General features: G+C 63.8%; 50 protein-coding genes and 1 pseudogene. 28 read left to right on the top strand and 23 right to left on the bottom strand.

What is annotated here, in order from left to right:
* Positions 1-276 precede the first annotated feature (276 nt).
* The gene (locus E4T66_RS06895; RefSeq protein WP_136848185.1) at positions 277-2,127 is read left to right on the top strand and encodes a DUF2298 domain-containing protein; all 1,851 of its coding nucleotides are present in this window, start codon (positions 277-279) and stop codon (positions 2,125-2,127) included.
* Here E4T66_RS06895 and E4T66_RS06900 read toward each other — a convergent pair.
* Positions 2,085-3,104 carry a glycosyltransferase family 2 protein gene (locus E4T66_RS06900; RefSeq protein WP_136848186.1) on the bottom strand — a complete coding sequence of 340 codons (1,020 nt, stop codon included), beginning with the start codon at positions 3,102-3,104 and terminating at the stop codon, positions 2,085-2,087. The genes E4T66_RS06895 and E4T66_RS06900 overlap by 43 nt on opposite strands.
* A 79-nt stretch (positions 3,105-3,183) precedes the next feature.
* Positions 3,184-5,205: a DUF2298 domain-containing protein gene (locus E4T66_RS06905; RefSeq protein WP_136848187.1), complete on the bottom strand. Its 2,022-nt coding sequence runs from the start codon at positions 5,203-5,205 to the stop codon at positions 3,184-3,186.
* A 318-nt stretch (positions 5,206-5,523) separates the two neighbouring features.
* Here E4T66_RS06905 and E4T66_RS06910 point away from each other — a divergent pair, with 318 nt between their 5' ends.
* Positions 5,524-5,811 (top strand): GIY-YIG nuclease family protein, encoded by a 288-nt coding sequence (locus E4T66_RS06910; RefSeq protein WP_136848188.1) that lies wholly within the window; start codon positions 5,524-5,526, stop codon positions 5,809-5,811.
* A 307-nt stretch (positions 5,812-6,118) separates the two neighbouring features.
* Here E4T66_RS06910 and E4T66_RS06915 read toward each other — a convergent pair whose 3' ends face one another.
* Positions 6,119-6,910 (bottom strand): inositol monophosphatase family protein, encoded by a 792-nt coding sequence (locus E4T66_RS06915; protein ID WP_136848189.1) that lies wholly within the window; start codon positions 6,908-6,910, stop codon positions 6,119-6,121.
* 39 nt (positions 6,911-6,949) lie between these two features.
* Here E4T66_RS06915 and E4T66_RS06920 point away from each other — a divergent pair, with 39 nt between their 5' ends.
* The 16 genes and pseudogenes from E4T66_RS06920 (at position 6,950) to E4T66_RS06990 (ending at position 23,090) form a co-directional block, all read left to right on the top strand.
* The gene (locus E4T66_RS06920) at positions 6,950-7,741 is read left to right on the top strand and encodes an RNA methyltransferase (protein ID WP_136848190.1); all 792 of its coding nucleotides are present in this window, start codon (positions 6,950-6,952) and stop codon (positions 7,739-7,741) included.
* Positions 7,742-7,945: 204 nt separating this feature from the next.
* Entirely contained in the window at positions 7,946-8,743 is a 798-nt protein-coding gene (gene cysE / locus E4T66_RS06925) for a serine O-acetyltransferase (protein ID WP_136848191.1), read from the top strand.
* Between the two features lie 5 nt (positions 8,744-8,748).
* A complete protein-coding gene (locus E4T66_RS06930) occupies positions 8,749-9,879 on the top strand; it encodes a cysteine desulfurase family protein (protein ID WP_136848192.1) in 1,131 nt (376 codons plus the stop codon).
* Positions 9,876-11,030: pseudogene (locus E4T66_RS06935) on the top strand (cysteine desulfurase family protein); the annotation flags it as partial. The gene E4T66_RS06930 and the pseudogene E4T66_RS06935, both read left to right, overlap by 4 nt.
* Before the next feature lie 60 nt (positions 11,031-11,090).
* On the top strand, positions 11,091-11,465 hold the full coding sequence (locus E4T66_RS21810) for an iron-sulfur cluster assembly scaffold protein (RefSeq protein ID WP_301331390.1): 375 nt from the start codon (positions 11,091-11,093) through the stop codon (positions 11,463-11,465).
* On the top strand, positions 11,462-11,785 hold the full coding sequence (locus E4T66_RS06940; RefSeq protein ID WP_136848194.1) for a HesB/IscA family protein: 324 nt from the start codon (positions 11,462-11,464) through the stop codon (positions 11,783-11,785). Before E4T66_RS21810 ends, E4T66_RS06940 begins: the two co-directional genes overlap by 4 nt.
* A gap of 139 nt (positions 11,786-11,924) precedes the next feature.
* The gene (gene ndk / locus E4T66_RS06945) at positions 11,925-12,356 is read left to right on the top strand and encodes a nucleoside-diphosphate kinase (RefSeq protein WP_136848195.1); all 432 of its coding nucleotides are present in this window, start codon (positions 11,925-11,927) and stop codon (positions 12,354-12,356) included.
* A 26-nt stretch (positions 12,357-12,382) separates the two neighbouring features.
* The gene (rlmN, locus tag E4T66_RS06950) at positions 12,383-13,546 is read left to right on the top strand and encodes a dual-specificity RNA methyltransferase RlmN (RefSeq protein ID WP_136848196.1); all 1,164 of its coding nucleotides are present in this window, start codon (positions 12,383-12,385) and stop codon (positions 13,544-13,546) included.
* Positions 13,543-14,289: a type IV pilus biogenesis/stability protein PilW gene (pilW, locus tag E4T66_RS06955; protein ID WP_136848197.1), complete on the top strand. Its 747-nt coding sequence runs from the start codon at positions 13,543-13,545 to the stop codon at positions 14,287-14,289. Before rlmN ends, pilW begins: the two co-directional genes overlap by 4 nt.
* Complete coding sequence (locus E4T66_RS06960; RefSeq protein ID WP_136848198.1) at positions 14,289-15,230, top strand: helix-turn-helix domain-containing protein; 942 nt, start codon at positions 14,289-14,291, stop codon at positions 15,228-15,230. Before pilW ends, E4T66_RS06960 begins: the two co-directional genes overlap by 1 nt.
* 22 nt (positions 15,231-15,252) lie before the next feature.
* Positions 15,253-16,404: a flavodoxin-dependent (E)-4-hydroxy-3-methylbut-2-enyl-diphosphate synthase gene (gene ispG, locus E4T66_RS06965; protein WP_136848672.1), complete on the top strand. Its 1,152-nt coding sequence runs from the start codon at positions 15,253-15,255 to the stop codon at positions 16,402-16,404.
* Positions 16,405-17,700, top strand: a complete 1,296-nt coding sequence (gene hisS, locus E4T66_RS06970) for a histidine--tRNA ligase (protein WP_136848199.1) — start codon at positions 16,405-16,407, stop codon at positions 17,698-17,700.
* A gap of 22 nt (positions 17,701-17,722) precedes the next feature.
* Positions 17,723-18,364, top strand: a complete 642-nt coding sequence (locus E4T66_RS06975) for a YfgM family protein (protein ID WP_136848200.1) — start codon at positions 17,723-17,725, stop codon at positions 18,362-18,364.
* Positions 18,364-19,512, top strand: coding sequence for an outer membrane protein assembly factor BamB (gene bamB, locus E4T66_RS06980; protein ID WP_248679500.1), 1,149 nt, complete (start codon positions 18,364-18,366; stop codon positions 19,510-19,512). Before E4T66_RS06975 ends, bamB begins: the two co-directional genes overlap by 1 nt.
* Positions 19,513-19,672: 160 nt before the next feature.
* The gene (der, locus tag E4T66_RS06985) at positions 19,673-21,076 is read left to right on the top strand and encodes a ribosome biogenesis GTPase Der (protein ID WP_136848202.1); all 1,404 of its coding nucleotides are present in this window, start codon (positions 19,673-19,675) and stop codon (positions 21,074-21,076) included.
* 52 nt (positions 21,077-21,128) lie between these two features.
* Positions 21,129-23,090 (top strand): DUF389 domain-containing protein, encoded by a 1,962-nt coding sequence (locus tag E4T66_RS06990; RefSeq protein WP_136848203.1) that lies wholly within the window; start codon positions 21,129-21,131, stop codon positions 23,088-23,090.
* Between the two features lie 7 nt (positions 23,091-23,097).
* On the opposite strand, the gene E4T66_RS06995 is transcribed toward E4T66_RS06990, so the two are convergent.
* The 7 genes from E4T66_RS06995 to E4T66_RS07025 all read right to left on the bottom strand — a co-directional run bounded on the left by E4T66_RS06995 (position 23,098) and on the right by E4T66_RS07025 (position 29,886).
* Entirely contained in the window at positions 23,098-23,592 is a 495-nt protein-coding gene (locus E4T66_RS06995; protein WP_136848204.1) for a hypothetical protein, read from the bottom strand.
* A gap of 92 nt (positions 23,593-23,684) precedes the next feature.
* Positions 23,685-25,457 (bottom strand): SLC13 family permease, encoded by a 1,773-nt coding sequence (locus tag E4T66_RS07000; RefSeq protein WP_136848205.1) that lies wholly within the window; start codon positions 25,455-25,457, stop codon positions 23,685-23,687.
* Positions 25,458-25,540: 83 nt separating this feature from the next.
* Complete coding sequence (locus E4T66_RS07005; RefSeq protein WP_211242806.1) at positions 25,541-26,773, bottom strand: MFS transporter; 1,233 nt, start codon at positions 26,771-26,773, stop codon at positions 25,541-25,543.
* 13 nt (positions 26,774-26,786) lie between these two features.
* On the bottom strand, positions 26,787-27,419 hold the full coding sequence (locus E4T66_RS07010) for a fumarylacetoacetate hydrolase family protein (RefSeq protein ID WP_136848207.1): 633 nt from the start codon (positions 27,417-27,419) through the stop codon (positions 26,787-26,789).
* Between the two features lie 166 nt (positions 27,420-27,585).
* Entirely contained in the window at positions 27,586-27,975 is a 390-nt protein-coding gene (locus E4T66_RS07015) for a c-type cytochrome (RefSeq protein WP_136848208.1), read from the bottom strand.
* Complete coding sequence (locus tag E4T66_RS07020) at positions 27,972-29,312, bottom strand: cytochrome C (RefSeq protein WP_136848209.1); 1,341 nt, start codon at positions 29,310-29,312, stop codon at positions 27,972-27,974. The genes E4T66_RS07015 and E4T66_RS07020 overlap by 4 nt, the downstream gene beginning before the upstream one ends.
* Positions 29,313-29,325: 13 nt before the next feature.
* The gene (locus E4T66_RS07025; protein WP_136848210.1) at positions 29,326-29,886 is read right to left on the bottom strand and encodes a cytochrome b; all 561 of its coding nucleotides are present in this window, start codon (positions 29,884-29,886) and stop codon (positions 29,326-29,328) included.
* A gap of 126 nt (positions 29,887-30,012) precedes the next feature.
* On the opposite strand from E4T66_RS07025, the gene E4T66_RS07030 reads away from it, so the two are divergent.
* Positions 30,013-30,681 carry a response regulator transcription factor gene (locus tag E4T66_RS07030; RefSeq protein ID WP_136848211.1) on the top strand — a complete coding sequence of 223 codons (669 nt, stop codon included), beginning with the start codon at positions 30,013-30,015 and terminating at the stop codon, positions 30,679-30,681.
* On the top strand, positions 30,650-32,044 hold the full coding sequence (locus tag E4T66_RS07035; protein ID WP_211242807.1) for a sensor histidine kinase: 1,395 nt from the start codon (positions 30,650-30,652) through the stop codon (positions 32,042-32,044). Before E4T66_RS07030 ends, E4T66_RS07035 begins: the two co-directional genes overlap by 32 nt.
* Positions 32,045-32,131: 87 nt before the next feature.
* Here E4T66_RS07035 and E4T66_RS07040 read toward each other — a convergent pair whose 3' ends face one another.
* The 12 genes from E4T66_RS07040 to gshA form a co-directional block, all read right to left on the bottom strand.
* Entirely contained in the window at positions 32,132-33,784 is a 1,653-nt protein-coding gene (locus tag E4T66_RS07040; protein WP_136848213.1) for a phosphoenolpyruvate carboxykinase (ATP), read from the bottom strand.
* 146 nt (positions 33,785-33,930) lie between these two features.
* Positions 33,931-35,922 carry a methyl-accepting chemotaxis protein gene (locus tag E4T66_RS07045; RefSeq protein ID WP_136848214.1) on the bottom strand — a complete coding sequence of 664 codons (1,992 nt, stop codon included), beginning with the start codon at positions 35,920-35,922 and terminating at the stop codon, positions 33,931-33,933.
* A 27-nt stretch (positions 35,923-35,949) separates the two neighbouring features.
* A complete protein-coding gene (locus E4T66_RS07050; RefSeq protein WP_136848215.1) occupies positions 35,950-36,315 on the bottom strand; it encodes a response regulator in 366 nt (121 codons plus the stop codon).
* Positions 36,316-36,369: 54 nt separating this feature from the next.
* On the bottom strand, positions 36,370-37,743 hold the full coding sequence (locus tag E4T66_RS07055; RefSeq protein WP_136848673.1) for a dihydroorotase: 1,374 nt from the start codon (positions 37,741-37,743) through the stop codon (positions 36,370-36,372).
* Positions 37,744-37,757: 14 nt separating this feature from the next.
* Positions 37,758-38,762 (bottom strand): aspartate carbamoyltransferase catalytic subunit, encoded by a 1,005-nt coding sequence (locus tag E4T66_RS07060; RefSeq protein ID WP_136848216.1) that lies wholly within the window; start codon positions 38,760-38,762, stop codon positions 37,758-37,760.
* A 122-nt stretch (positions 38,763-38,884) separates the two neighbouring features.
* Positions 38,885-39,298, bottom strand: coding sequence for a Holliday junction resolvase RuvX (ruvX, locus tag E4T66_RS07065; RefSeq protein WP_136848217.1), 414 nt, complete (start codon positions 39,296-39,298; stop codon positions 38,885-38,887).
* 93 nt (positions 39,299-39,391) lie between these two features.
* On the bottom strand, positions 39,392-39,955 hold the full coding sequence (locus tag E4T66_RS07070) for a YqgE/AlgH family protein (protein WP_136848218.1): 564 nt from the start codon (positions 39,953-39,955) through the stop codon (positions 39,392-39,394).
* A 41-nt stretch (positions 39,956-39,996) separates the two neighbouring features.
* Positions 39,997-40,557, bottom strand: coding sequence for a Gx transporter family protein (locus tag E4T66_RS07075; protein ID WP_169577522.1), 561 nt, complete (start codon positions 40,555-40,557; stop codon positions 39,997-39,999).
* Between the two features lie 11 nt (positions 40,558-40,568).
* Complete coding sequence (locus E4T66_RS07080; protein ID WP_136848219.1) at positions 40,569-40,946, bottom strand: NusG domain II-containing protein; 378 nt, start codon at positions 40,944-40,946, stop codon at positions 40,569-40,571.
* Complete coding sequence (locus E4T66_RS07085; RefSeq protein ID WP_136848220.1) at positions 40,943-42,124, bottom strand: FAD:protein FMN transferase; 1,182 nt, start codon at positions 42,122-42,124, stop codon at positions 40,943-40,945. Before E4T66_RS07085 ends, E4T66_RS07080 begins: the two co-directional genes overlap by 4 nt.
* 67 nt (positions 42,125-42,191) lie before the next feature.
* A complete protein-coding gene (gene gshB, locus E4T66_RS07090; RefSeq protein WP_136848221.1) occupies positions 42,192-43,139 on the bottom strand; it encodes a glutathione synthase in 948 nt (315 codons plus the stop codon).
* 22 nt (positions 43,140-43,161) lie between these two features.
* Positions 43,162-44,472 (bottom strand): glutamate--cysteine ligase, encoded by a 1,311-nt coding sequence (gshA, locus tag E4T66_RS07095; protein ID WP_136848222.1) that lies wholly within the window; start codon positions 44,470-44,472, stop codon positions 43,162-43,164.
* A gap of 199 nt (positions 44,473-44,671) precedes the next feature.
* On the opposite strand from gshA, the gene E4T66_RS07100 reads away from it, so the two are divergent.
* The 8 genes from E4T66_RS07100 to E4T66_RS07135 are packed head-to-tail and all read left to right on the top strand — an operon-like array spanning position 44,672 to position 54,924.
* Positions 44,672-45,025 (top strand): response regulator, encoded by a 354-nt coding sequence (locus tag E4T66_RS07100; protein ID WP_136848675.1) that lies wholly within the window; start codon positions 44,672-44,674, stop codon positions 45,023-45,025.
* A gap of 32 nt (positions 45,026-45,057) precedes the next feature.
* Positions 45,058-45,585 carry a chemotaxis protein CheW gene (locus E4T66_RS07105; RefSeq protein ID WP_169577523.1) on the top strand — a complete coding sequence of 176 codons (528 nt, stop codon included), beginning with the start codon at positions 45,058-45,060 and terminating at the stop codon, positions 45,583-45,585.
* Positions 45,582-52,049, top strand: coding sequence for a hybrid sensor histidine kinase/response regulator (locus E4T66_RS07110; RefSeq protein ID WP_136848224.1), 6,468 nt, complete (start codon positions 45,582-45,584; stop codon positions 52,047-52,049). The genes E4T66_RS07105 and E4T66_RS07110 overlap by 4 nt, the downstream gene beginning before the upstream one ends.
* Positions 52,046-52,510 (top strand): chemotaxis protein CheW, encoded by a 465-nt coding sequence (locus E4T66_RS07115; protein ID WP_136848225.1) that lies wholly within the window; start codon positions 52,046-52,048, stop codon positions 52,508-52,510. Before E4T66_RS07110 ends, E4T66_RS07115 begins: the two co-directional genes overlap by 4 nt.
* Before the next feature lie 19 nt (positions 52,511-52,529).
* Complete coding sequence (locus E4T66_RS07120) at positions 52,530-53,462, top strand: cation diffusion facilitator family transporter (RefSeq protein WP_136848226.1); 933 nt, start codon at positions 52,530-52,532, stop codon at positions 53,460-53,462.
* Positions 53,459-53,932, top strand: coding sequence for a DUF2721 domain-containing protein (locus E4T66_RS07125; RefSeq protein ID WP_211242808.1), 474 nt, complete (start codon positions 53,459-53,461; stop codon positions 53,930-53,932). Before E4T66_RS07120 ends, E4T66_RS07125 begins: the two co-directional genes overlap by 4 nt.
* Positions 53,933-53,952: 20 nt before the next feature.
* Positions 53,953-54,366, top strand: coding sequence for a VOC family protein (locus E4T66_RS07130; protein ID WP_136848227.1), 414 nt, complete (start codon positions 53,953-53,955; stop codon positions 54,364-54,366).
* Between the two features lie 42 nt (positions 54,367-54,408).
* On the top strand, positions 54,409-54,924 hold the full coding sequence (locus E4T66_RS07135) for a DUF1993 domain-containing protein (protein ID WP_211242809.1): 516 nt from the start codon (positions 54,409-54,411) through the stop codon (positions 54,922-54,924).
* 80 nt (positions 54,925-55,004) lie between these two features.
* Here E4T66_RS07135 and E4T66_RS07140 read toward each other — a convergent pair whose 3' ends face one another.
* Complete coding sequence (locus E4T66_RS07140; protein ID WP_169577525.1) at positions 55,005-57,551, bottom strand: S8 family serine peptidase; 2,547 nt, start codon at positions 57,549-57,551, stop codon at positions 55,005-55,007.
* Positions 57,552-57,671 lie beyond the last annotated feature (120 nt).

A 57,671-nucleotide genomic window follows, 5' to 3' on the forward strand; every position in this document is an offset into this window, starting at 1 on the left:
CTGTTCCGTTTGCGGCGCGGGGCTGCGTTTCGACGCACTCCGATGGGGTTGCTCGATGCGCAGGTGAGGGGGGCGTAATGCCCCTTGCTTCAATCGCCCGTTCTGGTCGAGTAGAACCCGCAAGAGTGAGTATCGAGACCGGCGTTGCGGTTTGGCGCCGTCCGTGAGGGGTTGCGCGACGTTTCGATACGCGCTCGCGGTGCTGCTCGATGCGAGCGGGTGGGTGGGGCTGGTAGGGGATGTTCTGGTGTGCCTGCTGACTGACTCGGATCTCCGATGATCGCCTGGGTTTCGCTGGTCTTGCTGTTCCTGCTGCCGACGATTGATCTCGGCTTGCGCCTGCTCGGGTTCTCGGCACTGGGCGCGCTGGCGGCAGACGGTATGTTCTTTCTGGGGTTGGTCTTCGGACTGCCGCGGATGCTGCATTGGTCGCACACGCCGTGGCGCCGTTTGTTGCTGTGGGCGCTGGCGTCGCTGAGTGTGGCGATGGCCTGGTTTGCTCTGCGGGTATCCAGCTTCGAGTTCTCTCCCTTCGGTGAGAACATTTACGACCTGCACTACATCGCCAGCCTGCTGAGCGCGTCGACGTTGCCGGCGCAGGAGTTGTGGACGCCCGGCATTGCGCTGAATCACTACTACTATCTGGGTTTCTACATCGTCGCGTTCTACGGGCGTCTGTTGTGCCTGGATGCCGGTCAGGCCTACGCGATGTTTCTGGTGCTGGTACCGGTAGTCGTGTTTGCCAATTTCTGGGCGGTGATTCCGGGCGGGATGCTTGCCAGGACGCTGACGGCTTTGACGGCGACGTTTCCGTCGACGGGATTGTCGGCACTGATTTCCTTGCGTCTGGTGACGGTGCCGGAGCATTTGCGGGCGATGGCGCATGTCCGTCTGACCGAGTGGAGCGATCTGGCTGCGTCGGGCGGGCCGGCGGCGTGGGCCATCGATGGCCGCGCCTATCCGATCGAAGGATTGACGCATCTGCTCGGCTGGCTGGGCGATTTGCACCCTCCTGTCTTCGGGCTGCTGCTGTTGTCGCTGGTTCTGTGTGCGATCTATGTGGACAGAGCCGGGGATACGACCCGCGCTGGTGCGATGGCCGCCGGGCTCGCGGTGCCGCTTTCATTTGCCATCAATCCCTGGACGCTGCCGTGCTTCGCGGCGGTGGCGGTTTATGCCGCCCTGAATCGGCGCCAGCTGCGTGATGTTTTTGCGCTGGGGCTCGCGGCGCTGTTCGGTGCCGCGGCGTTGTGGCCGATGCTGGATCATCTGGACCTGCCAACCGCAACGGTGCAGCTGCGCTGGCTCGCGGCTGAGCATCGTTCGTCGCTGCCGATCTTTCTGACGATCTGGGGGCCGCTGATCGCGGTCAGCGTCTGGCTGGCCGTGGGTGGCGGACGCTGGGTGTTGCCGGCATTGTTTGCGGCGATGGTCGTTGGTCTGGAAGTGGTGTTGCTCGACGACCCCTATGCCGACCGCTATGAGCGCTTCAACGGCGTGCTCAAGGTGGCGAGTTTCGCGCTGGCCGGATGGACTGCGGCCGTCATGCTGGAGGCTGCGCATACCGGCCGTCGTGCCTTGCTGATCTTGATCATGCTGCCGCTACTGGCGTTGTCGTTGATGCAGCTGGTCGATGTGTTACGTCCGCGGGTGCAGGGGTCATGGGCCGAACGTAACTGGACCGTGCAGACCCAGCGCATGCTGCCCGGGGATGATCTGCGTGCGCTTTATGCTTCGCTGCGCGAGCAGTGTCCGGGGCTCACGCTCGAGCGGATGAATGCGCAGGCCTACACGCGCAATCCGGTGGTGTCGACCGCGCTGGCCTGGCCCACGCTGAGCGGATGGCCATCGCATCTGGCGCAGATCGGCGCACTGAGCGATGCAGCGGGTCAACGTCAGCGCCAGGCACAGGCCTGGTTCGAGACCGCGGATCCGCAGGCGCTGCACACGGAGCAGATCGGGTATGTGCTGATTGACCGCTCGCTGAACTGGGACCTGGCGGAGATCACGCGCCGCGCTGCGGCGCTGGCGCCCGACTATCAATTCAAGCGGGTTGAGGTCGCCGGTGAGGGTCCGGTTGTCGGCTACTTTGTATCGACCGGAGCCTGTGCTTCCCGCGAGCGCTGAGGCGGATCGTTCTTGATCTGCGCGTGGGTTCCGGCGATCCCCTCGATCAGATACAACGGTCGCTGCTTGGCTTCGCCGTAGATGCGTCCGACGTACTCGCCGATGATGCCGATGCACAGCAGCTGCACCCCGCCTAGAAACAGGATGCTGGCGATCAGCGTCGGGAATCCGGCTACCGGGTCGCCGTACAGCGCGGTGCGAATGACGACGGCGATGCCGTAGGCGAACGCCAGTAACGACACCAGCAGCCCCAGGTAAGTCGCAATGCGCAGCGGCATCGTCGAGAACGAGGTGATGCCATCGATGGCGTGATTCAGCAGCTTCAGAAAGTCGAACTTGGACGTGCCGCTGTAGCGCGGGTCGCGCTCGTAGGACACCTTGCTGGTCGGAAAGCCGATCCAGGCAAAGATGCCTTTCATGAAGCGATTGCTTTCGCGCAGACGCGCCAGTGCTGCGATTGCGCGGCGTGACATCAGGCGATAGTCGCCGGTATCTGTCGGCAGGTCGAAGCCCGGATTGAGGATGCCCATCAGCCGGTAGAACAAGTGCGAGAAGAACTGCTTGTGCCAGGATTCACCGTGGCGACTGGTGCGGTGGGCGAGCACCACGTCGTAGCCGTCGCCGGCGCGACGCAGCATCTCGGGAATCAGCTCGGGCGGATCCTGCAGGTCGGCATCGATGATGACGGTCCAGTCGGCATCGGCGTAGTCGATGCCTGCGGTCATCGCGGCCTCTTTGCCGAAGTTGCGCGAGAAGCGGATTGCACTGACGCGGGCGTCACGCGCAGCGATCTCCTGCAGGATGGCGAAGCTGCGATCGCGACTGCCGTCATCCACGAAAATTGCGTGGAAGCGGAAACCCGTCGACGCCTGCATGACGGCTTCCAGTCGACGCCAGAACTCCGGCAGCACCTCGGCCTCGTTGTATACCGGCACAACGATGGCGACGCTGGCTTGATCAGATCCGGATTTCAACATGCTGAGTCATCGGTCGAATGAGGCGTTGACCGGAGCGGTGACATCCCGGCGTTGAATTCCGGCATGAGGGCGATGAATCTCATGGCGCCGGCAGCCGAGTCCAGACGCCGACCGGGCATTGACCGTACCAGCCGTTGATGCGGAAGCGGTATTGGCGGCGGATCTGATCATTGAGTTCCCATGCGCCCTTGTCGCCGTAGGTCCGGCAATCGCGGGCCAGCCACAGGATGTATTCGATCTTTTGCGAGGTTAGCCATTCCAGCGCATCCGGCAGCTGACGCTTGTACAGCTTGCCGGTCTGGTCAACGCGGCTGGCGACTTCACCGAGACCGCCGCGCCAGGTGTATTCGTGGTCCGGCCAGCCCAGGTAGGACGGTTTGTTGCCGAACAGCGTCAGCACGCCGGTGTCGGTGTAGGCGTTGCCGGCGATCGATTCCAGTGCGATGCCGGGTGGCGCGCTTTGCAGGTACTGCACGATCTCGCGCTGCGCCTGATCGCGCGTGTACAGGTACATGCCGTTGAGCTGCCCCGCTTCCGCGGGCTGGAAGCTGAGCCAATGGCGTGCATACCAGTAGCTGCTGGTCAGCGTCGGCGCCAGCAGGACGGCAACCAATGCCAGCGTGAGTTTACGGCGGTCTGCCAGCAGCGCTGTGCCCAGGCCGAACATCGACACCGACCAGATCCAGCCCCACCACTTCAGGACGCTGTTGGTGCGCTCGTACTGATTGATCGACAGGTCGTTGATATAGGCCAGTTCGGAGAAGGCCAGCAACAGGAGGGTGTTGAGCGCCAGGAATACTCCCAGCGAACGGCGCGGGAGCAGAACCAGCGCGAGGATGGCCAGGCCGACAATCGGCCACCACTGCAGCAGCCAGGGCACCAGCGGGCTGTGCAGCTTGCCCGAGACCCACAGCATTGGCGTCGCGAGTTGACGCGACGCCAGCCCCATCAGGATCGGCAGCGAGACCACCAGTGCAGCGGCGCCGCCAATTGCGACGTGGGTGATCAGCGTCGGGCCGGGGAGGGGCGGTGGCGGCATATCACTGCTGCGTCCGATGCCGCGCAGCAGATTCCACCCGCACCAGAATGCGACCGTGAGTGCGGCCAGCGGAAAGATCCAGGTGTTGGCGGAGATGCAGATGACCGGCAGTGCGCCCAGCGCTAGGGCAAGGCGTTTGCGCAGTGTTGGCGATGTGGCTGTGGATTCGAAGGCGAACATTGCGGCGATCAGGGCGAAGCCGATCAGCAGCCCCAGCAAAGTCGGATGAAAATCGCCGAGATAGAACTGATACGCGAACGGTTCCAGCGGCAACTCGGGCGGAATCGGCGCGTTGGCGGCAGGCGCCTGAGTCTGCAGTCCGGTGCCACCACCTCCGCTGAAGCGTGCATCGGCCGTGACGGCGCGAAGCGTGATCTGACCTGCGTCGATATGCGGGTGGCTGGTGATCTTGACCGCGATGTACGGCGCGGCGCCGCTGCCGCCGAGGATCAACGCAGCCGTGATCAGCGCGGCCCGCGCGCGTCCGCCGCTCTGCGTCCGTGCGACATGCCAGATCAGATAGGCCGCAGCGCCCATCAAGATCACTGCACCCAGGTTGTAGGCGTAGCCGGGCGAAAACTTCAGCACGCGCACCAGCAGGCCGGCCCAGTAGTACTGCAACGGGTAGTAGAAATCGAAAGCGAACGGTGGCAGCCAGCGATCGATGCCGGGCAGGCGGCCGCTGTCGATGAAATGGGTGATGAAGAACAGGTCGGTGACGCGCTCGGACGTCGGGCTGATGCTGGGGAAGGCCCAGCGCCAGGCCAGCGGATACAGGAAAAAGGCTGCGGCCACGAGTACTGCGCCGGGCCGCAGCGTGCTGGCGTACGCGGTCTTCAGTAGCCAGACGCTGTAACCGCCGAGCGCTATCGCGGCGGCGAACAGCAGCGGTTGCGGAATCGCGATGTAGTGCTCGAGCCCCAGGCCCAGCATTGCGGCGAAGATCGCCAGCAGCACGGCGCCCAGCACGCGGTCGCCGAATACACGCTCGCCCCAGTGGCATGCAGCCACCACTGCCACGCCGGCTGCGAGCAGTATCGAGATCAGAAACAGTGTGGCCATAGAGGGTTCGTATGCGCCCCGGATGCGGCGCCGCGATGTTGGAGTTGGAAACGGCCTGCGCCGCTACCCTACACAGGCCGATTTATCGCGTAAAGGGAGCGACGGCGCAGCGTGCCTGCAGAGGTGCACGTCGATACCGTGCCTTGCAGCCTTGCCAGTTCGGCGCTCTGCCGCCCCGTCAGCGTGGCGTCTCGATACGTCCCGCTGGGACTACTCGACGTGAACGGGAGTGTTTTTGGGGAGATCACCTTCGCGCCCCCGTTCGGGTCGAGGGGGCCACAATGGCTATATCGGGACCGCGCACTGCGGGTGAAGTAGATGGCATTCTGGACTTACATGCTGCGCTGTCGTGACGACAGCTACTACGTAGGACATACCGACGACCTTGATCGCCGCATCGGGGAACATCAAAGCGGAGCGATTCCCGGGTACACCTGCATGCGCCGTCCGCTGGTGCTGATGTGGTCGCAGGACTTTGCCAGCCGCGAGGAAGCGCTATCCGCCGAACTGCAGATCAAGCGCTGGAGTCGCGCCAAGAAAGAGGCATTGATCCAGGGTGACTGGAAGGCTTTGAGCCAAGCAGCGCGGAAGCCGACGCGACGGTGATGGTCCAACAGAGCGCTTTGATTGCGCTGACTCAAGTCCTGCGGCCACTCAATGCGAACAGCAGGTTCCCGGGGATCCGCCCCTAACACCGCCCGTTCGGGTCGAGTAGCGCCTGCCAAGGCGTGTATCGAGACCGTGCGCCAGTCCCGAACCCTCAGCCACTCACTGATGCGCTGTGTCTCGATACGCCCCTACGGGGCTACTCGACGTGAACGGTTGTGCGTTTTGGGGATCACATCCAGCGCCACCCATTCGGGTCGAGTAGCGCCTGCCAGGGCGTGTATCGAGGCCGCGCAACCTCAGCGGCTCAGGCGTCAGCGGCGGGCCGGCGCTGCGGGAAAAGGTTTTCCAGGTCGGCCATCAGCTTGGTGGTGCTTGCGACGATGTTGCCGGTTGCCAGCACATCGTCGCCGCCGTCGAGTTCACGCACGACGCCGCCCGCTTCCTGCACCAGCACGATGCCTGCGGCGATGTCCCAGGGGTTCAGGTTGAGTTCCCAGAACCCGTCGAGCCGGCCGGCAGCAACGTAGGCCAGATCCAATGCAGCCGCGCCAGCGCGACGAACGCCGGCGGTGTTGGCGGCGACATTGCGCATCATCGGCATATAGCGGTCGAGATGTTCTTCACGCAGCGGCACGCCCGTACCAATCAGCGCGGAGCCAATTTCCTTGCAGCCGCTGACGCGAAGCTTGCGGTTGTTCAGCGTGGCGCCATCGCCGCGGCTGGCGCAGTACAGGTCCTGCGTGCAGGGCGCGTAGATCACGCCATGTTCCAGGCGTCCGCGAACCTGGATGCCGATCGATACCGCGAAGTGCGGCAGCCGGTGCAGGAAATTGGTGGTGCCATCGAGCGGGTCGATGATCCAGACCACGTCATTCTTGCCGTGCTCACCGGACTCTTCAGCCAGGATCGCATGGTCGGGGTAGTTCTTGTGAATCGTGCGGATGATCTCGGCTTCGGCGCCGCGATCGACCATGGACACGAAATCATTGCGGCTCTTGCGCTCGACCTGCAGCTGATCCGCGCGGTCGTAGTGGCGCATGATGAAGTTGCCGGCTGAGCGCGCAGCCATGACGGCGATATTGACCAGCGGTTGCATGAGAAAAAGAGCCTGGAGGAAGCGAATAGAATACCACGCATGGCCTCCCAAACTCTTCCCGAAACGCCGGTCGATCCCCTGGCGCGCATCCGCGTGGTTCTGGTTTCAACGCAGCACCCGGGCAATATTGGCGCCGCGGCACGTGCGATGCTGACCATGGGGCTGACCGATCTGGTACTGGTCAGCCCCGATCGTTACCCCCATCCGCAGGCGCGGGCGTCCGCTGCGCACGCCTCGCCGGTGCTGGACCGGGCGCGAGTGGTTGCGAGTCTCGACGAGGCGGTCGCGGACTGCGGCTGGGTTGTCGGATTGTCGGCGCGCCAGCGCACGCTCGGGGACGAACCGATGAAGCCCTGGGAATCCGCGGCCCGCGCGCTGTCGATCGTGCCGCAGGCTCCCGTGGCTTTTGTCTTCGGCTGTGAGCGCACTGGCTTGACCAATGAGCAGATCGATCGCTGTCACGCGACCACACTGATTCCGGCCAATCCCGGCTATACCTCGCTGAATCTGGCGCAGGCAGTCCAGGTGATCGCGTACGAGCTGCGGCGCACGGTTCAGCCGGACGTGCCGGCCGTTTCCAGCAAGCGCGATCACCCCTGGTACGCGCCGCCCGCCGCCGAGGAGATGGAGCGGTTCTACGAGCATCTGCAGCGGGTGCTGCTGGCCACCGGCTTCATTGATCCGACCAATCCGCGGCAGTTGATGCGCCGGCTGCGGACTTTCTTCAATCGCTCCGCGCCGGATCGCAACGAGCTGGGCATCTTGCGCGGCATCCTGACTTCGGTCGAAAAGCCGAAGCAGCGGCGGATTCCGTTTACGGACGCGGAGTAGCGACGGCGTGTGCTGAGGGCTTGGTGCCCGGTTTCGATACGCCGACGCGGCCAGCTGCTCGACCCAAGCGTGTGGTGCTGGACAACGCGGCAAGCCGCACGCGTTATGGGCTAGCGTGAATGTCATCATCAAGCTGGCGCCCGAATCCGGACCGCAACGGTCTACAATGCGCATCCCGTAGCCATCAGGTCGATCGAGCAGCCCATGTTCGCCCGCATTCGAGAGGACATCGCCAGCGTTTTCGAGCGCGATCCCGCCGCGCGCAACACCTGGGAAGTGCTGACCTGTTATCCGGGCCTGCATGCGATCTGGGCGCACCTGATCAGCCACTGGCTCTGGACCCACGGCCTGCGCTGGTTGGCGCGGCTGAATTCGAATCTTGCGCGCCTGATTACCGGGATCGAAATCCATCCGGGCGCGCGCATCGGCCGGCGTTTCTTCATCGATCACGGCATGGGCGTGGTGATCGGCGAGACCGCCGAGATCGGCGACGACGTGACCTTGTATCAGGGCGTCACCTTGGGTGGCACCAGCTGGAACAAGGGCAAGCGTCATCCGACGCTCGGCAACGGTGTCGTGGTCGGCGCCGGTGCCAAGGTCCTCGGTCCGTTCACCGTCGGTGACAATGCACGCATCGGTTCCAATGCCGTGGTGGTCAAGGAAGTGCCGCCGGGTGCGACCGCGATCGGCATCCCGGGGCGCATCGTGCGCGAGCAGGCGCCGTCGGAGCATGTGCAGAATCTGGCGCAGCGCTACGGCTTCGATGCGTATGGCCTGTCCAAGGACATGCCCGACCCGGTCGCGAACGCGTTTTCGGCGATGGTGGAGCACATCCACAAGCTCGATGAACGCGTGGGACAGCTGTGCAAGGCAATGCATCAGCTCGATGCGCGCATGCCGGAGAATGGGTTGCCGGAACTGGATGTGCCGGCGGAGTTCGGTGGCGAGCCGGATGCGCCCGTGGCCAAGGGCTCTGAAGAGCACTGCGAAGACGGGAAGTAGGTTTCGTGCCGGTCTATTTCGACCACAACGCCACCACGCGGCTGGATCCGCGCGTGCTTGAGGCGATGATGCCGTACCTGACCGGGCCTTACGCCAACCCCTCGTCGCTGCATCGATTTGGCCGTTCCGCACGCGATGCGATCGAGCGCGCGCGCCAGCAACTGGCGGATCTGGTCGGCTGTCAGCCGCAGCAGGTCACATGGACTTCGGGCGGCACCGAAGCCAACAACCTTGCACTCAAGGGGGTCGCCGACGCGCAGCCGGGCGGACGTGTGCTGTACGGCGCGACCGAGCACCCCGCCGTGATGGAGGCGGCTGAGTCGCTGCGTTCGCGTGGACGCGCGGTCGAGGCAATTGCTGTGGATCATCAGGGCTTGTTGGACTGGCCCGCGTTCGCTGCCCAGCTGGCGTCGTCGCCGGTGCGACTGGTTGCATTGATGCGGGCCAACAACGAAACCGGCGTGATCCAGGATGTCACGCGTGCTGCACAGATGGCGCATGAAGCGGGTGCGCTGATGCATGTCGATGCGGTGCAGGCTGCCGGCAAGATTCCGCTGGATTTCTCTGCGCTCGGCGCCGATCTGATGAGCCTTTCGAGCCACAAGCTGTATGGGCCCAAGGGCATCGGCGCGCTGGTCAAGCGCGCGGAAGTGGACCTGAGCCCGCTGCATCACGGCGGTGCGCAGGAGCGTGGTCTACGTGGCGGTACCGAGAATGTTGCTGCGATCGTTGGTTTCGGCGCTGCCGCGGCCCTGGCCGTGAGCGAACTGGCCATGCGCGCTGAGTGCGCCAGCCAGTTGCGTGACCGGCTGGAACGGGCGGTGCAGCAGCTTCCGGGTGCGACGATCTTCGGCGCTGGCGTCGAGCGCCTGCCGAATACGCTGCAATTCGGGCTGGCCGGATACGAGGGCGAGGCGCTGCTGATGCAGCTGGATCGGCGCGGCTTTGGCGTGTCCAGCGGATCGGCCTGCGCCAGCGGCAAGGGCGAGCCCAGCCACGTGTTGCTGGCGATGGGCTATCCGCGTGATGTCGCCTATAGCGCGATTCGGGTCAGCCTCGGGCGTGACAACACTGTGGATGACATTGATCGCTTTGTTGCGGTGTTGCGCGAGCTGGTGGCGGCAGGGAAATCATGATCTACCTCGACCATGCTGCGACGACGCCGCTGGATGCACAGGTCCGGGCGGCGATGCTGCCCTGGCTGGATGATGTCGATGGCTACGGCAACCCGGCGTCGGACCATCGGCTGGGGCGGCGCGCGCGGGCTGCGGTCGAGTCGGCGCGAGCGCAAGTGGCCGCGCTGATCGGGGCCGAAGCCGGTGAGATCGTGTGGACTTCCGGAGCGACCGAGGCCAACAACCTGGCGCTCAAAGGGGCGCTGGAGTTCCGCGGTCTGAAAGGCGCCCATGTCGTCAGCAGTCGCATCGAGCACAAGGCTGTGCTGGATACCTGCCGCTATCTCGAAACGCAGGGCACGCGCGTCACCTACCTGACGCCGGACGCGGACGGCCGGATCGCGGTCGAGCAGGTCATGTCGGCATTGCAGCCGGACACTGCGCTGGTGTCGTTGATGTGGGTGAACAACGAGACCGGCGTCATCAATCCGGTCGTTGAGCTGGCGCCGCTGCTGCGTGCCCGTGGTGTGCTGTTTCATGTCGATGCGGTGCAGGCGGCCGGCAAGCTGGCGATCGATCTGTCGCAGGTGCCGATTGACCTGCTGTCGCTGTCGGCGCACAAGCTGTATGGCCCCAAGGGTGTTGGCGCGCTGTTCGTGCGCAAGCGTCCGCGCGCACGGCTGGCGCCGCAGATTCACGGTGGCGGCCACGAGCAGGGCATGCGTTCGGGCACTCTGGCGACGCATCAGATCGTCGGCATGGGCGCGGCATTCGCGCTCGCGCAGTCGCAGGTGGACGCCGAGGCGGCGCGTCAGCACCGTTTGCGTGAACGATTGTGGCAGCGGCTGCAGCGGCTTGCGCAGATTCATCGAAATGGGGATGCAGCTCATTGCGCGCCGCACATCCTCAACGTCAGTTTCGAGGGGGTGGAAGGCGAGGCGCTGCGCGCGAGCCTGCCGGAGCTTGCCGTCTCCAGCGGGTCGGCGTGTTCGTCGGCGACGCGCGAGCCCTCTTATGTCCTGCGGGCACTGGGTCGCGATGACGAACTGGCCGGTGCATCGCTGCGCCTGTCGCTGGGACGTTCGACATCGGCGGAACAGGTCGATTGTGCGGCCGACCAGATCATTGCAGCGGTCCATCGGTTGCGCGCTTTGTCGCCGACGTGGGGTGGCTCAAGTGTCGCGACGGACGTTGAAACGACAACCGCGTTTGCTGGCGACGACAATGTTTATATGTATCCGGCGCCGGTGTGGGCTGCCTTCGGCGCCGTGCGGCACGCCGGGACCTTGCCTGCAGCCGACAACGTTGTCTGCAGCCAGGTCGGAAGCCCGGCTGCCCGCGCGCAACTGGAGCTGAGTGCGCGCTGTACTCCGGAAGGTGTGGTTGAGGCGGCGCGATTCCGCGCCTACGGCTGTCCGACGTCGATTGCGGTGGGGGAATGGCTTGCCGGTCGGATCGAAGGCTGCAGCACTGCCGTTGCCATCCCGCCAACCGCCGCCGATATCCGTGCCGCGCTTGAAATCGGTGAGGACAAGGCCCATTGTGCGCTGATGGGCGAGGACGTCCTCCGCGCCCTGTTTGACCAGATCCATAGAATTCGCAGATGAGTATTCAACTGACCGAAAACGCCGCTCGCAGGATTCGTGACCAGCTCAACCAGCGTGGTCACGGTCTCGGTCTGCGTGTGGGTGTCAAGAAGTCCGGCTGTTCCGGCTTCGCCTATACACTCGACTATGCCGACACTCTGGGTGCCAACGACGCGGTGTTCGAGCAACACGGCGCGACTGTGGTTGTGGCGCAGGATGATCTTGGAGTGCTCGACGGCATGACCCTGGATTTCCAGAAGCAGGGTCTGAATGAGGCATTCAAGTTCATGAATCCACAGGCAAAGGCGTATTGCGGCTGCGGCGAGAGCTTCACCGTCTAGGGCTCGCGGCAACCCCCGGGCCGCCGTGGCGCTTCATTGCCGCGTTGCAGCAGAACCGGCTATAATTTACTGATTTCATTGGGCCTAGCGGGAAACCCGCCGGGCCTCACTTTTCTTTTGCTTTTGAAGGAGTTCCGCTGTGTCGGTCGAACGTACGCTGTCCATTCTCAAGCCGGATGCTGTTGCCAAGAACGCGATCGGTGAAATCATCGCTCGCCTCGAAAAGGCCGGCCTGAAGGTTGTTGCCGCACGCATGAAGCATCTGAGCAAGGCTGAGGCCGAAGGCTTCTACGCGGTGCATAAGGAGCGTCCGTTCTTCGGCGATCTGGTCAGCTTCATGATCAGCGGTCCGGTGCTGGTGATGGCGCTGGAAGGCGAGAACGCCGTGGCCAAGTATCGCGACGTCATGGGTGCGACCGATCCGAAGAAGGCGGCGCCGGGCACGATTCGCGCTGACTTCGCCGAGTCGATCGACGAGAACGCATGCCATGGTTCGGACAGCCTGGAGAATGCTGCGATCGAAATCGCGTACTTCTTCAGCACCACCGAGCTGTGCCCGCGGACGCGCTGAGCGCCACGGACTTCTTGATCGGGCACATGAGCACGGATTCCGTCACTCAGACCAGCAGCCAGGACGTCAACGACGTCCTGGCTGCTGCGCGTCGCCCGGCCAAACGCGTCAACCTGTTCGGACTCGATCGGCAGCAGCTGCGGGCACGTTTTGCCGAGCTCGGTGAAAAGCCGTATCGGGCCGATCAGGTGATGCAATGGATCTATCGTCGGGGCAAGGATTCCTTCGACGATATGACCAATCTGTCGAAAGACCTGCGCACGCGGATGATCGAGCATTTCGAGATTCGCACGCCGGAGCTGGTTACCGAGCAGGTCTCCAAGGACGGTACCCGCAAGTGGGTGCTGCGGCTCGATGGCGGCAATGCGATCGAGACGGTCTATATTCCTGAAGAATCGCGCGCGACGCTGTGCATTTCGTCGCAGGTCGGCTGTGCGATGGATTGTTCGTTCTGCTCGACTGCGCAGCAGGGCCTGAACCGCAACATGACCACGGCCGAGATCATCGCCCAGGTCTGGTTTGCGGCGCGCACGCTGGGGGGCGATTTCCAGAACGAGCGCGTGATTTCCAACGTGGTATTCATGGGTATGGGCGAGCCGCTGGCGAATTACAACGCCGTGCTGCCCGCGATCCGTATTCTGCTGGACGACTTCGGTTTTGGCCTGTCGAAGCGTCGCGTCACCGTCTCGACCTCGGGTCTGGTGCCGTTCATCGATCGACTCAGCGATGACGTTGACACCGCATTGGCCGTGTCGCTGCATGCGCCCAACGATGCGCTGCGCAATGAGCTGGTTCCGGTCAATCGCAAGTATCCGGTGGCCGAGCTGATCGAGGCCTGCCGGCGCTACACCGAAGGCAAGGACCGCAAGGCCCATATCGTTTACGAATACGTGATGCTGGATGGCGTCAACGACAAGCCGGAGCACGCGCGCCAGCTGGCGAAGCTGCTGGGCGGCATGGCGGCCAAGGTCAATCTGATTCCATTTAACCCATTCCCGAATTCCGGCTACGAGCGTTCGAAGCCTGAAGCCATTCAGGCCTTTGCCGAGATCCTGCGTGCGAAACGCATCCTGACGACGACGCGCAAGACGCGCGGAGACGACATTGATGCGGCTTGCGGGCAGCTCGTCGGCAAAGTGCAGTCCAAACAGAAGAACCGTCTGCGCGGCATTCCGGTGGTGGCACGATGAGACGAATGGGGCTGCTGGTCGTTGCCGCACTGACCGTTGCGCTGGGCGTGGCCGGATGTACCTCCGCGGCCAAGCGGGCCGAGAACGAATCCGAGGCGCGCTCCGTCGCCGAGCAGGGCATTGCCTATGCCCAGCGCGGCGAATATGACCAGGCATTGACCAAGCTCAAGCGTGCTCTGTGGCTCGACAGCACGCTGACACCGGCCCATGCCGGGATTGCGCTGGTCTATTCCAACACCGGCAAGCCCGACAAGGCGGAGAAGCACTACCGCAAGGCGCTCAGCCTGAGCCCGGCAGACCCGGTGCTGAAGAATAATTTCGGCGTGTTCATGTGTGGGCAGGGCCGCGTTGAAGACGGCGAGCAATTGCTGGTGGAGGCAGCCAACGACAAGCGCTATCCGACTCCGGCGGCAGCTTGGACCAACGCGGGCACCTGCGTGAAGGCCAAAGACCTGGAGAAGGCTGAGCAGTATCTGCGCAAGGCGCTGCAGATCGATCCCGACAACCGCGAAGCCCTCGCGCAGATGGCACTGGTCAGTTACTCGCGCAAGGATTATCTGAGAGCCCGTGCCTTCCTGCAGCGCTACGGCGTTGAGGAAGCCCCGACGGCCGAACTGCTGGACATCGCCGTGCGCAGCGAGCGCGAGCTGGGTGATCTTGATGCATCACGACGCTACGAGCGTCTGCTGAAATTGAAGTTTCCTGAATTTTCCGAACCCGTATCTTCTTCGCAGAGCCAGTGATGAGTACCGAATTCCCGGCAGTCCCCGCCTTGACCGAACCTGCTGATGGCGTCGGCACCGCATCGGACGCTCTGGAGACCACTCCTGGCACGCGCATCCGGAATGCGCGTGAACGCGCCAAGATGTCGCTGGACGATCTGGCGATGCAGACCAAATTGGCCAAGCCGACGCTGGATGCGCTTGAGCGCGACGACTACAACGCGTTGCTCGAACCGGTTTACGTACGCGGCTACTATCGCAAGTGTGCAAAGGTGCTGGGGATCGACGAAGAGCCGTTGATCCGAGCGTATTCGGCGCGCGTGGTCGAGAAGTCGCCGGTTGCACCATCCAAACTGCGTCTGGCGTCCGGAACCGAGTTGGGCTCCAGCAGTCGTCTGCCGGTGGCGATGGCCGTGCTGGCTGCCGTTGTTGCGGTGGTTGCGTGCGCCTTTCTGTGGCTGGCTCGCGACGAGACCAAAACCTATCCCACCGCTCCGATGACGTCCGACGCGATGGGGGTCAATACCTCCGATCTGACGACGCAGTCCGTGCCGGCAGACTCGGTTGAAGTGGTTGGCGCCGATACGTCGAGCGGCGCAGCGGACGCCACGACGCCTATTGAGAGTGCGGCCTCAACGGCCGACGGCGCGGAAGTTGCGCCGGCTTCGCCCGCAGCGGAACCCGCAGCGGCGTCGACGACATCGGCCAGCTCCGAGCCGGGAACCTTGTCGCTGACATTCAGCGAATCCTCGTGGGTTCGGGTTGATGATGCCGCGGGCAAGACCTTGCTCAACGGCACCAAGCAGGCTGGTGAACAGATCAATATCAATGGCGCATTGCCGCTGAACGTGTTCCTTGGGAATGCCCCGGGTGTGCGCGTTGAATACGAAGGCCGCGTGTTTGATACCGGCGCGTTTACCCGTAGCAACAAGACTGCGCGTTTCGGCGTGCCGCAGTCGTAACGCGGCGGGGCAAATCATGGCGATGACCAGCCACCATCAGATCACACGTCGGGTTTCGCGTGCGATTCGCGTCGGACGGGTGACCGTCGGCGGCAGCGCTCCGGTGGCGGTACAGACCATGACCAACACCGACACCGAAAACGTCGATGCCACCGTGGCGCAGATTCAGGCGGCGGTGAAGGCGGGTGCCGACATCGTGCGCGTCTCGGTGCCGACCGTGAAGGCGGCGGAAGCCTTTGGCCAGATCAAGCAGCGGGTCGGCTACGTGCCGCTGGTTGCGGACATCCACTTCAACTACAAGTGCGGTATCGCTGCGGCTGAAGCAGGCGCCGACTGCCTGCGCATCAACCCCGGGAATATCGGTAGCGATCGCAAGGTGGCGGAAGTGATTGCCTGTGCCAAGCATCACGGCATTCCGATCCGCATCGGCGTTAACGCAGGCAGTCTCGAGGCTGATCTGCAGGAAAAATACGGCGAGCCGAACGCCGATGCGCTGGTCGAATCGGCGTTGCGCCACATTGAAATCCTGAAGCGTCACAACTTCGAGGACTTCAAGGTTTCGCTGAAGGCCAGCGAAGTGTTCATGACGGTATTCGCTTACCGCAAACTGGCGACGTTGATCGATCAGCCGCTGCATCTGGGTATCACCGAAGCGGGCGGACTGCGTGCCGGTAGCGTCAAATCGGCCATCGGCATGGGCATGATGCTGGCCGATGGCATTGGCGACACCATCCGCGTGTCGCTGGCAGCTGATCCGATCGAAGAGGTCAAGGTCGGCTGGGACATCCTGAAGTCACTGCATCTGCGGTCGCGCGGGATCAATCTGGTGGCGTGTCCGTCGTGTTCGCGTCAGAACTTCGACGTGATCAAGGCAGTGGCCGAGCTTGAAAGCCGTTTCGACGACATCGATCAGCCGCTGGATCTGGCGGTGATCGGATGTGTCGTCAATGGTCCGGGCGAGGCTCGAGAAGCCGCGATCGGCGTCGCCGGGGGCTATCCGAATTCAATCTTTGTCGACGGTAAGATCCAGCACAAAGTGCACAACGACCAGCTGGTCGACGTGCTCGAGCGGCTGGTACGCACCAAGCTTGCCGAGCGCAAGGCTGCGGCAGCTGCCAATGCCGAGGCGGGTGCCGTGGATGAGGCGACAACGAACCCCATTCCAACTGCATAAATGGCCAATCTGTTTCAATCAGTTCGCGGCTTCAACGATGTTCTGCCGCCGGATACTGCAATCTGGCAGCACCTGCATCGGGTCGCCAACGAGACCTTTGCCGCCTACGGGTACGGCGAGATCCGGCTGCCGTTGCTCGAACATACCGCGCTGTTCTCGCGTTCGATCGGCGAAGTCACCGATATCGTCGAGAAGGAGATGTTCACGTTCCTGGATCGCGAAGGCGACAGCCTGACGCTGCGTCCTGAGGGAACCGCCTGTTGTGTGCGCGCAGGGCTTGAACATGGCTTGCTGCACAATCAGCAGCAGCGGCTGTGGTACGCCGGGCCGATGTTTCGCCATGAGCGTCCGCAGGCCGGGCGCTACCGCCAGTTTCATCAGCTCGGTGCCGAGGCTTATGGCATGGTCGGGCCGGATATCGACCTGGAAGTCATCGCACTGTCGGCGCGGCTGCTGGCGCGTCTCGGCTTGCGCGATCTGACTCTGGAGCTGAATTCGCTGGGTTCGTCCGAGGCGCGTGCGGCGTATCGCAGCGCGCTCATCGATTTCCTGCAGCGTCACGAAAGCTCACTGGATGCGGACTCCAAACGGCGCATGCACAGCAATCCCTTGCGCGTGCTGGACTCCAAGTCGCCGCAGACTCAGGAGATCCTGCGTGATGCGCCGAAACTGATTGATGCTCTGGACCTTGAATCGCGTCTGCATTTCGAGCAGCTGCAGCAGGGCCTGAGTGATCTGGGCCTGCCGTTCCGCCTGAATTCGCGGCTGGTGCGCGGGCTGGACTATTACGGTCGTACCGTGTTCGAGTGGACTACAACGGCGCTGGGTGCTCAGGGCACCGTCTGCGCCGGCGGCCGCTATGACGGTCTGGTCACGCAGCTGGGTGGCAGTGCCACTCCGGCAGTGGGCTGGGCCTGCGGAATCGAACGACTGATCCTGCTGATGAAGGCGCAGGGCGTTGCGGTGCCGGATACCGCTCCGCATGTGTATTTGTGCTGGCTGGGCGATGCTGCGCAGCGTGAGGCGGCGCGCCTGGGCGAGCAGCTGCGCGATGCGCACCCCGGATTGCGCCTGGTCGTCAACGCCGGTGGTGGCAAGCTGGCCGCACAACTCAAGCGTGCCGACCGCAGCGGCGCGCGTGTTGCGCTGATTCTGGGGGATACGGAAATCGCGGCACGCACCATTCAAGTAAAATCGCTGCGAGACACCGATACCTCACCCGCATCGATCCCAGAACAGCAAATCCTGCCGTGGTCGGAACTGTCCGGCTATGTTGCGGGTCTGTTCGACGCATGATTCCAATACCAAGAGCGATCCAGTGACGACACACTACGACGACGAAGAACAAGCCGAACGCCTCAAGCAGTGGTGGAAGGAGAACTGGATTTCGCTGGCCGCTGGCCTGGTGATTGGTCTTGGAGCGATCTTTGGCTGGGAAGGCTGGAAGTCTTACCAGGGGACGCGTGCGGCAGAGGCCTCGCGGATGTACGAGGATCTGCGACTGGCGCTGGGCGAGGCTCGGGGTCAGGATGCCGAAAAAATCGGCTCGGCCTTGATCCAGGATCACGGCAGCAGTCCCTATGCGTCCGGCGCCGCGCTCTACCTGGCGACTGACGCGGTCAAGCGCGGTGAGCTCGATCAGGCCCTGACGCATCTGCAGTGGGTGCGGGAACACGGCAGTGATGATGGCGTCCGTGAAGTCGCTGCACTGCGGGCGGCGCGGGTGCTGTGGCAGCAGGGCAAGCCGGATGAGGCGCTGGCGCTGATTGCCGGCGACGGCGGGGAATTCCAGGCGATGGCGCAGGAGCTGCGCGGCGACATTCTGCTGTCTAAGGGCGATCGCAGTGCGGCGCGCGAGGCCTACCAGAAAGCATTGGGCGCGAGCGACGACGAAGATGTGGCGGCACGTGGTGATCTTCAGCGCAAGCTTGACGACCTCAACGATGTGGTGGAGTCATGATGCGCCGCCTTCTGTTGGCGCTGCTCGCAGCGAGTGTTGTGACGGCATGCTCAAAGGACAAGGTTCGCGAGCCTGCGGAACTGAAGGACATCGAGAATCCCGCACTCAAGTTCAAGACGGCGTGGAGCTCACACCCAGGTAACGGCAGCGGCGACTACTATGGCGAGCTGGGCCTGACGCTGGCGGAAGATGCGCTATACGCCGCGGATGTGAAGGGCCGCGTATACGCGCTGGACCCGGTAAACGGCAAGACGACCTGGCGGGCGCAGACCGGCGAACGTGTGATTTCCGGTCCGACCGTGTCGGGTAACGCGGTTTTCGTGGGCTCGATGGATGGGCACGTGATCGCGCTCAAGCGTGCCGACGGCAGCGACTACTGGAAAACCAAAGTGTCCAGCGAAGTTCTGGCGCCGCCAGTCAGCGACGGCACCTTGACCATTGCACGCGCGGGTGACGGCAAGATCTACGCGCTGTCGTCCGTCAGCGGCGCGCAGGTGTGGATGTTCGATCGCACGGTGCCGAACCTGACGCTGCGCGGGCTGGGACGTCCGGAAATCGTTGGCAGCCTGGCTTTCGTCGGCATGGACAACGGCCGCGTCGCCGCCGTGCGCATGGCTGACGGTCAGGCGCAGTGGGAGCAGTTGATCGCCGCGCCGACTGGACGTAACGAACTCGAGCGGTTGACCGACGTCGATGCGACGCTGCTGGTCGATGGCGGCGAGCTTTATGCGGCGAGCTTCGGAGGCGAGGTTGTGTGCCTCGACGGCGACACCGGACAGGTGCTGTGGCGTCGTTCGCTGCGCAGTTATACGGGCATGGCCCGGGTCAACGATCTGGTTGTTGTCACCGATGAATCCGGGGTGGTCTGGGGTCTGGACGCCCGCACCGGCGCCGCAGCGTGGAAGAACGAAGATCTGCTCTATCGCAAGCTGTCACCGCCCGCGGTGTTCGCCGACCATGTCGTTGTGGGGGATTTCGACGGCTATCTGCACTGGCTCGATCCCAAGGACGGCCGCATCGTTGCGCGCGGTCGTATCGGCAGTGACCCGATCCGCACCGCGCCGGTGGCCGGTCCGGACATGTTGTATGTGATGAATGTGGCCGGACGCATCAATGCGATCCAGCTGAAGCCGGCGCCGACGCGCTGAGGCCTTGTTGTTTCCCAGGCCGGCACTGCGGAGGCCAAGTCCGCAGTGCCGGCCGTTTTCGTATGACGTTGTCGATCGAATGCGGGTTTCGATCCGGCGTCACCTGATAGCGTGAACGCGCGATGCGCTGCGCACCACTGTGTGATCTAGAATGACCGACATGACCGACAAGTTGCCTACGCTGGTGCTGGTCGGCCGACCCAATGTCGGCAAATCGACCCTGTTCAATCGCTTGACCGGGACTCGTGATGCGCTGGTCGCCGACTTCGCCGGGCTGACACGAGATCGTCAGTACGGTACGGCCGAGTTCGAGGAGCGCGCGTTTGTCGTGGTCGATACCGGCGGTTTGATGCCGGAAAGCAAGGACCCGTTGGCGGCATTGGCAGAGGACCAGGCCGAACTGGCGCTGACCGAGGCCGATCATGTGCTGTTTCTGGTCGATGCCCAGTCCGGCAGTTTGCCGGCGGATGTCTCGATCGCGCGGCATCTGCGCAAGCTCAACAAGCCGGTCACTCTGGTCGTCAACAAGGCCGAGGGGCGCCCGCATGAGCTGGCCGCTGCCGACTTCCATTCGCTGGGTCTTGGCGAGCCGCTGACGATTTCTGCCGAGCACGGCAAGGGCGTCGAGTCGATGCTGCGCACGGTGCTGGCTGATCTGCCGGTCGTCGCTCCCGATGCCGGCGAGATGGACGATGGCACTGCGCGCGTCGCGATCGTCGGTCGTCCCAACGTCGGCAAGTCGACGCTGGTCAATCGCCTGCTGGGTGAAGAGCGACTGCTGGCGGCAGACGTGCCGGGTACGACGCGCGACGCGATCGCGGTGCCGTTTGAATACGAAGGTCAGGCGTTCACCTTGATCGACACGGCTGGCGTGCGCCGGCGCGCCAAGGTCTGGGAAGCGGTCGAGAAATTCTCGATCGTCAAGACGCTGCAGGCCATCGAACGCGCGCATGTGGTGATCGCGGTCGTTGATGCACAGAACGATATCGGCGAGCAGGACGCGCGTCTGCTCGGACTGGTTGCCCAGCGTGGTCGCGCGATCGTGCTGGCGGTCAACAAATGGGATGGTCTGTCGCCGGAAGAGCGCGAACAGGTCAAATACCGCGTGAAGCTGAAATTCCCGTTTCTCGATTACGCGCCGGTGCGTTTCATTGCGGCCAAGCACGGCTCCGGACTGCGCGAACTGATGGATTCGGTGCAGGCGGCCTACGCCTCGACGATGCGCGAGCTGTCGACCGGCGAAGTCACGCGGGCGCTGGAGCAGGCGGTCGAAGCGCATCAGCCGCCGGCGGTACTGGGGCGTCGCATCAAGCTGCGCTATGCGCATCAGGGCGGCAAAAATCCCCCGCGCATCGTGGTGCACGGCAACCAGACCGACAAGTTGCCGGCATCGTACAAGCGCTATTTGAGCAACCAGTTCCGCGAAGCGTTCAAGCTGGTCGGCGTGCCACTGCTGCTGACCTTCAAGACCGGCGACAACCCGTTCAAGGATCGCAAGAACGAGCTGACACCACGCCAGATCAAGAAAAAGCGGCGCTTGATGGCACGGGTCAAATCACGCTGAGTCCGCGCCGCAGACATTCGCGCGGAGCAGTGCCCGTGTTAGCGTTGTCTGCATGAGTGAAGCAAATCCGGATACTGAACCCGCTGCAACCGCGGGAGTGCCGAGCCGCGTTGTTTTGATCTGTGATGACCCTGACGAGCCGTTGCTTGAACAGGTTCGCAGCGCGGCTGTTGAGCGCGGCATCGATCTTCTGGAAGTAGACGCGGCTGCGCTGATCGACGCTCCCCAGCGTGCGAGCGATGTTTCCGACTGGATCGTCGTCGCCAGTGAAGGCAAATTGCCGCAGCTGGCCGATGCAGCCGTGCGGCAGCGGGCGAGGGTTGCGGTGATTCCGCAGAAGGGTTCAGCCATCCCGCGTCTGCTGGACCTGCCCAAGGGTCTTGATGAGCGGCTGGAGCTGGCGTTCTCCAGTGACGTCATCGAGATCGATGCCACGTACTGCAACGATGAGCTGGTGCTGGGCGTCGCCGCCATTGGGGATGTGCCGTTTCTCGATACCCGCGGCCGCGCGTTTGTGCGGGCGCAGTCGAGTCTGCGCGGTCGCTGGGCGGCTGCGGTCGGTGTATTTATCGGCACTGTGCGCCGTCTGTTTTCGATCCGGCCGACGCGGATCGGGTTGCAGATCGGCGACGAGGAGAAGCCGCGGCGAACCGCTGTCACGGGCATCGTCGTTCTTGAAAACGACGCTGACCACCTGAGCGCGCAGTTGTTGGGCGAAGCGTCATCCGCACGCAACGGCCGACTGTCCGCGATGCTGTTTGCGCCCGCATCGGTGGCGGCGTACATCGCCGCGCTGATCCGAGCGACCATTGGCGTCGGCAGCCTGCCGAGTGCGTTGTCGATGGTGCAGACGCGCAGTCTGCAGATCGAGTGCGACCAGCCGCTGCACTACCGGATTGATGGTCGTCCCCGCAGCGCAAAGCAGATTTTCTTTGAGGTGCGACCGCGTGCGCTGTCGGTCAAGGCGGGCGCCCGCTTCGGCGACGACAATCCGGAAGGGCAGAAGGATCGCGACACATTGCGACTCAAGACGCTGCCGGAGAACGAGGCGCGCCTGGCCTCGATCAGCAGCCGCCTTCCGCTGTTTACGCATGCGCTCGAAGATGATTTCAAGGAGTTGTTCCAGCTGCTGCGGGAGAACGCCCGCGTCAGTCCGGACTTCGTCATTCTGATGCTGGCTTCGAGTCTGCTTGCCGGGTTCGGTCTGGTGATGAACAGTGCTGCGGTGATCATCGGCGCCATGGTGCTGGCACCTTTGATGGCACCGATTGTTTCCCTGTCGATGGGCATTCTGCGACGCGATACGCGTCTGCTGCAGCAGGCTGGGCGGACGATCGCCATCGGGGTCGCTCTGGCGCTGTCGGCCGCTGCGCTGCTGGCTTTGATTACGCCGCTTCAGCGCGTAACGGCTGAAATTGACGCGCGTCTGCATCCGTCATTGCTGGATCTGGCGGTGGCGGTGATCTCGGGCATCGCAGCGGCGTATGCCTATGCGCGTGAAAGCGTGATCAAGAGTCTGCCGGGTGTCGCCATCGCCGTGGCGCTGGTGCCGCCGCTGGCCGTTGCCGGAATCGGCCTGGGCTGGGGCGATCTGCGGATTTTTGGCGGAGCCGCCTTGTTGTTTCTGACCAATCTGGTCGGTATCGCTGCTACTGCCGCTCTGACCTTCCTGGTACTGGGCTACGCCCCGATTCATACCGCGGTGCGCGGCTTGCGCGTCTTGGCCGTGGCGACGTTGCTGATGGCGCTGCCGCTGACGGTATCGTTTGCGCACATCGTGCAGGTCTGGCGCTATGAAAACGCGGTGGTATCGGACCCGGTGGCGATCGGGGCACGGGATCTGGAACTGACCGAAACCAGCGTGCGCGTCGATGGCGACACCGTTGTGGTGCGCGCCACAGTGGTGTCGGCGCAACCGCTGACTGCGCAACAGGCGGATCACATCAAGCTGCAGCTGCAGCAGCGGCTCGACGCAAAGGTACGGGTTGAACTGCAGCAGCGCCTGGTGCGCTGACGTTGGATCAGCGCGGCGGCTGGCGATCGCGCAACCTTTGCAGGCTCTGCGGACTCAGCGCGGGGGTGAGCTGCAGCGTAGACGCAGGATCGTTGTGCAAGGTGCCCGGGTCCTGTGGCGGCCGTGACGTTTGCGGCCTGTTGGCGTTCACCGCAACCGCTGGATCAACGTCCGGCTCTCGCGCGTCAACCACGTACCAGTCGGTGCCGTTGTTGTCGGAGCGGTAGCGGTACTCCTGATCGATCGCCAACACCGAGCTGCCCCAGGTTGCGAAGCGGAAGCCATGCCCGTCGTCCGCGTGCGCGTATGCGGCGATGCTGGAGAGGCACGCGGCTTGTGTCGTATAGCCGATCGATTGCCAGTTCTTCCCAACGCGGACCGCGCAGGCTTGCAGCGATGCCGGATGGTCCTCGGCTGTTACGGCGTCGGGCGCTTGCCCGCGGACCATGGGTGGCAGCAGCATCGCGAACATCGCGGCGGCTGCAATCACATCCTTGTTCATCGCAGTCGTCAGTAAAAATTCTGAATGGTTTGCTGCGGGCGTCTGGCGCAGAGCTGCATCGGTTTCCCGCAGTCCGGCCGGCTTGCACCGTGCTAGGAGTGAAATGGCCAGATCAGCGGAATCAGACAGACGCTGACCAGACCCATCAGCAACTGTAACGGAATACCGACTTTCATAAAGTCAGAAAATCGATATCCGCCGGGACCGGAAACCATCAGATTGGTCTGATAGCCCAGCGGCGTCGAGAAACTGGCCGATGCCGCCATCATCACTGCAATCACGAACGGCATCGGATCGACTCCCAGCGTGCGTGCCGCAGCCATGCAGATCGGATACATCAGCACCGCTGCCGCATTGTTGGTGATCATTTCGGTCAGCAACATGGTCATGCCATAGGCCATTGCCAGCACCAGCCAGGGACTGCCGCCGGGCAGGGTCAACACCAGATGGGCGATGACCGATGCGGCGCCGGTGACTTCCAGCGCCCGGCCCAGCGCAAATGAGCAGGCGATCACCAGCAACACCTGCGTATCGATGCTCTTGCGCGCGGTGCCGAGGCTGACGCAGCCCAGTGCCAGGGTTGCAGCGGCGCCCAGCAGGGCTGCGGTGATCATCGGCAGCCAGTTCAGCGTGGCTGCGATCACGACGGCGCCAAGGATGCCCCAGGCACGCAGCGCGCGATCGAAGCGGGGCAGTTCGGAGTTGGCGACATCGCTGACCAGCAGGAAATCCGGTGAATGACGATTGCGTTCGACCCAGATTGGACGCGCTTCGAGCAGCAATGTGTCAGCGGGTTTGAGTACGACATCGCCCAATCCGCCGCGGATTCGCTTGCCGTCGCGCGCCACGGCAACCACCGAGGCGCCGTAGTAGGTATGGAAGCGGCTTTCGCGCAGCGTTTGATTGATCAGGGGGCAGCGTGCGGAGATCACCACTTCCACCAGCTTGCGCTCGGGGAACTGCTTGCTGAACGACGAGTCTCCCGGATGCGGTGCGGAGAGTCCGCGCACGCGTTGCAGCTCGACGATCGCGCCGACATCTCCGGCAAACACCAGATGATCGTCAGCCAACAGGCGTTCACTTGAGCTGACGGCCGGAACGATGCGACCGTCACGCGCAATCTCGACCAGGAACAGGGTGCCGAGGTGACGCAGCCCGGCTTCCTGAATGGTCTTGCCGACCAACGGGCCACCGGCATCGACCGTCATTTCGACGGTGTATTCGCGCGGGTTTTCGAACACGCTGCTGCTGGTCTTGCCGTCAGGGAGCAGGCGGCGTCCGATGGTCATCAGATAGGCCATGCCGATCAGTGCGCTGGGAATGCCGATCTTGGCAATCTCGAACATGCCGAGTCCCGCGTGTCCGTCGCCTGACCACAGGCCGTTGACCACCAGATTGGTCGAGGTGCCGATCAGGGTGCAGGTACCGCCGAAGATCGCGGCGTAGCTCAGCGGGATCAATAGCTTCGACGCCGGCAGCTGATTGCGCTTGGCCCAGGCCAGCACGGCAGGCAGGAAGGTCGCGACCACTGGCGTGTTGTTGACGAAGGCCGACAGCGCGATCGTGGGCGCCATCACGCGTAGCTGGGCGCGGGCGATATTTTGCGAGCGCCCCAGCAACGCGTGGACCACAAGATCAATGGCGCCGGTTTCGCGCAGACCCGCGGCGATCACGTACATCGCTGCGACGGTGATCATGCCCTCGTTGGAGAAACCGGCGAGCGCCTGTTTTGGATCCAGCACGCCAGCGCTGAGCAGAATCAGCATGGCCAGAACCAATACCAGCTCAGCCGACAGCTTTTCGCTGATCAGCAAGCCCAGCGTCAGCGCGAGCACGCCAAGCGTGATCCAGCCTTCAAGTGTCATGAAGCGTCAGGTCGACAAGGGAGTGGCGGAAACATAGCAGTTTTGAAGGGCGCTGCGTTCACTGCTGCAAAACGGTCATTTGCTTATGCCGTAGAGGTGGGCCATGTACGGTGCCAGCTGCCGGATACGCGGTGCGGTGCAACGCCGCGGTCAACACCAGAGATCAGCGCGGCGCAGCCGAGGAGCGCGACCGTGATGCCGCTGACGAACAAGGCTGGATAGCCGGCAGCGTCGCCAATACTGGCGCCGACAAAGGATGCCATGCCCTGGGTCAGCACCAGTGCGCAGGCGAGCAGGGTGTAATCAGTGCCCGCGTGTTGCGGATCGCTGGCATCCATCATCAGCGTGAACAACGCGACCGTGGCCATGCCGCCAAACAGGTGTTCGGCGATGCAGGCGCTACTGATCATGGGGATGCCGCCGAGACCGCCGGCGGCCAATGCGTAAGGAACCAGGCTGGCCGCCTGCAGGAGGCCGCTCCACAGCAGCGCACGTCGACGTCCTAGACGCCAAGCCAGCCAGGCGCCGGCTGCTGCCCCTGCGACGGTGAATACTGAACCCAGTGTGCCCTTGAGCAATGCGATCTGTGTTTTGCTCAGGCCACTGTCGTGCATGAAGGGACCGATCAAGGACGCGCCGATCGAATCCCCGGCCTTGTACAGGCAGATCAATGCGATGAATGCGATCACGCCGGGCTGGCGCAGCCGTTGCCACCACAGTGCCGAAAGCGCCGCCCACGATGGCGCGTTGTGGCCCGAGGGTTGGCTGCGGGGCAGGCGCAGTACCGGGATGACCGTCAGCGCCAGCAGCGCCGCCATCGTGCCGAACATCAGCGGCCAGCCGTAGCGCGCGAACACCCAGAGCAGCAGGCCGCCGCCCAGGACCATGCCGAGTCGATAGGCGCCGACCTGCAGGCCGTTGCCGAGGCCGCGTTCACGTGGGCCGAGCAGGTTGATGGCGAGCCCATCGGTGGCGATGTCCTGGGTCGCCGAGATCAGGCTGAACACCAGCATCGCGACCAGCACCGGCCATAGCGATCCGTCGAGATTTATCAGTGCCAGAGCGGCTGCCGCAGCGACCGCAGCGACTTGAAGTGCCAGCAGCCACTGTCGACGCGTGCCATAGTGATCCACTGCTGGGGCCCAGACGAATTTCAGGGCCCACGGCAGGAACAGAAAGCCGGACAGGCTGATGGCCTTGAGCGAATAGCCCTGATCGCGCAGCAGCACCGGCAGTGCCTGGGTGAAAAACCCGAAGGGCAGTCCCTGCGCCAGATACAGCGCGCCCAGCAGCAGGACCTTCTGCCGTAAGCTCACGGCAGGTGCTGTGTCAGCGGCAACGCCAGGCAAAGCGCCCGATCTGCGGACTTTCCAGCACGACGTCGTCGCCCGGAACCAGCGGACCGACACCTGCGGGAGTGCCGGTGTAGATCACGTCACCCGGACGCAGTGCCCAAGTCTGAGAAATGATGTGGATCTGGCGCGCGACTGAAAACATCATGTCGCGGGTATGGCCGTGCTGGCGCAGTTCATCGTCGACGCGGCAGGTGAACTCGATGTCCTGCAGATCCTGTTCGAGATAGGGTTGGAACTCGCCCAGCGGTGCCGCGCCGTCGAAGGCTTTCGCCAGCTCCCAGGGCTTGCCGGCTTTCTTCAGGGACGTCTGCAATTCGCGCAGGGTCAGGTCCAGGCCCAGGGTGATGCCTGCAACCCAGTGCATGGCATCGTCAACCGGAATGTCATTGCCGCCACCGGTGACCTGAACCACCAGCTCCGCTTCATGATGGATGCTGCCGCGGCCGCGCGGGAGTTCGATGTCGGTCCCGATCGGAACGACGCTGCTGGGCGGTTTCATGAAGACGACGCAATCGCCGTCCGGCGTGTGTCCAAGGTGGGCCAGTTCGGCGACATGGTCTGCGTAGTTCTTGCCGATGCAGAAAATGCGGGTGACTCGGGAATTCATGAACAGTCTGGGCGTGGATTTGCTGACACCATACCGCAGCTGGCGGAGATGAGGGTGGCACCGATGTGACGGGACAAAAAACTGCGGTCATGGTGCTGTCTCGGCGAAACAAAAAAGGGCAGAGCATGCTTTGCTCTGCCCTCGGGGCCTTAGCTTTGCGCGGCGGCTATTTCTGCTCTGCCAGAAAATCCAGCAAGTCCTTGCGTTCGGCGGTGTCGGCGATGCCGTCAAACTTCATCTTGCCTCCCGGAATGACAGCCTTGGGTTGGGTGACGTAGGCATCAATCCGGTCCGGGGTCCAGACAATGCCCGATGCCAGCAGCGCATCGGAGTAGTGAAAGCCGTCGATCTTGCCGGCGTTGCGCCCGGCCACGCCGAACAGACTCGGGCCTTTCTTGTTTTTCAGCGAACTGGCGACGCTGTGACACTCCGCGCAGTTTTCGTCGAAGACATCGGCGCCACGTTCGGCGTCGGCCAGAGCGGCCAACGGTGCGGCCAGCACCGCTGCGAGCGTCAGCATGGTACGGGTCCGGCTCCAGTGTGAACGATGGCTCATAGCGCGGCCCAGACGAATGCGAGCAGCGTGTTGTTGTCGGTCGCGCCGCGCCCGCTGCCATCGTAGTTGTCGGCACCGCCGGCATAGCGGTCGTAGCGAGTGAACTGCAGGCCGAGGCGCAGGTTCACGTTCGGCGCCATCCACGAGGATTCACTGCCGAACGGAGTGTAGTCGAGCTGCAGCGTTTCACCGCGGGTGTCCGGGCGGTTGCTGCTGCTGTCCGCATACAGGCCGGCGTCGGCGTCGCCGTTGGTGGCGAAGTAGCCGGCAGTGACGCCGTAGTGCTGGTGATAGTAATAAGCGGCGTTGAGGTTATAGCTGTTCAGGCTGAGGTTGGAGTGCTCGGCATCTCCCACGGCGCGACTGCCGGACAGCGATTGCGATTCATGCAGCGCCAACGCATTGACCGTGAATATGTTTCGACGGGTGCCCAGGTATTGATACGAGGCATCGACACCGACATCGCGGTAACGGTCAGTGCGGCCGGTGTCGTCGACTTCCAGATTCGATGACATGCCGACCATGCCGACGGACATCGACTGTGCATGCACATCACGCGTATACGCCAGGCGCAGATACGGCGAGATGCCCGAAGCTTTGACGATGTCTTCGGCCGGCACGCCGAGTGCATCCAGCGTCGAGTGGCCGAGCGAGCGATAGCCGCCGAGTTCGGCGTACCAGCGGTCGTCGAAGAACGCAAAGGCATTGGCGCCGAGGACCTGCGTCTCGAGACCGCCAGCCAGCAGCGGCGCGGCCGGTGCGCCTTCCGGCGCAAGATCCGAGCCCAGATACGGGAAGCCCCAGACCGGCAACGTGTTGAACGGATCCTGCACGCCGGGGTTGTTGTTCAGCGAGAGGCCGGTGATCAGATCCTTGCCCTGGAACGTCAGTGGTCGCGCGTAGCGGACGTCGAGATTGTCCCAGGCGGCTTTGCGGTCGATGCCCGAATAGGTGACCTGGGCAAAGCTGCCGAGGTGATCGGTCAGGCCGCCGCCAAGGAATGCAGAGACTTCCTGGATTGCTGCATTGTCATTGGTGTCGAAATGCTTGGCCGGGGCTTCGGACTGATCCTTTGCGGTCTGGGTGAACTGGCCGACCAGCATCGCGGACAGCGCGAGTGTGCGGTTGTCGCCGTCGGTGTAGCCCCCGAGCTTGAAACGCTGGCCGTAGGGCGTCAGCTGCGGACCGAAGCTGCCAATATGGCACGCGCCACAGTCCTGTCCGGTCTGGCGGGCGAATGAGGGTAGCGCGTGGGCCTGCAGGGCAGTCAGGGAGACGGCTGCAGCAAGCAAGTAGCGCAGCGCCCGACTGGCGGACCGGAATAACGGGAGGTTCATGCAAAAAGCTCCATCAGACATCAGGGGTGAGCATTGGGGTGCTGCCGCGACGTCGCGGCGGCAGCATTTGCAGTAGGGTGTCGTCGCGTCGCACGTAGTGGTGCCATAGCGCCGCAGCGGCGTGCAGGCCGATCGCTGCGAGCAGGGTCCAGGCGCCCCAGCTGTGCCACGTCACCAGCTGCTCCGAAAAATCGCGGTTACGCTCTATCAACGTCGGCAGGATCGGAGCACCGAATAGGGTGACTGTGGTTCCGTGGGCCTGCGTGGCGAGCACGCCGATCACCGGAAGTGCCAGCAGCAGGCCGTACATCAGACTGTGGGTCATCGCGGCGAACCGATGCGTGACCGTCACGCTGGGGTGCGCTTTCGGCGGATTGCGCCAGCGCACCAGAAAGCGGGTGACCGTACCGATCAGGATGACGAGGCCGAGTTGACGGTGAACGGTGAGCAGGTCGGTGCGCAGTGCGTGGCTTTCGATGACCTCGCGCAGCAGCGCGAGCGCCACCGTGCTCAGGACCGCAATCAATGTGACCCAATGCAGCCAGATGATCGGGCGTGCGTGACGTGTAGACATACGGCGTTCTCGATGTGTGACCCGATCGAACAGTGGCGAAAGGACCTCGCTCAGTGCGTTCGACGGCGCAATCTATCGAGGCCGGTCTTAAGAACTGCTTAAGACGGATCCGGCGATAATCGGCGTATGCGTGTACTGCTGGTCGAAGATGATCGATTACTGGGTGCTTCGCTTGTCGAAGCGCTGCGCCGTGAGCGTTACATCGTTGACTGGTGTCGGACACTGGCGGATGCGCGCGTGGCAGTTGCCTCCACGCAATACAACATTGCTCTGATTGACCGCCAATTGCCCGATGGCGAGGGACTGGACCTGATCGATCTGCTGCGCGGTTCCGAGCTTCCGGTTGGTGTCCTGGTGCTGACTGCACGCGACGAGATCCAGCAGCGCGTGCAGGGGCTCGATCGGGGCGCCGATGACTACATGGTGAAACCGTTCGACCTGGATGAGCTGCTGGCGCGCATGCGTGCCGCTGCGCGCCGCTCGGCCGATCGCGGCCCGGGCGGGGTGCTGCGCGTCGGCGCGGTTCTGATCGATCCGGCGCGACGTACGGTGCAGCAGAATGGTGAACGGGTGGAACTGTCGCCGCGTGCGTTTGCGCTGCTGGTGACCTTGGCGCGTCATCCCGGCCATGTCTTAACCCGCCGGCAGCTGGAGGAGGCGCTGTATCCGGCCGGCGACGAGGTCGAAAGCAATGCGGTAGAGGTTCATGTGCATCAGATCCGGCGCAAGCTTGGCGCCGAGATCGTCCGCACCGTACGCGGTCATGGCTACTGTATTGCCGATGATCCTGCCTAAGGCGTCTGTGTCATTGAGACAGCGACTGCTGCAGCAGATCCTGCTGCCGCTTGCGCTGATCTGGCTGCTCAATGCGGTGCTGCTGCTGGGTGTGATCGTGCGCGAAAGCCGCGATGACATCGATCAGAATCTGAGGCTGACAGCACAGCTGCTAGAGGCGCTGGCACCCCAGGCGATCGATGCGACCGCAGGCGTCGCCGATATCGGTCCGAGTCTGCCGATGTCGGTGAGCTACCAGGTCTGGAGTGCTGACGGTCGCTTGCTGCTGCGCTCAGCCGATGCGCCGGAGACCCCCATTGGCGGATCCGATCCGCAGAGCATCGGTACTGGCTTTGCCGACATCCGCATGGGTGATCGCGAGTGGCGCTGCTGGGCGAGCTGGAATGCCGGGCGCAGTCTGCAGCTGCGGATTGCGCAACCGCATTCGCATCAGATTGATGCGACCCTGGACATGGCACTGTCGCTGCTGCTGCCGGCGTCGCTGGCGTTGCCGTTACTGGCTTTGTTTGTCGGGGCGGTGGTAGAGCGCACCACCCGCAGCGTCTCCGGCGTCGCGCAGACCGTTGCCGAACGCTCTCGTGAGGATTTCTCGCCGGTTGATTCCAGTCAGCTTCCCGCGGAACTGGCGCCGCTGGTGGACGGATTCAACGCCCTGCTGGAACGCCTGGCCCAGGCGCTCGCGCGGGAACGGAGTTTTACCGATGGCGCCGCACATGAGCTGCGCACGCCGCTGGCGGCGCTGCGGCTGGATGCGCAGGTCGGGTTGCGCAGCAGCGACGATCCGGCGATGCAGGCAGTGCTGCAGCGTGTGCTTGCCGCGGCACAGCGCTGCAGCATCGCGGTGGACGGGCTGATGACGTTGGCACGGATGGGGTCGCTGCGTGCGGGCGAGCAGCCGATCGAGCGTTTTGCGTTGTCGCGTATCGTCGACGAGACCGTGGCGGAGTTTCGACGTGCTGCGCAGCTGAAGGCGATCGGACTGAAACAGGATACCGACGCGGTGACGATCGAGGGCTATCCGGAAGCCGTCCATATCGTCCTGCGTAATCTGATCGACAATGCAATCCGGCATACGCCGGAGGGCGGGCACATCGGCGTCGCGCTGCATTTGGTCGATGGAGTGCTGCGGATCGAGGTCGAAGACGATGGCTGTGGAATTCCCCCGGAATCACGGCAGCGCGTGTTCGAGCGTTTCTGCCGTCTGACCGACGATGATCACGGCAGCGGGCTGGGGCTGTTCATTGTGCGCGGGTTAGCCGAATCGCTGGGCGGCACGGCGCGGATTGTCGAATCCCGTTATGCCAGCGGAACCCGTGTGCAGGTGGAATGGCCCGTGGTTGTCCGCACCGTGGCTCCGGGCTGAGTACAGCACGCCCAGGTTCCGTCGACTCCAAACAAGAAAGGCCGGACCCTGACGGGTCCGGCCTCGGCGCAGCGTGTTGCGGATGGATCAGATGCGAGCTTCGATTCCAAAAGCGGCGAAGCCCTTCTTCTCGAAGTTGTCGCGGAACATGTCGCGCAGCTTCACCGCGGCAGCGTCATAGGCGTCCTTGTCGGCCCAGGTGTTGCGCGGATTGAGCATGTCGGTCGGCACGCCCGGGCACTCCAGCGGCATCTTCAAGTTGAGAATGTCGTGGGTTTCGGTCGGGACCTTGTCCAGATCGCCGTTCAGCGCGGCGTTCAGCAGCGCGCGGGTCAGACGGATCGAGATGCGCTTGCCGACGCCGTAGGGGCCGCCCTGCCAGCCGGTGTTGAGCAGGATGCAGCGGGCCTGATGATGTTCCATCTTTTCGGCCAGCAGCTTGGCGTAGACATTCGGCTTGTGCGCCATGAACGGGCCGCCGAAGCAGGCCGAGAACGTCGGCAGCGGCTCGGTGACGCCCACTTCGGTGCCGGCCACGCGAGACGTGAAGCCCGACACGAAGTGATACATCACGTCCTTCGGCTCGAGGATCGCGATCGGTGGCAGCACGCCGAAGGCATCCGCGGTCAGCAGCACGATGGTCTGCGGATGCGGGCCACGGCCATGCGGCATGACGTTCGGGTTTGCCGTCAGCGGGTAGCTGAAACGCGTGTTCTCGGCGATCGAGTCGTCGTTCAGATCCAGATCCTGCGGATCGCACTCTTCCATCTTCTTGCCGGGCAGCGGCGGCACGTTCTCGATGATCGTGCCCGACTTCGACAGCGCAGCGGCGATGACCGGTTCGGCGTCCTTGTCGAGGTTGATCAGCTTGGCGTAGCAGCCGTCCTCGAGATTGCACAGGCCGTTGTCGGACCAGATCGTCTCGTCGTCGCCGATCAGGCGGCGCATCGGATCGGCCGACAGGGTGGTCTTGCCGGTGCCGGACAGGCCGAACAGGATTGCGGCATCACCGTCGGGACCGACGTTGGCCGAGCAATGCATTGACAGACGACCGTCCAGCGGCAGCAGGAAGTTGCCGACTGTGAAGATGGTTTTCTTGACCACGCCGCAGTAGTCGGCGCGACCGGCAACCAGACAGATGCGGTTGCGGGTATCAATCAGCACGGTGGCTTCAGCGCGGCAACCGTCACGCTCGGGTTCGCACACGAAGCTCGGCACATTGAGCATGGTCCAGCGACGGGCGTCGATGTCCTTCACGCCCATCAGATCCTTCGGGAACATGTTGTGCGCGAACATGGCGTGCGTGGCGTACTCGCCGACGAAGCGGTAGGGCACCGCGAAGTCGGGGTCCGAGCCCATGTACACGTCCTGCACGTACAGCGGAATCTGCTTGGAGTTGACGTGTTCGACGACGCGCTTGAGCAGGTTCTGGTACTGCTCCGGATCGTAGGGGTTGAGGTCAGCTTTGAACCAGATCTGGTCGGAGACTTCCGGCCATTTCACGGCATAAGTGTCCTTGGTGCGGCGTCCGGTGCAATCCGGGTCGGTGTAGTACACCAGCGGGCCGCGCGAGCCGAGCTTGGTCGCATAGGCTTTCTGCTCGTTCGAAGGACCGTCGCGGCGTACGCGTCCTTTGTCGTTGGCAATGGCCTCGTGAAACAGCTCCTCTTTGGACAGGTTGTATTTGAATTCGATGTTCTTCAGTCCGAAGAGCTTTTCGAGATCAGCCTGAAAGGTCATGTAAGTCCCTCAAAATTACGGAAATTCCAACCACACGCGTAGGGGTGGGGGTACGCGGGGAGCGCAAATGGTAAGGAGGGGGGGGGATTCCCGCAAGCGGCAGCCGTAATCATTCCGGCGCCGCGGCTGTCAATCCGGTGGATTCCTCAGTGTGTAGGCAGCTTGAATCCGGCCACCGACTCGCGCAGTTTTTCAGACAACACGTTCAATTCCTCGACCGCCTGCGCGGTTGAGTGCGCCGAACCCGAGGTCTGCACCGCGATCTCACGAATGACCTGCATGGTGCCGGCGATCTTGGTCGCCTGCGCCGACTGATTGCGCGCCGAAACCGAAATGCTGGTGATTGACTGCGACAGTTCCTGGGACGCCGTTTCGACTTTGGTCAGCGCCTGTCCGGCTTCCTCGGCGCTCTTGGCGCCGACCACCACGTTCTGCGTTGAACGCTCCATCGATACGATGGCTTCGTTGGTGTCGGCCTGAATCGTCTTGACCAAGGTTTCGACCTGACGCGTCGCGTTGGCGGCGCGTTCAGCCAGACGCTGGACTTCGTCGGCAACCACGGCGAAGCCGCGGCCGGCTTCCCCGGCCATTGCGGCCTGGATCGAAGCATTCAGCGCCAGGGTGTTGGTCTGTTCGGCAATGTCGTTGATGAACTCGATGATGTTGCCGATTTCCTGTGACGACTCGCCCAGGCGCTTGATGCGCTTGGACGTGTCCTGGATCTGCTCGCGCAGCGCGGTCATGCCGAGAATCGTGCGGTTCACCGTCTGCGCACCGTCGCGTGCAACGTCGACCGATTGTCGAGCCTGATCGGCCAGCTGTTCGGCGCTCGCCGCCACCTGTTGCAGCGACTGTGAGGTGGTGGCGATGGTGTTGGTGACGTCAGTGATTTCGCGGGCCTGACGTTCCGACGCCTGATTCATCCGTAACGCAGTTTCTTTCGTTCCGGACGCCGCCAGCGCGATTTCCGACGAGGTCGTGGTGATCGTGCCGACCAGGTTGCGCATGTTCTGCACGGTGTAGTTGATCGAGTCGGCGATGGCGCCGGTGAAATCCTCGGTCACGGTGACGTCAACGGTCAGATCGCCGTCGGCAAGGTTGGTGATTTCATCCAGCAGCGACAGAATCGCGTGTTGCTGCTTGGCGTCACGTTCCTCGGCCAGCCGCAGACGGCTGCGGGTGTTGCGCACCAGAATGACGATGAACACGACCAGCAGCACGATGGCCAGGGCGCCGCAAACGGTGACAACGATCGGCAGAATGACCTGACGCACCCGAGTGTCCAGCAGGCTCTGTTCGAGGCCTTTGGCAGTGGCGATCACGTTGGTTGCCGCGCCCTGCAGTTCGCCCGCGGACAGCTGCAACTGATCGACCGCTTCGGCGCTCGCCAGAATCTTTGCGTTGGCCTGTGCGATGGCTTCAAAGCTCTGCGCGGCGCTGCGTGCGAGCTCGCTGACAGCGCCCTGTTCCGACAGTGAGCCGTTGATCTGGGCAAATTCCAGAATCTCGCTATCCAGCTTTACCGCCATCGCCTTGGCGTCGCGACCGCGTGCCAGCAGGCCTCGTGCCTGGGCCGAAATACGTTCGAGCCGGATCAGCTGATCGATGCCAGGGTTGTCGCTGCCACGATTACCGAGGCGGCGTGCGATCTGCTCGTACTGGCTGAACAGGTCGCCATCGGCCGACGACGAGTGAACGGCATCGACAATCGTAGCGGTAGCGGTAGCGGTGGTGCGCCAGGCTTCCTGGCCGTCGATGACGGTCTGCGCGACCTTGGTCAAGCCGCTCCAGGCATTCGACAGTGCGGCCACTTCCGGTTGCACGGCGTTGGGTGCTGGCGGGATGCCGACGTCAGGATCGCCCTGGGCCAGTGTCTGCACCGTCAGGCCGAGGTCCTCGACCCGCGCCGACAAAGTCAGGAAGTCAGGTGTGATGCCGCGGGTTGCGGCTTCGCCGACGTCAACCAGCTGGCCGATATCTGACGAGACCGAGCGGGCCAGTTCGACCCAGGTCTCATCCCGGTTGTCGGTGCGCTGGATCGCGTAGAAGCCGATCATCGCAATTGCAATCAACGCGACGGCGGTGACCAATGTGGCCAGCTCGCGGCGGGTCCCCCGACCCCTGGGTTGTTCTGCCATGTGTCCCCCTGCGCCTGATCGGCTGAATTAGCGTCCCAGAACGGAATTGATTTTGGCCAGCAGATCCGCCTCGCGTACCGGCTTGACCAGATATTCGCGTGCGCCCTGACGCAGCGCCCAGACCCTGTCGGTTTCCTGGTTCTTGCTGCTGACGACAATGACCGGAATGTGTGCGGTGGCCGGATCCTTGGACAGCGAGCGCGTGGCCTGGAATCCGTTCACGCCGGGCATGACGACATCCATGATCACGACTTCGGGCTTTTCGACGCGTACGCGCTCGATCGCGTCCTGTCCGGTGGTGGCTTCCAGCACCGAGTGTCCGGCCTTCTGCAGCATCGTGCGCAGATTCTGAACATCCGTTGGCGAATCATCGACGATCATTACGCGAGCCATACCTTCTCCTGGTCCACGTCGCCCGGCACGTGCGAGCGACGACGAATGGGAACTTTAACCCAAGCGGGTCGGGGTCGAGCGTCTTCCTGACGAATCGGCCGTATGGAAGACTTCGATGCCGCGATGAAAAGTGCGCAGCACGCGGCCGCGCACAGTACGTTCGGCAAACGGGGTGTGGCGGCCGGCACTGAGAAACTTTTCCGGATCGATGCGGTATTGCGCCTTCGGGTCGATCAGGCACAGATTGGCGGTGCCGCCGACGGCAAGGCGTCCGCCGTCGGTGCCGGCAATCGTTGCCGGACCCAGGCACAGGCGTTCGACAGCACTGAGCGGGCTGAGCACGCCATCGTCGATCAAGGCCAGCGCCAGCGGAACCATCGTTTCCAGTGACGAGACGCCGGGTTCGGTCATCGGGAACGGATTGATCTTGGCATCAGCCTCATGCGGTTTATGGTCCGAGCAGATCGCGGCGATGGTGCCCTCGCGCACGGCTGCACGCAGCGCGTCCCGATCCGCTGCCGTGCGCAACGGTGGCTGCACATGACACAGCGCGTTGAAGCCGTCGACATCCTGATCGGTCAGGAACAGCTGGTGCATTGCAACGTCGGCGCTGATCGGCAGATTGCGCGCCAGCGCAGATTCCATCAGTTCGACGCCGCGCGCGGTCGACAGGCGACAGAAGTGAATCCGTGCGCCGGTGTCCTCGACCAGCGAAATCCAGAAGCGCAGCGCCGCGACTTCCGCGGCGGCCGGGATCGGAGACAGACCGAGCCGGGTTCCGACGGGTCCCTCGTGGACGCAGCCGCCGGCGGCCAGGGTTGCATCCTGCGCGAACACATGCGTCGTCAGATCGAGTCCATTGGCATACTCAAGCGCACGCCGTGCGATCAGTGAGTCGCGTACCGGTGCCAGGGCGTTGCTGAAGCCGACAGCGCCCGCGCCTTTGAGGGCCGACATCTCGGCCAGGGCTTCGCCGCCGAGGCCCTTGGTCAATGCGCCCAGGACGCGCACATCAAGTCCGCCAATCTGTTGTGCGATGCGCTGCAGGCGGATCAGCATCGCCGGTGTGTCTATTGCTGGCGAGGTGTCGGGCGGGATGACCACTTCGGTGACGCCGGCCGCCTGTGCTGCGCGGGTTTCGCTGGCGAAGCTGGCCTTGTGTGTCTGCCCCGGTTCGCGGAAACGTGCGCAGAGATCGACGAGGCCGGGCAGCAGCCACTGACCGCGGGCGTTGAGAATGGTGACATCGGTCGCCGCTTCGAGGTGCTGACCGATCGCGGCAATCTTGCCGTCGCGCAGCAGGACGTCACCAACACCGTCATGGGCGCTGGCCGGGTCAAGGATGCGGGCGCCGCGGATCAGCAGTGCCCGACCTTCAGGCAAGGTGGGGACGCTCTCGCTGTGCGCTTTCAGCGACCATTCCTTCATCTGTGCAGGCCGAGTCATCGCAGGACTCCGAGGCGTCGGCGCGTGCGCGTCGGTGCCGTTGGCGATGCGTTGTGGCCGAGGATCATGGCCATCACCGCCATGCGTACGGCGATGCCGTGGCTGACCTGCTGCAGGATCAGGGATTGCGGACCATAGGCGACGTCGCCTTCGATTTCGACACCGCGATTGATCGGGCCCGGATGCATGATGATCGCGTCCTTGCGCAAGGTTTCGAGGCGCTTGCGGGTGAGTCCGAAGTCCCGATGGAATTCGCCCATCGACGGCAGGAAGGCGCCGAGCATGCGTTCTTTCTGCAGTCGCAGCAGGATCACGACATCGGCACCCTCGAGACCTTCTTCGATGCGGTGACACACGCGTACGCCCATCTGCTCGATGCCGGCTGGGACCAGCGTCGGAGGTGCGACCACGCGGATTTCGCGGGCGCCCAGGGTGCGCAGGCCGTGAATGTCCGAGCGCGCCACGCGCGAATGCAGCACATCGCCGACGATCGCGACACGGAGATTGGTGAATTCCTGCTTGTAGCGCCGGATCGTGAACAGATCGAGCAGTCCCTGCGTGGGATGGGCGTGACGTCCGTCGCCGGCGTTCAGAATTGCTACGCCGGGAGCGGCGTGTTCAGCGAAGAAATGTGCCGCGCCGGACGCGTCGTGCCGCACCACGAACATATCGGCCTGCATGGCTTCCAGCGTCTTCAGCGTATCGAACAGGGTTTCCCCCTTGGAGGTGCTCGACGCCGCGATCTGCAGATTGAGCACATCCGCCGACAGTCGCTTGGCCGCCAGCTCGAAAGTCGTGCGTGTCCGCGTGCTGGGCTCGAAAAACAGATTGACGATGGTGCGGCCGCGCAGCAACGGGATGTTCTTTTCCGGACCGCGCAGTGCTTTCTCGAGATCCTCGGCAGTGTCGAGAATCCGGCTCAGCAAATCACTGCTGAGCCCCTCAAGTGTCAGCAGGTGGCGCAGGTTGCCGTGGCTGTCGAGTTGGAGTTCTGGGCTCATGCGTGGGGCGCATTGTCACCGTAAGCGCGGCGAAAAAAAAGCCTGCGATCGTGGGTTTGCATCGCAAAGCTGAGGTGAAAGAGCTTCGCCGGCCGGAAAAACCGCTTTCTGCGCGGGTGGCATCAACCGCGCTGCGCCATCCACTGTTCCAGAATGACCCGCGCGGCCTGGCCGTCGCGATCGCCTTTGCGCACGCGACGGCTCATCTGTCCGCCGGCGCGGGCACCGCGCAGGATGTCGTCCGCCGCACGTGAACTGTAGCGTTCGTCGACCAGGTGCACCTGAAGTTGGGCGCGTTGACGCAGTGCCTCGGCGAAGCGCCGAGCCGCTGTTGTGATGGGCTGTTCGGAGCCATCCTCATTCAGCGGCAGGCCCACGATCAATGCAGTGGGGCTCCACTGGGTGATCAGGCGTTCGATTGCCGGCCAGTCTCCGCTCTGCAAGGTCGGAACCGGCCGTGCGCTTCCGGTGAATTCGTCACCGACGGCGGCACCGATGCGTTTGAAGCCGAAATCGAAGGCGAGGTAGAGCGACATGCCCCGCAGTTTCAGGGTTCCCGGGAACAGTTTCCAGCCAGCGCTGCAATTTTCTTGGCGCTGCGGCTCAAAATGGCTGGCCTTCGAGACGGTTTACGCGTGCCCGGCTTCGCTGCTGATCTGGGTGACGTCGACGCCGAGCAGGCGTGTTGCCGCCTGCCAACGCTCGCCGGCAGGGATCCCGAACAGGATCTGGCCATCGAGCGGGGTATTGAGCCAGGCGTTGTGCAGCATTTCCGCTTCGAGCTGCCCCGCATCCCAGCCGGCGTAGCCCAGGACGACAAAAAACTCCTTGGGACCTTCGCCCTTGCCGATTGCGCCCAGAATGTCGCGCGAGGTCGTGATGTACAGACCTTCATCCAGCGGCAGGCAGGATTCCCAGCCACCGGGCTCGCGATGGATCACGAAGCCGCGCTCCGGCTGCACCGGGCCGCCCCAATAGACGATCGCGCCGCCATCGACCTCGTCATGCTCGAGGCCCATCTGTTCCATCATCTCGGACAGGCGCAGATCGGTGGGGCGGTTGATCACCAGGCCGACCGCGCCGTTGTCACTGTGTTCGCACAACAGCGACACGGTGTGATTGAAGTTCTCGTCCTGCAGCCCCGGCATGGCGACGAGAAACTGGTTCTTGAGTGAATCCGTAGTCTCGTTCATGCGTCCAGTATCGGTTGAGGGGAACACACAGACAAGGCCGGTCATCCCTCCGAATGGGGTGTTTGGGCCGCTGCGTCCGCTTCGGACAGGCGCTGCAATACGGCGCTGGCGGCGATTCCGGTGGCGACACCGAATGCCAGTGCGGCGGTCATCAGCGGAGGCAGAAGCCGCAGCAGGCCGGAATGCGGGACGAATACGGTGTAGGCGGTAAAAAACTGCAGGCTCATGTGTGCGAGTGCCGATAGCACCGACAAGCCCACTGCCGACAGGCCCCAGCCGGGCAGCGCGCGATTCCAGATGCTGGCGGCGGCCAGGACGGTCAGGCTGCCGGCGGCGCCCGAAGCGGACAGCCAGAAGCCCGGTGTCATAAAGCTGCCGACCAGCAGACTGCCGACGATCACACGCAGCAGCGCCACCCAGAGTGCTGAACGCAGGCCATGGCGCAGCAGGACGATCAGGGTGACGACATTGGCCAGGCCCGGCTTGACCCCTGGGATCGGCGACGGAAAGCCGGCTTCCAGCACGTGGATGACGATGGCCAGAGCGGCGAAGCCGGCGATGATACGGTCGTCACGGTCAGCGGTGAGCATGATGGTGTTCATGGTCCCGCGCCTCAGAAGCTGACCGCATCGAGAGCTTCACTGCCATGGCCGGACAGCGTGATGCTGACGCGACTCGGCAGGCAGGCGGCGGCGTCGCCGCTGTGTGAAAGCCAGCCGCTGTGCACGCAGATCTGGTTGCGGCAAGGGCTTTTGCTGAACCGTACGCGGCCATCTTCGATCGTCAGCAGCAGGGGGCCCCGGCTGCCTTCGACTGTCAGCGACCGGTTGATCTGCAGCGGATAGCGGCCGATGGACGTGCCGGCGACACGCACCTCGACCGTGTCAGCGGCCACGGCGGGTTGCCAGAAACGTGCATACAGCCCACCGACGCAGGCGGCAGCCAGGGTGACCGCCAGCACATCGCCGCGGCTCAGCAGGCCGCGCGTCACGGTGCCGGCCCGGGTTCCACCGTGCGTGCGCTGATGCCCTCAGCAAACTTCAGCCGCTGCGCGAGTCTCGGGGTCGCCATTACCTGGCCATCGGTGTCCACCACCAGGACCTTGTCCAGCGCCAGCGCATAGGCCTGTTGTTGCCAGCCACCGGGGCCGGCGACAAACAGCGCAGTGCTGGCCGCATCGGCGGCAGCGCCGCTATCGGCGACGACGGTGACCGAACTCAGGCCGCGCGCCGGAGTCCCGGTATGAGGGTCGAGGATGTGGTGATAGCGCTGACCCTGAAACTCGAAATAGCGTTCATAGTCACCGCTGGTGATGACAGCTTCGTCGCCTTCGATGTCCAGCGTCGCCAGCAGTCGATGCTGGGCGTCGGGGCGCGGATGACGGACGCCGATGCGCCAGGCGCGTTCGCCACGGCGACCGGCCGCGTGCAGATTGCCGCCCGCGTTGACGATGGCGTTCGGATAACCGCTTTCGCGCAGCTGCCGGATCGCCAGATCGGTGGCGTCGCCCTTGGCAATGGCACCGAAATCCAGCTGGATTCCGGGTGCCGGGCCGTAGGCGACTCCGGCAGTGGGCAGGGCTGGAGCGCCGGCCTGAATCTGCAGCTGGGCATGGATTGCCTCATCCGACGGCGGTGTGCTGCGGAAATGCGTTTCGTCGTCGAAGCCCCAGAGTTTGACCAGTGCCCCGATGCGCACGTCGAAGCGGCCGTCACTGAGGCGGCTCAGTTGCGCGGCACGCTCGAACAGCGGGCGCATCGGTTCCGGTACTGAGGCGACCCCGCCTGCGGCCAGAACCTTGTTGATCTGGCGAAGATTGACCGGGGCGCTCGCCGGCCCGGCTGTAGCGGTGGTTACATCAGTATCGGCGTGAGCATCCGGAGTGTCTTCGGTGCCTTGGAGGTCCCATGCGCGCCAACGCAATTCGTAATCCTGCAGAACGCGCTCAAGGCGCGCCAATGCCGCTTCGGCGTCCGCGGGCACCTGCTGCGGTTCGAGATAGACGGAGACTGAAAACAAGGTGCCCATGGCGAGGAATTCGCGTTGCACCACACGATTGTCGTCACTGTCAGCCGCCGGGCGCAGCGCCAGCCATGCAAAGAACACGGCAAGGCCGAGACCGAGGATCAGGCGACGAAAGAACAGGCGCAGGTGGGGTGACTGGAGCATGTGTCGCGTGGCGGTCAGACGGTGTCGGGATTGTCGTAGGTAGGGAAGACAGGGTTTGAGCGCGGGTTCAACGCAGTCGCGCTTCGATTGCGCGGATCAGATCCCCGCCGATGTCGAGCTTGCAGGCGGCGTCGAGCTCGCGCGCACAGGTCGGCGACGTGACGTTGATTTCGGTCAGATAGTCGCCGATGACATCGAGCCCGACGAAGATCAGGCCCAGCTCACGCAAGCTCGGGCCGACCTGGGCTGCAATCCAGCGATCACGCTCGGACAAGGGGCGTGGTTCACCGCGACCGCCAGCAGCCAGATTGCCGCGGACTTCGCCGGCCTGGGGAATGCGCGCCAGCGCGTACGGCACCGGCTCGCCGTCGACCATCAGAATGCGCTTGTCACCCTCGACGATCTGCGGAATGTAGCGCTGCGCCATGATGTGCTGGCGGCCGTTGTCGGTCAGTGCCTCGATCACGGCGCCCAGGTTCATGCCGTCACTCGTGATCCTGAAGATGCCGGCGCCGCCCATGCCGTCCAGCGGCTTGAAAATCACGTCGTGGTGTTCGGCGTGAAACGCGCGTAGCGTGACTGAGTCGCGCGCGATCAGCGTCGGTGCGCAGCACTGCGGGAACCAGCTGATGAAGACCTTCTCGTTGGCGTCGCGCAGCGACTGCGGTCGGTTTACCACCAGCGCGCCCTGATCCTGCGCGCGCTGCAGCACATAGGTTGCGGCGACAAACTCAAGATCGAACGGCGGATCCTTGCGCATCAGGATGGCGTCGAGCTGACCTAGCGGTTCGCTGTGGCTGTCGCCGAACTCGAACCAGCGCTGGGGGTCGTCGAAAACCTCGATCTCGCGAGAGCGTCCCATCGCGATGCCGTCGCGCAGCCACAGATCCTGCATCTCCAGATAACGCAGTTGCCAGCCGCGCTTCTGTGCAGCCAGCATCAGTGCCAGTGTCGTGTCCTTGTACGGCTTGATGGACCGGATCGGGTCCATCACCACGCCCAGTGTGCGGTTCATGTTGTCAGTTCGGCATGATGGGTCAGGCCGCCCGGGTTTCGAGCAGCTCGCGCGTGGCTTCGATTTCGCGGGCGGCGGCGAGTGCAGCCAGCCGAGCCACCACGCCATAGGCGTAGAAGCGGTTGGGGCGGTCGTCAGGACCGCAGGCCGGATTGGGATGACTGCAGCATTCGTCGAAGGCCAGCGGTTCGAAGCGCATGCCCGGCGCGTTCAGATTGTCCTGGCTGCCGCGCTGCGCGTTCAGGCGATAGAAACCGCCGACGACGAACTGGTCGATCATGTACACCACCGGTTCGGCAGTGGCTTCGTCAGCGCCCAGTTTTTCCAGGGTCAGCACGCCTTCCTGGATGATGGCCCCGGTGACGTCGGCGCCTTCCTTGGCGCTGGACATATGGGTGCGCGCCTTGCGATTCATCGTGCGCAGGTCCTCGACGCTGCGCACCGTCATGACGCCCATGCCATAGGTTCCGGCATCGGATTTGACGATGACGAACGGTTCCTGCTGGATGTCGTATTCGGCGTATTTGGCGCGGATATCCTCCAGCAGCAGCGCGACGTTCGCCTCCAGGCATTCCTGGCCCTCGCGCTTGAGAAAATTGATTTCGCCGCAGTTGCGGAACAGCGGATCGATGAACCAGGGGTCCAGATCGATCAATGCGCCCACTTCCTTGGCCACTTCGCGATAGAAGCCGAAATGGTTGGATTTCTGCCGCGCGTGCCAGCCCAGATCCAGCGGGGGGATCACATGCTGGGACAGATCGCGCAGGATTTCCGGTACGCCGGCTGTCAGGTCGTTGTTCAGCAGAACCGCGCAGGGCATGAAGTCGTCGACGTAAACGCGGTCGCCGTCGCGGCGCAGCGGCTCAAGGTGCAGGGTGCGGCCCGACAACTCCAGCGTGAGATCGGTGGCCTCGTGCAGATCGGGAATCAGCGAACCGATCCGGACATGGAAGCCGGCCTTCTGAATCAGGTCGAACAGGGTTGCGACGTTTTCCAGATAGAACTTGTTGCGGGTGTGGTTTTCCGGCACCAGCAGGATGCGCTTGGCGGTCGGGCAGACCCGCAACAACGCCGTCTGCAGCGCCTGGATGCACAACGGCTCGAATGCCGGGTTCAGATTGTTGAACCCACCGGGGAACAGATTGGTGTCGACCGGCGCCAGCTTTAAGCCGGCGTTGCGCAGATCCACCGAGCTGTAGAACGGTGGGGGCGTGGCCTGCCATTGCGCGCGGAACCAGGCTTCGATGTCGGCGGAACGACGCAGCAACGTCGCTTCGAGTTGCAGTAGCGGTCCGGTCTGCGCGGTGGTCAGGTGGGGAACGGGGCTTTGCATGGAAGTGGCTCGCAGTCGGCTGCGCGGCGCGAGCGCCGGCGGCGGAGTTCGTCGGGGCACGCATGGTAGCGCATGGGCGTCCGACACAGCACTGATAGGCAGTGTCCGAGGACTATGCTAAAACGCGGCGAACGCCAGACGCGTATTTCCAAACCCGGAGGAGTGTGTGCCCACTGATTCAACCGCGGCAGCCAAGGTCATGGTCATCGACGACAGTCAGACCATTCGACGGACAGCTGAGACATTGCTTGCGCGCGAGGGGTACCAGGTCATCACGGCTCAGGATGGCTTCGAGGCCCTGGCGATGATTGCCGATCATGCGCCGGACATCATTTTCATCGACATCATGATGCCGCGGCTGGATGGCTATCAGGCCTGCGCGCTGATCAAGGGCAACCCTAAGTTTGCGCGGACGCCGGTGATCATGCTGTCGTCCAAGGACGGTCTGTTCGACCGCGCGCGCGGTCGCATCGTCGGCTCGGACGAATACCTGACCAAACCGTTCACCAAGGACGAGTTGCTGGGTGCCGTCCGCTCGCATGTACGTCGCTAGCCACTGCCGATATGTCTGGTCAAATCAGAGCGATGCGCGGGGATCCTTTCGGGCAGCTGCTTGCGCTTGAGGAGCAGTTGCAGGCGTCGCGGGTCGACAGCGTCGCCGGTACCTCGCAGAACTGGATCGGGCTGGGGTTTCGTATCGGTGAGCGCTGGTTTGTCGCGCCGCGCGAGGATGTGCGCGAGGTGATTCCTCAGCCACCCAGCACGCACATCCCGAATGCGGCCAGCTGGCTGCGTGGGTTGGCGAATGTCCGCGGCGAACTGCTGGCCATCGTCGACCTTGCCGGCTTGCTCGGGCTGACGCCGTCCGAGACACACCGCGCTCAGCGGGTTCTAGTACTCAATTCACGCCGGATTCCGGCGGGGCTGCTGGTCGACGAAGTCGCTGGCTACCGACAGTTCACCGTGGGGGAGCAGCGCAATGAACTGGTACGTGCGGCACAGCCATTCACGCCGTATCTGCTCGGTGCGTTTGTGCATGAGGGTCAGCCGTGGCTGGCGATGAGTCTGCACAAGGTCGCGCTGGGCGATGCATTCAGGACGGCAGCGCTATGAACGCCCAGCCGCATACACAGATGCTCACTGCCATTCACTGGGTTCGTGACGAGCTGGAGCGCGCCATCACGCGCGCCCGCGCCGCGATCGATCACTACGCCGAATATGGCGGTGACCCGCTGCAGCTGCAGCAGGCCCATCAGGAGCTGTCCCAGGTTCGAGGTAGCGCCACCCTGATTCGCTGTCACGGACTCGCCGCGGTCGCCAGCGAGATGGCGCAGGCGCTGACCGATCTGATTCAGGGTCGCATCTCAGAGCCAGAGCCCTTGTACTCGGCGCTGCTGGGGGCTTCGATCCAGCTGACTGACTACGTTCAGGCACTGGCCGACGGCATGCCGGACTGCGTGCTGGTGATGCAACCGGCGATCAACGAACTGCGCCTTTCGCGCGGCCAGCCGGTGCTGACCGAAAGTGAGCTGTTCGTGGCGCAGATGCAGGCGACCGGCGCCACATTGACGCCGGAGGCGTCTGCGCCCGAGGGTGATTCGATCGAGTTGCTGGCGCGACGCTACCTGCCGGTATTCGAGGCATCGCTGCTGTCATGGATCCGGGATGGCGTGGACGCGCAGACTTCTGCTGCCCGCGCCGGCAAGATTGCCGAACAGCTTGCGCAGCGCGCGACGCTGGCGCCTGTCCATCAGTTGTGGCGGGTGGCCGCAGCGGCGATGGAGGCCTATCTGGCACGCGGTCTGGGCAGTGCGCTGGAGCTTAAACGCCTGTTCGGCCGGCTGTCGGCTCCGCTGAAGACACTGGCAGAATCAGGGGAGGCGGAAGCCGCTGCACGCAGCGGAGAGCTGTCGTTGCCGCTGCTGTTCATGGTGGGCCGATCGACGACTCGGGGCGCGCGTGTCAGCGCAATTCGGGCGCAGTTCGGTCTGGACGATCTGCTGCCGGAACAGGCACGCGTCGAACAGCTGCGGCGACGTATTCATGGCCCGAGTACCGCTTTGCTGGGCAAGGTGTCGGATGAGATCCGCGCTGATTTCAGCCGGATCAAGGATCAGATCGATCTGGCGGTCCGCACCGGCGGCCACGCCGATCTGACGGCAACGGTTGATGGACTGCGCCACGTGGCCGACATTCTCGGCGCCTTGGGCTTGAGTCAACTGCGTCAGATCGTCAGCCGTCAGGGCGAACTGCTGAAGGAATCGGCGCAGCGGCCGGCGGATCCGGCGTTGTGGATGGAATTGGCGACCTCGATCCTCCGTGTCGAAAGCAGCCTCGAAGGGGCGCTGTTCAGGCAGATGCATCGAGCCGATGCGATCGCCGGCACGGAAGATACCGTTTCGGATGCCATTCCCGAACCGCGCGATCTGGCACAGGGGCGCGAGGCCCTGTATCGCGAGTTTCTGGTCAACCTGGCGCGCATCAAGACGGCGTTGGACGCGTACTTCAAGCACGTCACTGACGAGATTCCAGCACCCAATGCCTGGTTCAACGAGATTGCATCCGGGTTTGCCGTTCTTGATCAGGTCAGGGCTGCCGATCTGGTGCGCCGTCTGCAGAAGGTCATTGCGGGTGACGCGATCGCGCGCTTGCGTGAACAGAGTGGGCCGGCTGAGCACTTCGCTGATGCCGTCGCCGCCATCGAGTACTACATCGAGGCCGCCCGCGCGGGAGCGCCCGGCGCTGATGCGATCCTGGATCGTCTGGATGTTGCGATTGATGCGGTGGAAGCCGTTCCGGCCGTGGAGATTGCGGATACATCGGTGGCCGATGTCACCGAAACGGTTGTGGATGAGGCGACGACGATCGATGAGGCGCCGGCCGTTGAAGACGCCGCGGACTTGCCCGAACCCGCTGCGGAGCCAACACCCGCGCCGGCTGCAGTCATGGCCGCCGGCGACGATGATCCGGAGATTCGCGAAATCTTCCTTGAAGAGGCCGACGAGGTCCGCGCGACCTTGCAGTCTGCCTACGCGAAATGGCATCGCGACAACCGCGACAACGAAGCGCTGAGTGTCCTGCGTCGGGCGTTCCACACACTCAAGGGCAGCGGCCGTACCGTCGGTGCACAGGCGATCGGCGAGTTCGGCTGGGCGCTGGAAAACCTGCTGAACAAGTGTCTTGATGGTTCGCTGCCGGTCAGCAGCGGCATCGTTGAAACGGTCGGCGCTGCGGTTTCCGTGTTGCCGTCGTTGATCGAGTCGTTCCGTCAGCGTGAGCCGGCGCCGGATGCTGCCGCCACCCTGGCGCAGCGAGCGACCGACTATGCCGAAGGGCGCAATCCCGACGCCGGCAGCGAACCGGATATTGCAGCGGTCTTCCGCGAGGACGCGACCGAAAAGCTGGCCACGGTGTTCAGCTGGCTTGATTCTGCCGCCTACAGTACGGATCTGGGGATCGATCGAGATGCGGTGCGTGCGTTCCACACGATCCGGGGCGCCGCGCGGGTGGTTGATGCGCACGCAGTCAGTGAGCTGGCGGCGGCGCTGGAAGCGTATCTGGATGCCTGCGATGTCGCAGGCTTGCGCCTGAGTGGCGAGAGCCTGGCCTGCGTCAGCGAAGCCACGGCCACCTTGCGTGACTGGATTGGCGACGTCGGGAACGGGGCTCCGCTGGCGCATGACGCGGCACCGTGGCTCGAGCGGATCGGCCGCCTGCAGTCGGATGTGCCTGAAGACGCGGTTCAGGTCAGTGCCGATCGGCAGCTTGCCGAGGTCTTCGCGGTCGAAGCCTTCGAGCTGGTCGACAAGATCGAATCCCAGCTGCGCGAATGGTCGCAGGCACCGAACAATCAGCGTGCGGCTGGCGAGCTGAAAGTGATTTGCCACACCCTGGCCGGCGCTGCGCTGATGTCGCAGTGTCCCGCCATCGGGGCGCCGGCGAAGGCGCTGCAGCGCCAGTTTGACGCCGCTGCCGCAGCGGCGATTGTGCCCTCACCCGAGCAGTTCAGCGTCCTGCTCGGATTTTGCGAGACGCTGTTCCAGGCCCTGGACGCGTACCGCGAAGGTCGTCATGGCGACAGCGGCGAGCAGCTGACTGCGGACATCGACGCGTTGGGCTGGGCTGCGCGCGCTGCTGTCGTTGCCGATAACGTGGTGCCGGCATCGCCAGCCCCGGAAATCGCGGACAGTGTGGTGCAGTCGCTGGATCAGACCGAGTTCGAGCTCCAATCGGAGGCGAACGTAGCCGAGCCGATTTCCGGACCTGATTCGGGGCTCGTTGCGACGGAGTCACAGATCGAGCCTGTCGAAGCACCGGCGCAGGTTGCCGCAGCCGAAGACATCATCGAGATGCCGCCCGTGGCTGCGGATGATCAGTCTGAGCTCGAGTCCGAAGCTGTTGCGGGACTCGAACAGGCGTTGGACGGCGATGGCGTCGACGTTCAGTCCATGAGTATGGATGCTGCGCCGTTGTTGGCGGACGAACCCGATGCAGAACTGCTGGCGATTTTCCAGGCTGAATGCGAGGAATTGCTCGAAGGTCTGGACCAGAGTACGGCGGCGTTCGAGCGCAATCCAGCCGATGTCGGCGCGCTGGCCGAAATCAAACGCCTGTTGCACACACTGAAGGGCAGCGCGCGCGTCAGTGGTCTGAGCACGCTCGGCGAGGTCGCACATCAGCTGGAAAGTTTGTTTGAGCAGGCCGAGGCCGGCACGATTCCGGCACAGACGCAGTTCTTTGCCCGTGTGCAGAATGCCGTGGATGGTCTGCATCTGGCGCTTGACGATCTCAAACGCGGACTGATCCCCGATCTTTCGCAGCTGCTCGAGGAGTTGGCGCAGCCTCTGGCGAGCGATCAGGTCGTGGAATTGCCGCGGTCGGCGCTGGAGGCGGATATCGATACGGGGTCCTCCGCTGCGGTACTGACGGAAGTCCCTGATGCGGAGCTGCAGGCGGAATCGCTGGGTTCCGATGCCCCCATCGAGCTCGTCGAGTCGATCGAGATGATCGAGCCCGTCACCGAAGCAGGATTTGGCATTCCCGAGCCGGTGGCCACTCCAGCGCAGGAACGGCCTCCTGTGTCGAGGCCTCCGGCTGCTGCGCCGGTCGCGACGTCGGCGTCGGGTGCCGACGCACTGGGGCTGGATGAGGAGCTCGTCCGCACTTTCGCGGGTGAGGCCGAGGAGTTGATGGAAGAGCTGGAGCGTGCGCTGCCGCGCTGGCAGGCGCTGCCTGGCGACTACACCCCGGCACGAGATCTGCTGCGTGCGCTGCATACCTTCAAGGGTGGCGCGCGCATGGCCGGTCTGCGCGCGATGGGCGACGCTGCGCATGAGCTCGAGTCCCTGATCGAGGGGCTCGAATATGCAGGCGAGCTCAATGTCGACGCCTTGAACGTCGTCGCCGGTGCTGTTTCGGGGCTGCGCCGTATGACCGATCGCCTGGAACGCGGCGATTACGCCGTGCTGGTGACCGGCGAGCATGAGGACGAACAGGAGGAGGCGAGCTTCGAGGAGCTGCAGGCGCTGGCGGACAGTGAATCGTTGCCGCCCGGCGGCGCGCGCGTTGTCACCGTCGATGAAATCGTTGCCGACGATCGTGCGGCTGAAACGATGCCGGATGTGCCGACACCGTTCGATGCGACTCCCATCGCAACCTGGGATCCCGCACTGTTCTGGCGGCCGGATGACGCGGAGGCCGGCTTGTTGCAGCAGCGTCGCGAGACTGCGCGCGTGCCGGTGGAAGCACTCGACAAGATGCTCAACGAAGCCGGCGAGATCTCGATCTACCGCTCGCGTCTGGAGGAGCACAACTCGGGAATCGAAGCGCAGCTGGATGATCTGTCGCAGGCGATTTCACGCGTGCGTGATCAGCTGCGACAGCTGGATATCGAGACCGAAGCCCAGATCGCCGCACGCGGTCTGAACCAGATGGAGAGCGAGCGCGAAGGGGCTGGCGAGTTCGATCCGCTGGAGATGGATCGCTACACCCGCATGCAGGAGCTTTCGCGCGCGCTGTCCGAGTCGGTCAGCGATTTGTCGGCTGTACACGCGTCGCTGGATCAACTGGCCAGTGAGGCCACCACGATCCTGCTGCAGCAGGGGCGCATCAACACCGAAGTGCAGCAGGGCCTGATGCGAACGCTGATGGTGCCGTTCTCGCGCCAGATCGCACGTCTGCAGCGTGTGGTGCAGCAGACCTCGCAGGAAAATGGCAAGCGCGTCGAGCTGGTGTTCGACGGCGCGGAAGCCGAGCTGGATCGCAACGTGCTGGAACGGATGACGGCGCCGCTGGAGCATCTGCTGCGCAATGCCGTGATTCACGGCATCGAATCTCCGCAGCAGCGCGACAGTGTCGGCAAGCCGGCGACGGGTCGTATTGCGGTGTCCTTGTGGCGTGAAGGCTCGCAACTGTTGATCGAGCTGTCCGACGACGGCCGCGGCCTGGATCTGCAGGCGATACGCCAGACCGCGGTGCGCCGCGGGCTGATGCCCGAGGACGTCGAAATTGGCGACGACGAAGCGGCGCAGTACATCTTCATGCCGGGCTTCTCGACCGCGCGTGCGCTGACCCAGGATGCCGGCCGCGGCGTCGGCATGGATGTTGTGGCGTCCGAGGTCAAGCAGCTCGGCGGAACCCTGGAGCTGGCATCCGAGTGGGGCAAGGGCGCGCGCTTTACCGTGCGCCTGCCGTTGACGCTGGCGATTTCGCAGTCACTGCTGGTCGGCGCGGGGAACGAGTCGTATGCGATTCCGCTGCCGAGCATTACCGGCATCACACGGTTCGCCCGTGATCAGCTTGATGCGCTGCTGGCGGATGACAGCCCGGGGCTCGACTATGGCGGGCACAGCTATCGGCTGATGCATCTGGCCGATCTGGTGGGTGTCCCACGAGATTCCGGCACTGAGCAGAAGACACTGCATGCAATTCTGGTGCGCATGCCGGAAAGTTTTGGCGGCGAGCAGCGACGCGTCGCGGTGGTGGTCGACACGCTGGTCGGCAGCCGCGAAATCGTATCGAAGGCAGTCGGGCCGCAGATCAGCGCGATTCCGGGCATCAGCGGCGCCACAATTCTTGCGGATGGACGCGTCGTATTGATTCTTGACGTGCCGGCGCTGGTGCAGGATCACGCGCGCCGGATTCTGCGCATGCAGGCGGCACCGCAGGTGGCCGGGCCGGCGCAGGCCCCGGAAGAGGCGAAGCGCGAGCTGATCATGGTGGTCGACGATTCGATCACGATCCGCCGCGTCACCGAGCGCCTGTTGCTCAAGCAGGGCTACGACGTGATCACTGCGAAGGACGGCCTCGATGCGATGGCGCAGCTACAGACCGAGCGTCCGCTGGCGATTCTGCTGGATATCGAGATGCCCCGTGCCAATGGGTTCGAGGTTGCGACTTTCGTGCGCAATACACCCGTGATCGCCAATACACCGATCATCATGATCACCTCGCGATCGGGCGAGAAACATCGTGAACATGCCGCAGCGATTGGTGTTGAGCGTTATCTGATCAAGCCGTTCCAGGAAGATCAGCTGCTCGAACAGCTGCGTGAAGTGATTGCCGGAGCCGCTGCATGACGCGCGAACAGATCTATGCGGCGCTGATTGCGATTGATGGCGATCATCTGTTGCTGCCCAATGCCGCGGTCGCGGAAGTTCTGGGCAACGATGCCCTGGTGCCGTCGCTGAAGACGCCACCATGGCTGCGCGGAACCTGCGCATGGAACAGCCGGCAGATTCCGGTGCTGTGTTTCGAGCAGCTGGCGGGAGCGGCCACGGCCGGTGATGCGCGTCGCCAGCGCATTGTCGTGCTGCATTCGCCGGGACGTCATCTTCCATCGGGTAATCTGGCGGTGTTATCCCAGGGCTATCCGCATCTGGTCACCTTGAACCGAACCGCACTCGAATCTGTCCCCTTGCGCGAAACCGACCGCGACGATCTGATCTTGTCGCGCGTCCGCATTGCCAGTCAGCAGGCATTGATTCCGGACCTGGAAACCATCGAGGCCGAGATCGTCCGCGCGCAGATGGTGTCTTGAGGCTGCATCCCCCCCTTCAATGAATCCATCCGATACGCCGTCGCGCTATGCGCGCATGTCCATTGTGGCCGCACTGTCGACCATGGCGCTTAAATTCGGTGCATGGTGGATGACCGGGTCGGTCGGGCTGCTGTCCGATGCCATGGAGAGCATCGTCAATCTCAGCGCTGCGATGATGGCGCTGTGGCTGTTGCGCGTCGCCGCGCGCCCGGCGGATAGCGACCATAGCTACGGACATGGCAAGGCCGAGTATTTCGCCGGCGCCTTCGAAGGTGCCATGATCGCGGTGGCTGCATTGTCGATCGCGTGGGCGGCGTGGCCACGGTTGCTGGCGCCGCAGCCGCTGGAGCAGACCGGAATCGGGCTGGCGATCTGCGCGGTGGCGGCCGGCATCAACTGGGGTGTTGCGGCTGCGATGCTGAAGGCGTCCAAGCGGCACCGCTCGCTGACCTTGAAGGCGGACGCGCATCATCTGATGACGGACGTCTGGACTTCGGGCGGCGTCATCATCGGCGTCGCGCTGGTCGGCGTGACCGGATGGCTCATTCTGGATCCGCTGCTGGCTTTCGCTGTTGCGATCAATATTCTCTGGACCAGTGTGCGGCTGTTGCGTGAATCGGCCGAAGGGTTGATGGACGCAGCTTGGCCTGATGCCGAACGGACCAAGCTGAACCAAATCCTCGACGAGTTCCGCGGCAGCGGCATCGACTTTCATGCGGTACGCACCCGACGTTCGGGCGCGCTGCACTTCGTTTCATTTCATGTGCTGGTCCCAGGCGCATGGAGCGTGCAGCGGGGCCATGATTTCGTCGAGCAGGTCGAGTCGCGGATCAGCGAAGAGATGGCCCCGGTCAGCGTGCTGACCCATCTGGAACCGATCGAGGATCCGCTGGCCCATGACGATCAGATGCTGGGGCGCGAACCGCAAAAGTCAGCCGGGGAGGGCATTTGAGCACGCTGTTGACGCCGCCGTTGATGGATGGCGTCGGCACGATTGCCCATGTGATCCAGCTGGCGGTGGCTCCTGTCTTTCTGCTGACCGGCGTCGGTGCCATTCTGGGTGTCCTGGCCAACCGTCTGGCGCGCGTGGTCGATCGCGCGCGCAGCCTCGAGCTGCGCCGGGCCGCCGCTGACGGGGATGCGGCCCGGCGACTGGATGTGCAACTGCTGACCTTGTCGTTGCGCGCCAAGCTGATCGGTCGCGCGATCACCCTGTGCACCTTGACCGCATTGCTGGTCGCCAGCGTGATCATCACCTTGTTTCTGGGCGCGTTCGTTCCATTCGATCTGACGGTACCGGTCGCCGCCATGTTCATACTGGCGATGCTGTCCCTGATTGCCGCGTTGATCGGCTTTCTGCGTGAAGTGTTCATGGCGACACGCAGTTTGCGCATCGACAGCGGGTCTCCCTCGGGCACCTGACCAGGCCCCGTCCACCGCGCATGGATCTGATTGCCAACATCGACATTGATGATCTCGCGCGGGGCATCCGGTTCTATTGCGATGGCCTTGGACTCAGCGTGCGGCGTCGTTTTGGCGAATCCGGGGTTGAGCTGGAAGGTGCATCGGCCGCTTTGTTCCTGCTGGTCAAGCCTGTGGGGAGCCGGCCATTGCCGCAGGGCGACGCACGACGTGACTACCAGCGTCACTGGACGCCTGTGCATCTGGATTTCGTTGTCGAGGATCTGGATGGGGCGATCGAGCGTGCGTTGGCAGGCGGGGGAGCACTGGAATCCGCGCAGAAGACACATCGCTGGGGTCGCATCGCGCAGCTGAGCGATCCGTTTGGTCACGGCATCTGTCTGATCCAGTTTCTGAACCGGGGCTACGACGAAATCGCCGCAGATCCGGATTGAGCGCGGCAGAGCCGCGACACCCAGTACTCACGGAGGAAGGTTATGACCGGCAGCACGATTTCGATGTATACGCAGTCAGTCCCGCTGTTGCAGCGCGCGCTGGGCAGTCTGGCGCAGATCCTGCGCAAGGCACAGGCGCATGCGGAGGCGCGCAAGATCGATCCGCAGGTTCTGCTGTCCAGCCGTCTGTATCCGGACATGTTTGCGCTGGCGCGTCAGGTCCAGATTGCCACCGACACCGCCAAAGGCTGCGCCGCGCGTCTGGCCGGCGAGGAGCCGCCGTCCTACGAGGACACAGAATCGACCTTTGACGAACTGCAGGCGCGGATTGTGCGCACGCTCGACTATCTGCAGAGCTTCCGGCCGGAGCAGATCGAGGGTTCCGAGCAGCGCGAGGTCACGCTGAAGTTGCGCAGTGGGCCCATCCAGTTCACCGGACTCAGCTACCTGAACGGATTCGTGCTGCCGAACATCTACTTCCACGTGACCACGGCATACGCGATCCTGCGCCACAACGGCGTGGAGCTCGGCAAACTCGACTATCTCGGTCAGCCCTGAGACGTCAATCGCCCCGGCCTTGCGGTCGGGGCGATGTTTCTGACGGTCGATTCCGCCAGGGGTGGCGGATCACTGCTGACTCAGCTCGGGAACGGCACGATCGCAAAGGTGCGGACGACGTACTCGGCGTAGTCACCGCGGGTCACGGTGTGCTTGGGCGCAATCGTGGCCACACCGCCGGCAAAGTCGGCTTTCAGAATGCCGAGATTCAACGCGTCCTGGACATGGCCCAACAGCGCCGGGTCAACATCTCCCGCGTCGGCGACCGCGACCGGATTGCCCTCTGCGTCCGGCGCCGTCAGCGGCGTGCCGGCATAGGACTCGGCGTTGGCCTGGCGGCCGATGGCCTGCACCAGTGCATAGGCGACTTGCTCTCGGGTTACCGACGCCGTTGGCGCGAAGCTTGTCCCGGTTAGCGGCAATAACGGCAGCGACGCAGGCGAGCGGCTCATGATCAACTGGCCGCTGCGGCTGACCGCCGTTGCCGCCGCTCGAATCAGGTTCGACGCGCCGGCGAGATCGGCGAACGGCTCACTGCCGTCGTGCGGACGGGTCTGGCGCACGCCCCAGGCCATCAGGTATTCAGCGAAGTCGCCGCGCGTCAGCGGCGCATCGGCCTGGAAACCGGCGCGCGTGCCGTCGACCAGCCGCTCGGCGACGGCCGCTTCGATGAACTCGGCCTGCGGGTGTCCGGCGATATCATCCAGACCACGCGGTTGCGCCGCGCGGAACTGCAGCACATTCACGTCCGCGGTGCCGGGACCGGCGACGCCGTTGGTAACACCGGCGGGATCGACCGGAACGCCGGAGACCGAACCAATGCCGCGGACGGTCACGGTCCAGGTGCCCGGTACGCCGGTGCCGACCGCGGCGACGTTGGAGCCCAGCAGCGGCAGCGCGATCGACGAGCCGTAGTGGGTGCCATTCGGATCGATCAGAACTACCGCGCAGGTGCACAGGTTGCCCAGCGGCTGGTTCCACTGCGCCATCACCAGCGAAATGTCCTCGCCGACCTCAAAGGTCTCCTCACCGGTGGGGCCGGCCGGCAGGAAGTCGATCGCGTAGCTGTTCTGGATCGATTCGCCCAGCGGAATCTCAGCAAAGAAGCTGCGCTGAGCATGGTTGGTCGCGCCATAGTCCTTGCGCAGGCTCAGGGCCATCGCCAGTGCCGCCTCGATGTTGGCGTAGCCGGCACCGACCTGCCAGGTGTCATAGCCCGGCATGTTGGTGGCGGTGGTCTTGAAGATCTGCTTGACTTCGCGCCACGTCAGTTCCGGATTGGCTTCGAGCAGTAGCGCTGTCAGGCCCGCCAGATGCGGCGCCGCCATGCTGGTGCCGGTCTTGTGCGTGTAGAACGGAATCAGCTCGGGCGGGATGTCGCCGGCCGCGATGTCGGCTTCGGTGTCCAGCGGTGTGAACGGATCGGCCGCGACCGCACGGGTGGAAATGATGTCAGTGCCGGGCGTGACCACGGTCGGACGGTCTTCAACGGTGTAGGTCTCGCCGTCGACTTCCACCTGATAGACCGCATTGGCCAGGCTGCCGCGTGACGACGACGGCGCCAGCAGGCCGGTCTTCTCGCCGTTGCCGGCGGCCAGCACCCACGGTGCCTTCTTGAAATTGCCGGTGATCGTGCCCTGTCCGGAGCCGGAGTTTCCGGCCGAGAACACCACGATCACGCCACGGTCGGCCAGCGCCTTGGTGGCGATATTGGTCGGATCTTCCGGGTCAAAGCAGGTTCCGATATCGTCGGTGTTGCCGAAGGAATTGGTGACGATGCGCAGGTTGAGTTCCGGAGCCTCCTCCAGGAGCTGCAGCGCGTAATCAAAGCCACCCAGCGTATCGAGCACAAAGATCACCGCGCCGGAGCCGTAGCCGGCGAGGGTTGCGCCTTTCGCAGCACCGGCAAAGCGGCCGTCCGACGCGCTGCCGTCGCCGGCGGCGATGCCGGCAACGTGGGTGCCGTGCGAGCCGAGCACATCCGAGTTGGGCACGCCCTCGACCGGGGTGAACGGCAGCATGTCGTCCTGCGCGTTCAGATTCAGGTGGCCAAGCGCATTGCGCTGCACCTTGCTGCCGTAGGACAGGTCCAGATGCGTTGCGTCGATGCCGGAATCGTTGACCAGGATGGTCACACCCTTGCCGGTGATCGGCTCGCCGAGGGCGTTGTGCAGTTCCGGCGCGGCCTGGGCCTGGTCGACCGAGCTCAGATAGCGGGCATCCTCGTTGTCGTAGCTCAGCGGAGCGTTCCAACGCACGGAGCGCACGCCGGGAAGCTTTTCGATCTGTTCGATCTGCGCCTTGGTCGCCAGTACGCCGGCAATCGGCAGGTGATTCAGGAAATAGCCCTTGAGGCCGAGTGCGCGCAGTGCGTTGACGCGATCCGTGCCGAGCGGTCCGCTGCCGTCGAAGCTGACGACGACACCCAACTGCTCGCCGTCGAGCAGATTGCGGACGCGTTCGGTGGTGGCGTCGGCGGGGTTGGTGCAAGCCTTGGCCGTGACTTCGGGTGGGGTCGAACCATTGAGGGCTGTGGGCGTCGTGCTGCTGCCGCATGCGGCCAGAAGGCACGGAAGCAGCATTGATGCGAAGCGCACAGCGCGCCGGTTGAGTGGCAGAGGGTGCATATCCTTCCCCGAATGAATGTGTTGAAGCCGGCCTCTGATGGGCCGGTGCACAAGGCGTGATTCAGTCGGGGCAGCCCGATTGCCACACGTGCGGGCGCCATCATAGTCGGAAAATACTGA

The sequence above is a fragment of the Sinimarinibacterium arenosum genome, from assembly GCF_005047655.1.
GTDB lineage: Bacteria > Pseudomonadota > Gammaproteobacteria > Nevskiales > Nevskiaceae > Solimonas.

Bases quoted from the DNA above. Each gene is read 5' to 3' on its own strand.
- E4T66_RS06895 (WP_136848185.1), top strand. From the start codon at position 277: ATGATCGCCTGGGTTTCGCTGGTCTTGCTGTTCCTGCTGCCGACGATT.
- E4T66_RS06900 (WP_136848186.1), bottom strand. From the start codon at position 3,104: ATGTTGAAATCCGGATCTGATCAAGCCAGCGTCGCCATCGTTGTGCCG.
- E4T66_RS06905 (WP_136848187.1), bottom strand. From the start codon at position 5,205: ATGGCCACACTGTTTCTGATCTCGATACTGCTCGCAGCCGGCGTGGCA.
- E4T66_RS06910 (WP_136848188.1), top strand. From the start codon at position 5,524: ATGGCATTCTGGACTTACATGCTGCGCTGTCGTGACGACAGCTACTAC.
- E4T66_RS06915 (WP_136848189.1), bottom strand. From the start codon at position 6,910: ATGCAACCGCTGGTCAATATCGCCGTCATGGCTGCGCGCTCAGCCGGC.
- E4T66_RS06920 (WP_136848190.1), top strand. From the start codon at position 6,950: ATGGCCTCCCAAACTCTTCCCGAAACGCCGGTCGATCCCCTGGCGCGC.
- cysE (WP_136848191.1), top strand. From the start codon at position 7,946: ATGTTCGCCCGCATTCGAGAGGACATCGCCAGCGTTTTCGAGCGCGAT.
- E4T66_RS21810 (WP_301331390.1), top strand. From the start codon at position 11,091: ATGTATCCGGCGCCGGTGTGGGCTGCCTTCGGCGCCGTGCGGCACGCC.
- E4T66_RS06940 (WP_136848194.1), top strand. From the start codon at position 11,462: ATGAGTATTCAACTGACCGAAAACGCCGCTCGCAGGATTCGTGACCAG.
- rlmN (WP_136848196.1), top strand. From the start codon at position 12,383: ATGAGCACGGATTCCGTCACTCAGACCAGCAGCCAGGACGTCAACGAC.
- pilW (WP_136848197.1), top strand. From the start codon at position 13,543: ATGAGACGAATGGGGCTGCTGGTCGTTGCCGCACTGACCGTTGCGCTG.
- E4T66_RS06960 (WP_136848198.1), top strand. From the start codon at position 14,289: ATGAGTACCGAATTCCCGGCAGTCCCCGCCTTGACCGAACCTGCTGAT.
- ispG (WP_136848672.1), top strand. From the start codon at position 15,253: ATGACCAGCCACCATCAGATCACACGTCGGGTTTCGCGTGCGATTCGC.
- hisS (WP_136848199.1), top strand. From the start codon at position 16,405: ATGGCCAATCTGTTTCAATCAGTTCGCGGCTTCAACGATGTTCTGCCG.
- bamB (WP_248679500.1), top strand. From the start codon at position 18,364: ATGCGCCGCCTTCTGTTGGCGCTGCTCGCAGCGAGTGTTGTGACGGCA.
- der (WP_136848202.1), top strand. From the start codon at position 19,673: ATGACCGACAAGTTGCCTACGCTGGTGCTGGTCGGCCGACCCAATGTC.
- E4T66_RS06990 (WP_136848203.1), top strand. From the start codon at position 21,129: ATGAGTGAAGCAAATCCGGATACTGAACCCGCTGCAACCGCGGGAGTG.
- E4T66_RS06995 (WP_136848204.1), bottom strand. From the start codon at position 23,592: ATGAACAAGGATGTGATTGCAGCCGCCGCGATGTTCGCGATGCTGCTG.
- E4T66_RS07000 (WP_136848205.1), bottom strand. From the start codon at position 25,457: ATGACACTTGAAGGCTGGATCACGCTTGGCGTGCTCGCGCTGACGCTG.
- E4T66_RS07010 (WP_136848207.1), bottom strand. From the start codon at position 27,419: ATGAATTCCCGAGTCACCCGCATTTTCTGCATCGGCAAGAACTACGCA.
- E4T66_RS07015 (WP_136848208.1), bottom strand. From the start codon at position 27,975: ATGAGCCATCGTTCACACTGGAGCCGGACCCGTACCATGCTGACGCTC.
- E4T66_RS07020 (WP_136848209.1), bottom strand. From the start codon at position 29,312: ATGAACCTCCCGTTATTCCGGTCCGCCAGTCGGGCGCTGCGCTACTTG.
- E4T66_RS07025 (WP_136848210.1), bottom strand. From the start codon at position 29,886: ATGTCTACACGTCACGCACGCCCGATCATCTGGCTGCATTGGGTCACA.
- E4T66_RS07030 (WP_136848211.1), top strand. From the start codon at position 30,013: ATGCGTGTACTGCTGGTCGAAGATGATCGATTACTGGGTGCTTCGCTT.
- E4T66_RS07035 (WP_211242807.1), top strand. From the start codon at position 30,650: ATGGCTACTGTATTGCCGATGATCCTGCCTAAGGCGTCTGTGTCATTG.
- E4T66_RS07040 (WP_136848213.1), bottom strand. From the start codon at position 33,784: ATGACCTTTCAGGCTGATCTCGAAAAGCTCTTCGGACTGAAGAACATC.
- E4T66_RS07045 (WP_136848214.1), bottom strand. From the start codon at position 35,922: ATGGCAGAACAACCCAGGGGTCGGGGGACCCGCCGCGAGCTGGCCACA.
- E4T66_RS07050 (WP_136848215.1), bottom strand. From the start codon at position 36,315: ATGGCTCGCGTAATGATCGTCGATGATTCGCCAACGGATGTTCAGAAT.
- E4T66_RS07055 (WP_136848673.1), bottom strand. From the start codon at position 37,743: ATGAAGGAATGGTCGCTGAAAGCGCACAGCGAGAGCGTCCCCACCTTG.
- E4T66_RS07060 (WP_136848216.1), bottom strand. From the start codon at position 38,762: ATGAGCCCAGAACTCCAACTCGACAGCCACGGCAACCTGCGCCACCTG.
- ruvX (WP_136848217.1), bottom strand. From the start codon at position 39,298: ATGTCGCTCTACCTCGCCTTCGATTTCGGCTTCAAACGCATCGGTGCC.
- E4T66_RS07070 (WP_136848218.1), bottom strand. From the start codon at position 39,955: ATGAACGAGACTACGGATTCACTCAAGAACCAGTTTCTCGTCGCCATG.
- E4T66_RS07075 (WP_169577522.1), bottom strand. From the start codon at position 40,557: ATGAACACCATCATGCTCACCGCTGACCGTGACGACCGTATCATCGCC.
- E4T66_RS07085 (WP_136848220.1), bottom strand. From the start codon at position 42,124: ATGCTCCAGTCACCCCACCTGCGCCTGTTCTTTCGTCGCCTGATCCTC.
- gshB (WP_136848221.1), bottom strand. From the start codon at position 43,139: ATGAACCGCACACTGGGCGTGGTGATGGACCCGATCCGGTCCATCAAG.
- gshA (WP_136848222.1), bottom strand. From the start codon at position 44,472: ATGCAAAGCCCCGTTCCCCACCTGACCACCGCGCAGACCGGACCGCTA.
- E4T66_RS07100 (WP_136848675.1), top strand. From the start codon at position 44,672: ATGGTCATCGACGACAGTCAGACCATTCGACGGACAGCTGAGACATTG.
- E4T66_RS07105 (WP_169577523.1), top strand. From the start codon at position 45,058: ATGCGCGGGGATCCTTTCGGGCAGCTGCTTGCGCTTGAGGAGCAGTTG.
- E4T66_RS07110 (WP_136848224.1), top strand. From the start codon at position 45,582: ATGAACGCCCAGCCGCATACACAGATGCTCACTGCCATTCACTGGGTT.
- E4T66_RS07115 (WP_136848225.1), top strand. From the start codon at position 52,046: ATGACGCGCGAACAGATCTATGCGGCGCTGATTGCGATTGATGGCGAT.
- E4T66_RS07120 (WP_136848226.1), top strand. From the start codon at position 52,530: ATGAATCCATCCGATACGCCGTCGCGCTATGCGCGCATGTCCATTGTG.
- E4T66_RS07130 (WP_136848227.1), top strand. From the start codon at position 53,953: ATGGATCTGATTGCCAACATCGACATTGATGATCTCGCGCGGGGCATC.
- E4T66_RS07135 (WP_211242809.1), top strand. From the start codon at position 54,409: ATGACCGGCAGCACGATTTCGATGTATACGCAGTCAGTCCCGCTGTTG.
- E4T66_RS07140 (WP_169577525.1), bottom strand. From the start codon at position 57,551: ATGCACCCTCTGCCACTCAACCGGCGCGCTGTGCGCTTCGCATCAATG.